Annotated in this window: 58 protein-coding genes and 3 tRNA genes (2 of these 61 running past the window's edge); 3 read left to right on the top strand and 58 right to left on the bottom strand. The window is 63.3% G+C overall.

The annotated features are described in order from the left end of the window. The 53 genes from coaBC to rpsP all read right to left on the bottom strand — a co-directional run. Window positions 1–107, bottom strand: partial view of a bifunctional phosphopantothenoylcysteine decarboxylase/phosphopantothenate--cysteine ligase CoaBC gene (gene coaBC / locus E0E00_RS08450; RefSeq protein WP_130812094.1) — the 5' end (the start) only. Its footprint begins 1,117 nt before the window's first position; the window shows 107 of its 1,224 coding nt (coding positions 1–107); the start codon lies at window positions 105–107; the stop codon falls past the left edge of the window. Further along, window positions 104–838, bottom strand: a complete 735-nt coding sequence (locus E0E00_RS08455) for a zinc ribbon domain-containing protein (protein ID WP_130812095.1) — start codon at window positions 836–838, stop codon at window positions 104–106. Before E0E00_RS08455 ends, coaBC begins: the two co-directional genes overlap by 4 nt. Before the next feature lie 34 nt (window positions 839–872). After that, window positions 873–2,054, bottom strand: a complete 1,182-nt coding sequence (locus tag E0E00_RS08460; RefSeq protein ID WP_130812096.1) for a cysteine desulfurase family protein — start codon at window positions 2,052–2,054, stop codon at window positions 873–875. 5 nt (window positions 2,055–2,059) lie between these two features. Further along, window positions 2,060–2,740 (bottom strand): ribulose-phosphate 3-epimerase, encoded by a 681-nt coding sequence (gene rpe, locus E0E00_RS08465; RefSeq protein WP_130812097.1) that lies wholly within the window; start codon window positions 2,738–2,740, stop codon window positions 2,060–2,062. Then, on the bottom strand, window positions 2,734–3,774 hold the full coding sequence (locus tag E0E00_RS08470) for an NAD(P)H-dependent glycerol-3-phosphate dehydrogenase (RefSeq protein WP_242622200.1): 1,041 nt from the start codon (window positions 3,772–3,774) through the stop codon (window positions 2,734–2,736). The genes rpe and E0E00_RS08470 overlap by 7 nt, the downstream gene beginning before the upstream one ends. After that, the gene (locus E0E00_RS08475; protein WP_242622201.1) at window positions 3,771–4,430 is read right to left on the bottom strand and encodes a glycerol-3-phosphate acyltransferase; all 660 of its coding nucleotides are present in this window, start codon (window positions 4,428–4,430) and stop codon (window positions 3,771–3,773) included. The genes E0E00_RS08470 and E0E00_RS08475 overlap by 4 nt, the downstream gene beginning before the upstream one ends. Then, window positions 4,427–5,755 (bottom strand): ribosome biogenesis GTPase Der, encoded by a 1,329-nt coding sequence (gene der / locus E0E00_RS08480; protein ID WP_130812099.1) that lies wholly within the window; start codon window positions 5,753–5,755, stop codon window positions 4,427–4,429. The genes E0E00_RS08475 and der overlap by 4 nt, the downstream gene beginning before the upstream one ends. Window positions 5,756–5,834: 79 nt before the next feature. Beyond that, the gene (locus tag E0E00_RS08485) at window positions 5,835–7,211 is read right to left on the bottom strand and encodes a DUF512 domain-containing protein (protein ID WP_130812100.1); all 1,377 of its coding nucleotides are present in this window, start codon (window positions 7,209–7,211) and stop codon (window positions 5,835–5,837) included. A 2-nt stretch (window positions 7,212–7,213) separates the two neighbouring features. Further along, window positions 7,214–8,056 carry a 4-hydroxy-3-methylbut-2-enyl diphosphate reductase gene (gene ispH / locus E0E00_RS08490; RefSeq protein ID WP_130812101.1) on the bottom strand — a complete coding sequence of 281 codons (843 nt, stop codon included), beginning with the start codon at window positions 8,054–8,056 and terminating at the stop codon, window positions 7,214–7,216. 2 nt (window positions 8,057–8,058) lie between these two features. Beyond that, window positions 8,059–8,814 carry a lysophospholipid acyltransferase family protein gene (locus E0E00_RS15005; protein WP_130812102.1) on the bottom strand — a complete coding sequence of 252 codons (756 nt, stop codon included), beginning with the start codon at window positions 8,812–8,814 and terminating at the stop codon, window positions 8,059–8,061. Continuing rightward, a complete protein-coding gene (gene cmk, locus E0E00_RS15010; protein WP_130812103.1) occupies window positions 8,811–9,521 on the bottom strand; it encodes a (d)CMP kinase in 711 nt (236 codons plus the stop codon). The genes E0E00_RS15005 and cmk overlap by 4 nt, the downstream gene beginning before the upstream one ends. Next, complete coding sequence (locus E0E00_RS08505) at window positions 9,518–10,210, bottom strand: histidine phosphatase family protein (RefSeq protein ID WP_242622202.1); 693 nt, start codon at window positions 10,208–10,210, stop codon at window positions 9,518–9,520. Before E0E00_RS08505 ends, cmk begins: the two co-directional genes overlap by 4 nt. Before the next feature lies 1 nt (window position 10,211). Next, window positions 10,212–11,048: a pseudouridine synthase gene (locus E0E00_RS08510; RefSeq protein WP_371683389.1), complete on the bottom strand. Its 837-nt coding sequence runs from the start codon at window positions 11,046–11,048 to the stop codon at window positions 10,212–10,214. Continuing rightward, window positions 11,041–11,763 (bottom strand): SMC-Scp complex subunit ScpB, encoded by a 723-nt coding sequence (scpB, locus tag E0E00_RS08515; RefSeq protein ID WP_130812106.1) that lies wholly within the window; start codon window positions 11,761–11,763, stop codon window positions 11,041–11,043. Before scpB ends, E0E00_RS08510 begins: the two co-directional genes overlap by 8 nt. Continuing rightward, complete coding sequence (locus E0E00_RS08520; RefSeq protein WP_130812107.1) at window positions 11,763–12,671, bottom strand: ScpA family protein; 909 nt, start codon at window positions 12,669–12,671, stop codon at window positions 11,763–11,765. The genes scpB and E0E00_RS08520 overlap by 1 nt, the downstream gene beginning before the upstream one ends. A gap of 6 nt (window positions 12,672–12,677) precedes the next feature. After that, window positions 12,678–13,385: a site-2 protease family protein gene (locus E0E00_RS08525; protein ID WP_242622203.1), complete on the bottom strand. Its 708-nt coding sequence runs from the start codon at window positions 13,383–13,385 to the stop codon at window positions 12,678–12,680. 17 nt (window positions 13,386–13,402) lie between these two features. Continuing rightward, a complete protein-coding gene (locus E0E00_RS08530) occupies window positions 13,403–13,702 on the bottom strand; it encodes a hypothetical protein (RefSeq protein WP_130812108.1) in 300 nt (99 codons plus the stop codon). Beyond that, window positions 13,695–15,701: an ABC-F family ATP-binding cassette domain-containing protein gene (locus E0E00_RS08535; RefSeq protein WP_130812109.1), complete on the bottom strand. Its 2,007-nt coding sequence runs from the start codon at window positions 15,699–15,701 to the stop codon at window positions 13,695–13,697. The genes E0E00_RS08530 and E0E00_RS08535 overlap by 8 nt, the downstream gene beginning before the upstream one ends. Before the next feature lie 141 nt (window positions 15,702–15,842). Next, window positions 15,843–16,220 (bottom strand): VOC family protein, encoded by a 378-nt coding sequence (locus E0E00_RS08540; RefSeq protein WP_130812110.1) that lies wholly within the window; start codon window positions 16,218–16,220, stop codon window positions 15,843–15,845. 127 nt (window positions 16,221–16,347) lie between these two features. Next, window positions 16,348–16,422: transfer RNA gene (locus E0E00_RS08545), tRNA-Val, on the bottom strand. A gap of 50 nt (window positions 16,423–16,472) precedes the next feature. Continuing rightward, window positions 16,473–18,452, bottom strand: a complete 1,980-nt coding sequence (locus E0E00_RS08550) for an acyltransferase family protein (protein ID WP_165443628.1) — start codon at window positions 18,450–18,452, stop codon at window positions 16,473–16,475. Between the two features lie 191 nt (window positions 18,453–18,643). Then, window positions 18,644–19,018 (bottom strand): hypothetical protein, encoded by a 375-nt coding sequence (locus tag E0E00_RS08555; RefSeq protein WP_130812112.1) that lies wholly within the window; start codon window positions 19,016–19,018, stop codon window positions 18,644–18,646. Between the two features lie 163 nt (window positions 19,019–19,181). Continuing rightward, window positions 19,182–19,257, bottom strand: a tRNA-Ile gene (locus E0E00_RS08560). Window positions 19,258–19,299: 42 nt separating this feature from the next. Next, window positions 19,300–19,375: transfer RNA gene (locus E0E00_RS08565), tRNA-Ala, on the bottom strand. Window positions 19,376–19,786: 411 nt separating this feature from the next. Further along, entirely contained in the window at window positions 19,787–20,809 is a 1,023-nt protein-coding gene (locus tag E0E00_RS08570; protein WP_130812113.1) for an alpha-hydroxy-acid oxidizing protein, read from the bottom strand. A 76-nt stretch (window positions 20,810–20,885) separates the two neighbouring features. Beyond that, the gene (locus E0E00_RS08575; protein ID WP_130812114.1) at window positions 20,886–22,607 is read right to left on the bottom strand and encodes a proline--tRNA ligase; all 1,722 of its coding nucleotides are present in this window, start codon (window positions 22,605–22,607) and stop codon (window positions 20,886–20,888) included. Window positions 22,608–22,682: 75 nt separating this feature from the next. Then, entirely contained in the window at window positions 22,683–23,777 is a 1,095-nt protein-coding gene (gene ispG, locus E0E00_RS08580) for a flavodoxin-dependent (E)-4-hydroxy-3-methylbut-2-enyl-diphosphate synthase (RefSeq protein ID WP_130812115.1), read from the bottom strand. 2 nt (window positions 23,778–23,779) lie between these two features. Next, window positions 23,780–25,159 (bottom strand): RIP metalloprotease, encoded by a 1,380-nt coding sequence (locus tag E0E00_RS08585; RefSeq protein ID WP_130812116.1) that lies wholly within the window; start codon window positions 25,157–25,159, stop codon window positions 23,780–23,782. Beyond that, complete coding sequence (gene dxr, locus E0E00_RS08590; protein ID WP_130812117.1) at window positions 25,156–26,355, bottom strand: 1-deoxy-D-xylulose-5-phosphate reductoisomerase; 1,200 nt, start codon at window positions 26,353–26,355, stop codon at window positions 25,156–25,158. The genes E0E00_RS08585 and dxr overlap by 4 nt, the downstream gene beginning before the upstream one ends. After that, complete coding sequence (locus E0E00_RS08595; protein WP_130812118.1) at window positions 26,352–27,305, bottom strand: phosphatidate cytidylyltransferase; 954 nt, start codon at window positions 27,303–27,305, stop codon at window positions 26,352–26,354. Before E0E00_RS08595 ends, dxr begins: the two co-directional genes overlap by 4 nt. Next, the gene (locus tag E0E00_RS08600) at window positions 27,302–28,087 is read right to left on the bottom strand and encodes an isoprenyl transferase (RefSeq protein ID WP_130812119.1); all 786 of its coding nucleotides are present in this window, start codon (window positions 28,085–28,087) and stop codon (window positions 27,302–27,304) included. Before E0E00_RS08600 ends, E0E00_RS08595 begins: the two co-directional genes overlap by 4 nt. Next, window positions 28,088–28,633: a ribosome recycling factor gene (frr, locus tag E0E00_RS08605; RefSeq protein ID WP_130812120.1), complete on the bottom strand. Its 546-nt coding sequence runs from the start codon at window positions 28,631–28,633 to the stop codon at window positions 28,088–28,090. It lies immediately after the preceding gene. Window positions 28,634–28,635: 2 nt separating this feature from the next. Then, a complete protein-coding gene (gene pyrH, locus E0E00_RS08610) occupies window positions 28,636–29,358 on the bottom strand; it encodes a UMP kinase (protein ID WP_130812121.1) in 723 nt (240 codons plus the stop codon). Between the two features lie 228 nt (window positions 29,359–29,586). Continuing rightward, window positions 29,587–30,456 (bottom strand): translation elongation factor Ts, encoded by an 870-nt coding sequence (tsf, locus tag E0E00_RS08615; RefSeq protein WP_130812122.1) that lies wholly within the window; start codon window positions 30,454–30,456, stop codon window positions 29,587–29,589. A 51-nt stretch (window positions 30,457–30,507) separates the two neighbouring features. Further along, entirely contained in the window at window positions 30,508–31,293 is a 786-nt protein-coding gene (gene rpsB, locus E0E00_RS08620; protein ID WP_130812123.1) for a 30S ribosomal protein S2, read from the bottom strand. A gap of 261 nt (window positions 31,294–31,554) precedes the next feature. Continuing rightward, complete coding sequence (locus tag E0E00_RS08625; RefSeq protein WP_130812124.1) at window positions 31,555–32,538, bottom strand: tyrosine recombinase XerC; 984 nt, start codon at window positions 32,536–32,538, stop codon at window positions 31,555–31,557. Next, the gene (gene trmFO / locus E0E00_RS08630) at window positions 32,535–33,878 is read right to left on the bottom strand and encodes a methylenetetrahydrofolate--tRNA-(uracil(54)-C(5))-methyltransferase (FADH(2)-oxidizing) TrmFO (protein WP_130812125.1); all 1,344 of its coding nucleotides are present in this window, start codon (window positions 33,876–33,878) and stop codon (window positions 32,535–32,537) included. The genes E0E00_RS08625 and trmFO overlap by 4 nt, the downstream gene beginning before the upstream one ends. Further along, a complete protein-coding gene (locus E0E00_RS08635) occupies window positions 33,862–34,827 on the bottom strand; it encodes a DNA-processing protein DprA (protein WP_130812126.1) in 966 nt (321 codons plus the stop codon). The genes trmFO and E0E00_RS08635 overlap by 17 nt, the downstream gene beginning before the upstream one ends. Next, window positions 34,824–36,335 (bottom strand): YifB family Mg chelatase-like AAA ATPase, encoded by a 1,512-nt coding sequence (locus tag E0E00_RS08640; protein ID WP_130812127.1) that lies wholly within the window; start codon window positions 36,333–36,335, stop codon window positions 34,824–34,826. The genes E0E00_RS08635 and E0E00_RS08640 overlap by 4 nt, the downstream gene beginning before the upstream one ends. Then, window positions 36,335–36,946, bottom strand: a complete 612-nt coding sequence (locus tag E0E00_RS08645) for a YraN family protein (protein WP_130812128.1) — start codon at window positions 36,944–36,946, stop codon at window positions 36,335–36,337. Before E0E00_RS08645 ends, E0E00_RS08640 begins: the two co-directional genes overlap by 1 nt. A 220-nt stretch (window positions 36,947–37,166) precedes the next feature. Further along, on the bottom strand, window positions 37,167–37,949 hold the full coding sequence (locus tag E0E00_RS08650) for a ribonuclease HII (protein WP_130812129.1): 783 nt from the start codon (window positions 37,947–37,949) through the stop codon (window positions 37,167–37,169). 114 nt (window positions 37,950–38,063) lie between these two features. Continuing rightward, window positions 38,064–38,405 carry a 50S ribosomal protein L19 gene (gene rplS / locus E0E00_RS08655; RefSeq protein WP_130812130.1) on the bottom strand — a complete coding sequence of 114 codons (342 nt, stop codon included), beginning with the start codon at window positions 38,403–38,405 and terminating at the stop codon, window positions 38,064–38,066. Window positions 38,406–38,727: 322 nt separating this feature from the next. Next, window positions 38,728–39,762, bottom strand: a complete 1,035-nt coding sequence (locus E0E00_RS08660; protein ID WP_130812131.1) for a DUF6273 domain-containing protein — start codon at window positions 39,760–39,762, stop codon at window positions 38,728–38,730. A 72-nt stretch (window positions 39,763–39,834) separates the two neighbouring features. Then, entirely contained in the window at window positions 39,835–40,896 is a 1,062-nt protein-coding gene (locus tag E0E00_RS08665; RefSeq protein ID WP_130812132.1) for a deoxyguanosinetriphosphate triphosphohydrolase, read from the bottom strand. 97 nt (window positions 40,897–40,993) lie between these two features. Further along, entirely contained in the window at window positions 40,994–43,750 is a 2,757-nt protein-coding gene (gene ppdK / locus E0E00_RS08670; RefSeq protein WP_130812133.1) for a pyruvate, phosphate dikinase, read from the bottom strand. A gap of 224 nt (window positions 43,751–43,974) precedes the next feature. After that, window positions 43,975–44,379: a kinase/pyrophosphorylase gene (locus tag E0E00_RS08675; protein WP_130812134.1), complete on the bottom strand. Its 405-nt coding sequence runs from the start codon at window positions 44,377–44,379 to the stop codon at window positions 43,975–43,977. A 63-nt stretch (window positions 44,380–44,442) separates the two neighbouring features. Continuing rightward, window positions 44,443–46,539: a glycine--tRNA ligase subunit beta gene (gene glyS / locus E0E00_RS08680; RefSeq protein WP_130812135.1), complete on the bottom strand. Its 2,097-nt coding sequence runs from the start codon at window positions 46,537–46,539 to the stop codon at window positions 44,443–44,445. After that, a complete protein-coding gene (locus tag E0E00_RS08685) occupies window positions 46,540–47,451 on the bottom strand; it encodes a glycine--tRNA ligase subunit alpha (RefSeq protein ID WP_130812136.1) in 912 nt (303 codons plus the stop codon). A 65-nt stretch (window positions 47,452–47,516) separates the two neighbouring features. Next, a complete protein-coding gene (gene lepB / locus E0E00_RS08690; RefSeq protein WP_242622204.1) occupies window positions 47,517–48,050 on the bottom strand; it encodes a signal peptidase I in 534 nt (177 codons plus the stop codon). A gap of 1 nt (window position 48,051) precedes the next feature. Beyond that, complete coding sequence (gene trmD / locus E0E00_RS08695; protein ID WP_130812137.1) at window positions 48,052–48,831, bottom strand: tRNA (guanosine(37)-N1)-methyltransferase TrmD; 780 nt, start codon at window positions 48,829–48,831, stop codon at window positions 48,052–48,054. Next, window positions 48,828–49,289: a 16S rRNA processing protein RimM gene (locus E0E00_RS08700; protein WP_242622205.1), complete on the bottom strand. Its 462-nt coding sequence runs from the start codon at window positions 49,287–49,289 to the stop codon at window positions 48,828–48,830. Before E0E00_RS08700 ends, trmD begins: the two co-directional genes overlap by 4 nt. A gap of 69 nt (window positions 49,290–49,358) precedes the next feature. Beyond that, on the bottom strand, window positions 49,359–49,646 hold the full coding sequence (locus E0E00_RS08705; RefSeq protein ID WP_242622206.1) for a KH domain-containing protein: 288 nt from the start codon (window positions 49,644–49,646) through the stop codon (window positions 49,359–49,361). A gap of 12 nt (window positions 49,647–49,658) precedes the next feature. Further along, the gene (gene rpsP, locus E0E00_RS08710; protein WP_130812139.1) at window positions 49,659–49,994 is read right to left on the bottom strand and encodes a 30S ribosomal protein S16; all 336 of its coding nucleotides are present in this window, start codon (window positions 49,992–49,994) and stop codon (window positions 49,659–49,661) included. Between the two features lie 216 nt (window positions 49,995–50,210). On the opposite strand from rpsP, the gene E0E00_RS08715 reads away from it, so the two are divergent. Genes E0E00_RS08715 through dinB form a run of 3 tightly spaced genes read left to right on the top strand, consistent with a single transcriptional unit; the run spans window position 50,211 to window position 53,428 of the window. Beyond that, a complete protein-coding gene (locus E0E00_RS08715) occupies window positions 50,211–50,888 on the top strand; it encodes a response regulator transcription factor (RefSeq protein ID WP_130812140.1) in 678 nt (225 codons plus the stop codon). 37 nt (window positions 50,889–50,925) lie between these two features. Next, window positions 50,926–52,155, top strand: a complete 1,230-nt coding sequence (locus E0E00_RS08720) for a cell wall metabolism sensor histidine kinase WalK (RefSeq protein ID WP_165443629.1) — start codon at window positions 50,926–50,928, stop codon at window positions 52,153–52,155. Between the two features lie 7 nt (window positions 52,156–52,162). Further along, entirely contained in the window at window positions 52,163–53,428 is a 1,266-nt protein-coding gene (dinB, locus tag E0E00_RS08725; RefSeq protein ID WP_130812142.1) for a DNA polymerase IV, read from the top strand. Window positions 53,429–53,445: 17 nt separating this feature from the next. Here the strand turns inward: dinB and rsfS are convergent, their stop codons facing one another. From rsfS to proB, 5 genes are all read right to left on the bottom strand, one after another. Continuing rightward, a complete protein-coding gene (rsfS, locus tag E0E00_RS08730; protein WP_130812143.1) occupies window positions 53,446–53,844 on the bottom strand; it encodes a ribosome silencing factor in 399 nt (132 codons plus the stop codon). A 12-nt stretch (window positions 53,845–53,856) separates the two neighbouring features. After that, window positions 53,857–54,507, bottom strand: coding sequence for a bis(5'-nucleosyl)-tetraphosphatase (symmetrical) YqeK (gene yqeK / locus E0E00_RS08735; protein ID WP_130812144.1), 651 nt, complete (start codon window positions 54,505–54,507; stop codon window positions 53,857–53,859). Then, entirely contained in the window at window positions 54,504–55,211 is a 708-nt protein-coding gene (gene nadD / locus E0E00_RS08740; RefSeq protein WP_130812145.1) for a nicotinate-nucleotide adenylyltransferase, read from the bottom strand. Before nadD ends, yqeK begins: the two co-directional genes overlap by 4 nt. Further along, complete coding sequence (locus E0E00_RS08745) at window positions 55,208–56,467, bottom strand: glutamate-5-semialdehyde dehydrogenase (protein WP_130812146.1); 1,260 nt, start codon at window positions 56,465–56,467, stop codon at window positions 55,208–55,210. Before E0E00_RS08745 ends, nadD begins: the two co-directional genes overlap by 4 nt. Window positions 56,468–56,543: 76 nt before the next feature. Continuing rightward, on the bottom strand, window positions 56,544–56,808 hold the 3' portion of the coding sequence (proB, locus tag E0E00_RS08750) for a glutamate 5-kinase (RefSeq protein ID WP_130812147.1). The gene runs 854 nt beyond the window's last position; 265 of the gene's 1,119 nt are visible here — the last part of the coding sequence; the start codon falls outside the window, past its right edge; the stop codon is at window positions 56,544–56,546.

The following is a 56,808-nucleotide window of genomic DNA, read 5'->3' on the forward strand; positions in this document are numbered from 1 at the left end:
GCATGCTGCAAAAGGCGCATGACCTCGACTGCCTTGTAGGCGGCGATGCCACCCGTGACGGCGAGGACGACGTGTGGTGCCGTGGTCCCTGTTGTTGTCTCGATCACTTGCCCTTCCCCTCGCCATAGGGGTCGTCCACGACGAGGATGCGGTGGCAGTAAGGGCACTCGGCAACGGCATCACCGTGGGTCAGGTCGTGGAACGAGGCCGGCTGAAGCTTCACGCGGCAGATGGAGGGGACGTTACCCACGAGCCTCTCGACGGCAAGGCCCTTGAAGCGCTTGCGCGCAGCCTCGTAGCCGCTCATGTGCCGAGCAGAGATCTGGGCAACGACGCCCTTGCGCTCCTCGTCAAGCGTCACGATCCTGTGCCGAATCTGGGTGCTGCCCTTCTCGAACGACTTCTTCTGCGCCGCCTCCTCCTCGTCGAGGCGCTCGAGCGTGAGACGCGCGTTGCTCTCGGCGCGCCCTACCTTCTCGAGGTCCTCGTCAAGCTGCACCCGGTTGTGCTCGAGCTTCTCGACCTTCTTGGCAAGACCGGTGAGGTGGGCCTCATAGTCCTGAATCTGGCGGTACCCGTGGCTTCCCGAAGCCGCCTCTGCCTTGACCTCTTCGGTGCGAGCGCGGTAGCGCTCAAGGTCTCCCTGGTTCTCAGCGATGAAGGTCTCGAGGTCCTTGCGCTGACCCAAGATCTTGGTGAGTTCGCTTTGGACTTTCTTGCGTGCGCGGGCAATGGCCTGGACCTTCTTCTGCTGCGGCATGGCTGCGAGTGTCGAGGCGAGGCGCAGCATGTCGAGGTCGATCTCCTGGAGTCTGATAAGCGCCTGTGCTTCTGTCATGGGTCCCTCGTCTTTCTGTGGTGGGTGGAGTTTATTAGCTGCGCCGTGCGGCGACTTGCGCGACGAGCGAGACAAGCTCTGTGGCAAACGCATCGAGATTGGCCTCGGGCACGCGCTCGTCAAAGGAGATGCGAAGCGATCCGAGTGCCGAGTCACGGCCGATGCCCATGGCCGTAAGCACATGGCTTGCGCCAAGGGATCCAGACGAGCATGCCGAACCCGCCGAGACTGCAAAGCCACGCTCGTCAAGGCCCAAGACAAGGGCCTGCGAGTCCACGCCCGGCACCATCACGCTTACCATGCCGGGAAGGCGAGACCCATCGACGACAGCCGTGGTCGTGGGCGCAATGCCTGTTCCCTCGGCGCAGATGCGCTCGTAGAGCCTATTGGCGCGCGCGGCAACCACGGGTTGCGTGGCAGCCATGGCGTCACAGCATGCACGGGCAGCCGCCGAGAAGGCCAAGGCACCGCGAACGTCTTGCGTGCCAGCCCTCCTGCCTGCCTCCTGCCGCCCGCCAAAGGAGAGCGGGGCCAGGGGCGTGCGCCCACGGACGAGAAGCGCGCCCACCCCCACGGGCCCGCCGAGCTTGTGCGCGGCAAGGCTCACGGCATCCGCCTGGGCAACGTCGAGCGGGACATGACCAAACGCCTGGACGGCGTCCGTGTGAAAGACTGCCCCACAGGCGTGCGCGGCGGCCGCGAGCTCGGCAACCGGCTGGATGACACCTGTCTCGTTGTTTGCGCTCATGACGGAGACGAGGGCGCAATCGGGGCCGAGCGCCTCATTGAGAGCGGCGGCAGAGACAGCGCCATCGCGGCCGGGCTTCACGAGGGTGACCTCGAAGCCGTTGCCTCTCAGGGCGCCCTGAACGTCGAGCGCGGAGTCGTGCTCGATGGCCGAGAGCACCACGCGCGTGCGCCTGCGGTCGCGCTGGCGTGCGCCACGGGAGATCCCCAAGAGTGCGAGGTTGTTCGACTCGGTGCCGCCTGACGTGAAGACGACATCAGAAGGACGAAAGCCCCCGCCTGCACAACGTACGATGTCCCGACGAGCGCCGTCGAGCGCCCGCGCGGCCTCACGGCCGAGCGTGTGAAGCGAGTTGGGGTTGGCACCGGCAATGGGCGACTCCTCATAGGCTCGCTCGGCAGCAAGCGACTCCTGGCGTGCGGGAGCGCTTGCAGCATAGTCGAGGTATACGGTTGTACGTGCGGTCACGCTTCTCACGCTCTCCTCGTGAGCCCGGCCTCGCCGGCCTCGGTGATCTTGTGGATGGCCCCGCTGCGGTCTTCCCTGCCAAACACGGCGCTGCCGGCAACGAGAAGGCGCGCACCTGCGACGCAGACGTCACCCGCAGTGGTGGGCGAAATGCCGCCATCCACCTCGATGATGGGGGCTACATGGCGCTCGTTGCACATGGCCTTGACCTGGCGAACCTTACGCAGGGATCCCGGGATGAACTTCTGGCCACCAAAGCCGGGGTTCACCGTCATCACGAGCACCAGGTCAACGTCCTCGATGATGGCGTCAAGGGCCGAGACGGGAGTGCCGGGGTTAATGGCGACGCCGGCCCTGGCACCCCCCTCACGAATGAGGTTGGCAAGGCGGTTGGCGTGAGCCGTTGCCTCGTAGTGGAAGGTCACGATGTCGGCACCGGCGGCAAGGTACTCCGGAACCATTTGATCGGGGTTGGAGATCATGAGGTGGGCATCAACCGGGATGTCGGTTGCCTCCTTCACGGTCGCAAGGACGCCGGGGCCAAACGTGAGGTTGGGGACAAAGTGGCCGTCCATCGCGTCGAAGTGCACGTAGCCTGCCCCCTCGATAGAGGCAAGCTCGTCTGCAAGGTGTGCCAGGTCTGAGGAGAGGATGGAAGGTGCAACCTGGACGTTATGCTCTAGCATTGGCTCTCCTTTGGCGTGATATCTCTCTCTTCCATACCATAGAACTCCGCGCGTGGTGCGCGCGTGAGAAGCGTCTCCATGGCTTCGTCGATGGGACGGCCCTCAAAGAGCACGGCATGCACCGCCTCCGTGATGGGTACTTCGATGTCCCGCTCGCGTGCGAGCTCGAGGACCGATTCCGAGGCTGGTGCACCCTCGACCACCATATGCGTGCGAGCCTGGTACGCCCCGAGCGACTCACCGCCGACAAGCGCTCGGCCAAAGGACCTGTTGCGCGAGTGCTCGGAGGTGCAGGTGACCACGAGGTCCCCCATGCCAGCGAGTCCCATGCACGTCATGGGGTTGCCACCAAGCGCAGCCACCACGCGACCAATCTCGGCGATGCCGCGGGTCATGAGAACGGCAAGGGTGTTATCGCCCATGCCCAGGCCGCTTGCGATGCCGCAGGCGATGGCTACCACGTTCTTGACGGCCCCGCAGCACTCCACGCCCCGTATGTCGTCGCTCACGTAGGCCCTGAAGGCAGGGCCGGCAAGCAGGCCCTGAAACCAGGCAGCCGTGGCGGCATCCTCCGAGGCAACGACTGCGGCCGAAACCATGCCCCGGCAGATCTCCTCAGCGTGGTTTGGCCCCGAGAGCGCCGCCACGCGAGTGGGGTTGCCCAGCTCCTCAGAGGCCACCTCGTGCATGAGCAGGTGGGAGCCCCGTTCCATGCCCTTGGAGAGCACGAGCACGCGCGCGTCGGCATCGAGGTGGGGTGCCAGGCCATGGCAGGTCTGCCTCAGGTAGGCGGATGGCGTAGCCAGTATCGCGGCATCGACCCCACGCACAGCCTCGCCAAGGTCGCTTGTTGCGGTGACGTTTGGCGCAAGCTCGTAGTTGGTGAGGTGGTTGGGGTTCTTGCGGTCCCGGTTCATGGCGTCGGCCGCCCGAGGCGTGCGCGCCCACAGCACAACCTTGCCGACGGCAGGTGCGACAAGGCCCGTCATGGCCGTGCCCCAGGAGCCCGCACCCATGACGGCAACGCGACTCACTTGGACTTCCCCTCGTCGTGGTGGAACGAGAATCGCTTCTCCTCGTGATGCAAGAGCTTGTGGATGTTGCCGCGGTGGGCCCAGACAACGCATGCTGCCACGACGAGCATGGGGGCCACCGCCACGGGGCTGTAGCCCAGCACGATGGTCCAGATGGGAAGCGAGACCGCCGCGCAGGAGCTTCCCAACGAGACGAAGCGTGTGGGCAGCGCAAAGACCAGAAACACGGCGAGAAGCCCAAAGGCAATGCGTGGGTCAAGGCCCAGCGCCGCGCCAAAGCCAACCGAGATGCCCTTGCCGCCGTGGAAGCCAAGGTAGGGAGAGAAGACATGTCCCAGCACGCAGGCGCCATAGACGCAGGCGAGAGCCCAGTCAAAGGGCTGGCCCGGAGCAAGCGTTGCCGCGTCGGCAAAAGAGGCCGAGAAGGCCCAGGTGGCAAGCCCCGTGCATGCCCATCCCTTGCTCGCATCAAGCAGAAGGGTGAGGCCTGCCGCCCATGCTCCTATGGAGCGCCCGACGTTGGTCGCACCGATGTTGCCCGAGCCCGTGTGACGCACGTCAACACCGCGGGAACGGGCGATGAGCATGCCAAACGGTATGCCGCACACAAAGTACGCGATGGCGCATGCGACGAGCGTAGGTATTACGAGTTTCACTTGTTCCCCTCAGACTTTTTTCGGAAGCGAAGACGGATCGGCGTTCCCTCGAGGTCGAACCTCTCGCGGATGCGGTTCTCGACGAAGCGTTTGTAATTGTCGTCCACAAGGTCGGGCGCATTGCACCAGATGGTGATGACCGGCGGCCGGGAGCCCGTCTGCGTGACGTACTGCATCTTGAGGCGACGCCCCTTGTCGGAGACCGTGTGGCCTCCCTGCCGAATCTCCTCGAGAAGGGCGTTGAGCTCGGAGGTGCGCAGCTGGCTCTCGCGGGCCTGGGCGCAAGACATGGCCAGCCGGAGGGCCTTGTCGGTGGCGCGGCCGGTCAAGGCCGAGATGTTCACGTACGGGACCCAGGTCGCAAACTGCAAGCGTTTGTCGATGGAGGCCACCACACGGTCACGCTGCGCCTCGGTCTCGATGAGGTCCCACTTGTTAAGGCAAAGCAGAAGCGCGCAGCCACGGTCGATGGCCATGGCGGCCACCTTCTGGTCCTGCTCGGTGACGCCATCGGTTGCGTCAACAACGAGGAGGCACACGTCGGCGCGCGCCATGGCCATGAGCCCACGCACCATGCTGTAATACTCGACGTCCTCGTGGACCAGGTTCTTCTTCCGCATGCCGGCAGTGTCGACCAGGCGAATCCTCTGGCCCTGCCACTCGATCATGGTGTCCACGGCGTCGCGGGTGGTTCCGGCCACATCCGAGACGATCGAGCGCTTCTTGCCGGCAAGACGGTTTGCGAGCGATGACTTGCCCACGTTAGGGCGACCCACGATGGCAAGCGAGAGGACGCCCTCCTCGGGTTCCATGTCCTCCTCGGCAGGAAGGACCGCCACCACATCGTCAAGGAGGTCACCAGTACCGTAGCCGTGGGTGGCCGAGAGGGGTCGGGGCTCCCCCACGCCTAGGGCGTAGAAGTCCCAGAGGTTGTCGTTCTCGGTGGCGGGGTTGTCCTTCTTGTTGACCACCAAAAAGACGGGCCTATCCTGTCTGCGGAGGATCTTCGCGACCTCCTCGTCCTCGTCCGTCACGCCGGTGGAGCCATCCACCACAAAGACGATGGCGTCGGCCTCCTCGGCGGCGATCATGGCCTGCTCCCGAATGCGGGGGGCAAAGGTATCCTTCGACTTGACCGACTCGATGCCTCCGGTATCAATGATCACAAAGTCGTGACCGTTCCAGTCTGCGTTGTGATAGGAGCGGTCGCGTGTGACACCACGACTCTCGTGCACGATGGCGTCACGACTCTGGATGATGCGGTTGACAAGAGTCGACTTGCCGACGTTGGGTCGACCGACCACGGCGACGACAGGCTTTGACATGAAGTGCTCGCTTTCTCTTGGCATATTTAGCACGTTTGAGCATATCACGACCGTGTGCGCACCTCATGGCCGGCTGGGCTCACCCCAAACTCTGCGTCACCGTGGAGAGGATGCTCTCGGGGTCCCCATGCGCGACGGCGGCCACACCACCACGACGGCCTATCTCCCGCATCACGTGGTCTTGGGTGTCTCCGTCAAGCGTCAGGTGGTCAAAGTTGAACATGACCTCAGGGAGGACGACAACGTGATTCGTGAGGAGCTCCGGCAGTTGCGCCAGGAGGTCTTGGGACACGATAAGCCCCGTGACGTTGACGTCGCCGCCAAAGTAGTCGTTGTGGATGGGGTATGCGCGTACCCGCCCCGAGGGGGACCACAGCTCGCTGAAGAAGGAGATTGCCGCTCGCGGGGCCTCGCCACAGACCACAAGGACGGTGATCTCGCGTCGGGCAAGCTCTTTCTCGGTTGCACCAAGCTCCTCCGCGTGGTCGCGGGCGACCACGGCGGATTCGTCCAAAAAGCTCCTAAGCATGCCGATGCCGTCATAGTATTGCGGGTAGCCATCATAGGCCTCCGCCGGGGGCACCGGCATATCTGCCGCAACGTAGAACTCGTCGGAGAGCTGGAAGCGCGTGATGCCCAGCCTGAGCCTCGCGCGTGCCTGGTAGGGTTCGATGAGCTTGACCACGGCTCGCGCTGCATCGGGATCGTCCGAGAATGACTTGGAGAAGCGACGCGAGAAGCGCGTGTAGCCAAGCGGCACCACGGCAAGCGACGTGATGCTGGGACGCTGCTCGACCCAGTCAAGGGTACGTGCGAGCTCGCTGCCATCGTTCACACCGGGGCAGAGCACGATCTGCGCGTGAATCTCGATGCCCGCCGCAAGCAGCCGCTCCAAGACATCGATGCCGCGTTGCGCATGGGGGCCGATGAGCGTGCGCCTGACTTCGGGGGATATGGCATGAATCGAGACGTTCATGGGCTCGAGGCGGTAGGTGATGATACGCTCGGCGTCCTCGTCTCTCACGTTGGTGAGCGTAACGAAGTTTCCCTGGAGAAACGATAGGCGGTAGTCGTCATCACGCAGGGAGAGCGACGGACGGGCATCTGACGGGAGCATGCTCATGAAGCAGAACTGGCAGGCATTCACACAGGTACGGATTCCGTCGAAGAGGACGTCAGTGAAGCCGATGCCCCAATCCTCGCCAGGCTTGCGCCAGAGCTCGCAGGCATAGGTGCCGCCGTCGGTAGGGTCGAACACCTCGAGCTGGCAGGATGCGCCGTCGGCCTCCCAGCGCCAATCGATGAGGTCGCGCAGCTCGTGCCCGTTCACGCTTTCGATGCGCATGCCAGGCTCGATGCCCGCCTCCCAGGCGGGGCTCTCGTCCTCGACGGATTGCACCCAGGCGCCCAGCGGGCGCTCACGCGTGGACGCGTAGTCTGCGCGATCTTTTGGCACGCCTACTCCCCTATCATCGACTCGATTGCGGATACCACGGCACGAATCTGAGATGACGGCGTCGAGGCACCCGCCGTGACGCCCACGAGCCCTACCCCTGAGAACCACGCAGCCTCAAGCTCGTCTGCGCCTTCCACATGATGGGTCTTCGGACACGCAGCCCGCGCGATCTCTGCCAAGCGCGTCGTGTTGGCGGAGTTGCGCCCGCCAATCACGACCATCACGTCTGCGCGTGCGGCAAGCTCGGCACAGGCACCTTGGTGCCCTGAGGTTGCCTCGCAGATGGTGTTCACCACACGAAGCTCCTCCGTGCGTGCGAGCAGTGCCGTGACGACCTCGGCAAGAAGCGCCGCAGACTGCGTCGTCTGCACAACGACACCGGTCTTGCGGGCGCGTGGGAGTGCCAGTGCCTCTTCCGCGGTACCAACAACAACGGCTCCCGGCGCATGGGCGAGCGTCGCTGTAACCTCGGGGTGACCCGCCTCGCCCACGATGACAACGCGGTAGCCCTCGGCGGCGAGCCTCTCGGCGGCACGGTGGACCTTCTTCACGAAGGGGCAGGTGGCATCAATGACCGATGAGCAGAGCTCACGTGCCTCGGCCTCAATGGCGGGGGTCACGCCGTGCGTACGGAGAACGAGCGCAGAGCCGGCCGCCTCGCGCGGGTCTTCGACCACCGAGGCTCCACGCGTGCCAAGGCTCTCGACCACGCGCGGGTTGTGGATGAGCGGTCCCAGCGTGCGAACGCGCCCCTGTCCGCCCTCGAGCGCATGCTCGGTCATCTCGAGTGCGCGCTCCACGCCGTAGCAGGCTCCGGCCTCACGTGCCACCTCTACCCTTGCCATGGCTACATCTTCCCCGGGTGCTCTTCGCGAAGCTCGTCACGAAGAGCGTAGACGGCGTCCATGCCGGCCTTCGACATGGCAGAAAGCTGGGCCTTCCTACCCTCGACGCCAAGGGAGTCCCAGGTAATGGGGTCTCCGGCCTTGAGCCAGACGCGAGAGAAGCGGTGCAGGTGGCTTCCCCGGCGCGTGACGTCTCGTGCGCCAACGATGGCTACGGGCTGCACCGGCGCATGGGCGAGCTGCGCCATGAGCGCATAGCCCTCATGGATGGTCACGGGCTCGTCGTCGCTCTTGATACGGGTACCCTCGGGATAGATCAGCACGCACTCCCCGCGGCCAAGGGCCGCTCGCGCGCGACGAACGGCCTTCATGTCTGCGGTGCCGCGCTGCACGGGAATGGCCCCGATACGCGTGAAGAACCACGTGACCGCTGGAGACTTGTCAAACTCGCTCTTGTAGATTGTGCGCACGCGAATCCCACGGAGCCAGAGCTGCACGACGATGATGACGGGATCGAGCATGGAGCCGTGGTTCATGATGATGACCCTCGGCGTCTTGTCGCCGACGAGCTTCTCCTTGTCCTCGACGGTCCAACGCCAGCGGAACTGGCTCCAAACAAAGCAGAGAAGCACCGCCAGACCAAGGATCGCACGAGCCGGAAGCGGGTAGTTCCTCATGCCGTTGTCGTAGTAGTCGTCAAACGAGTTGCCATGAAAGGCGCGCAGGCGTTTCTCAGCGCTCTTCTTCTGGGCGTTCACGAGCGGGGCTCCATAAGCGCCGCCTCAAGCCTGGGGTCCAGGCTGCAGATGGCCTTGACGACCTCGTCCACGCTGAGCGTCGAGGAGTCGATGTGGTGCGCGTCGGATGCGGGCTTGAGTGGGGCGGTCTTTCTCGTGGAATCAAGTTGGTCTCGGCGGTTGAGATCGTCGAGAATGCGCTTGACCTCAGTCGGGTCTGCTGTGGCGTTGGCGTCCTTTGCGGCGTCGCCCCCCTCGCGCTGAACGGCCCTGCGCAGGGCACGCGCAGCTGGGTCGGCCGTGAGGAAGACCTTCACGTCGGCCTTGGGGAAGACCACGGTGCCGATGTCTCTTCCTTCGGCAACGACGTTGCCTGTCTCGCCGTATGCGCGCTGCAGCTCAACCATGGCCTCGCGGACCTCAGGGATGGCGGAGACGGCAGAGACGTTGCGGTCAACCTCGGGCGTGCGGATCTCGGCCGTGACGTCACGGCCGTTCGCCGTGACGGTCTGGCCCTGGGGCGAGGTCCCAAAGGTGATGGAGGTCGTGCGCGCGACCTGCGTTACGGCCCCAGAGTCTGTGGGGTCGATGCCCCGACGCAGGCACTCTGCTGTGACGGAGCGATACATGGCGCCGGTGTCGAGATAGGTGAGGCGGCACTTCTCGGCGATGGCGTGGGCGACCGTGGACTTGCCAGATCCAGCAGGCCCGTCGATGGCGACAATCATGCGTCCTTGTCCTTCCTTTCCTTGACACCCCAGATGTCCCTAAGGTCGTAGGGGTTTTGCGTGGTCGAGCGTTCGATGACCTCCTCGGGTGCGAGGTTGAAGCCACCGAGGTAGAAGCTCTTGCCGTTGCAGGTGTAGTACGCCGAGCAGACGTTTGCCAGGTGTACGTTCCAGAAGCGGTCATACGGTATATCGTACATGGCCGCAATGAGTATGCGAGAGAAACCACCATGGGTGACAAGGGCGGTTCTGCCGACAAGCGGAATCAGCTCGCTCATGAGGTGGCACGCGCGGGCAGTTGCGTGCTCAAACGACTCCGCCCCCGGTACGGGAAGCGAATGGCCCTCGTCGTCAAGCGGCCAGGGGAAGAGCGCGCGACCAGAGTTGCTCGACTCGAAGCGCGTGCCCTCAAGCTCACCAAAGTCAAGCTCCACAAGGTCATCATCTACGCGCACGGGGATGCCCAGACGCTCGCCTGCCTCCTCGGCCAGGTCGCGGCAGCGCGAGAGCGGCGAGCACCAAATGCGCTCGGGGGCAAAGGCCACGAGCGCCTCCACGCCATGCGCGCGCTGCTCCAAGCCACGCTCAGTGAGGGGAACGTCCCTTCGCCCTGAGAAGAAGTGCTCGGTGTTTGCGGGTGTCTCCGGGTGCCTCATGACCAAGATCCGCTGCTTCATGCCAAAATCCACGCTAGCCATCCTTCCCTAGGGCGCTTGTGTCTCCAGCGCAGACGGCCTCTATGGCCGCGACCTCGTGCGGCATGAGCTCGCGCCAGTGGCCCTCCTTGACTCCCGTGAGCACGAGAGGCCCAAACGCATCACGGTGCAGGCGCAAGACCTTGTGGCCAACGGCCTGCAGCATCTTTTTTACCTGATGCTTCCGGCCCTCGTGGATGGTGAGTCCCACCACCGCATTGGGCTCTCCCCCACCGGTTCGGCCCGCGCCGTGTGGGGCCACCACCGCATAGAGGGGATCGCCCTTGGCGAGCAGCTCTGTCCTGGCGGGCGAGGCCGGACCGTCCTCAAGCATCACGCCGCGGCGCAGACGGTCGAGGTCATGGGCCGAGGGAGTGCCCGACACCAGAGCCACGTAGTGTTTCTCGATGTGGCGCGACGGATGGAGCAGGGCCTGGCCAACGCTGCCGTTCGTGGTGAACAAGAGGAGTCCTGTTGTGTCCATGTCGAGGCGCCCGACCGGGAAAATCCCAGGGTAGGTCTCTGTGGGGACAAGCTCTGCCACCGTGGGCCTTCCCTGTGGGTCACTCATGGTGGTCACATAGCCTGATGGCTTGTAGAGCATGAGGTAGCGGGGCTTCTCGAGGATGCGGCACTCGATGCCGTCGACGCTCACCACGTCGGCGGCAGGGTCCACCTTGCTGCCCAGCTCGCTCACAACCTTGCCGTTCACGCACACGCGACCAGCTGTCATGAGCCTCTCGGCACCCCTCCTGCTTGCGACGCCGGCCCGTGCAAGAAAGCGCTGCAGGCGCATGGGGTAGAGCCCGTCCTCGCGCAGCGGGTCACTCATCGCTGGCATCGCCCCCTGCGGCATCAGTGGCGCTATCGGCGCCTACCTCAGGCGCCTCCTCCTCGGCACCGTCGCCCAGAAGCTCGCGCTCGTCATCGATGTCATCGGACGTCTCCTCAAGGGTCGACTCGAGCGAGCGACCCGAGAGTCGCTCGCGAATGAACTGGCGGGACTGCTCGTCGGGTGCAAAGTCCTCGAGCGGAGGGAGGTCGCGGATGCTTCCCAGCCCAAAGCGCTCGAGGAAGGCGCGGGTGGTGCCAAAGAGGATGGCCTGCCCATGCTCGGCATCGTGGCCAACCTCGCGTATCAGGCCCTTCTCGCGCAGAGAAGCAATCACGCCATCGGAGTTCACCCCGCGCACCGCGCGTACGCCCTCGCGCGAGACGGGCTGGTGGTAGGCAATGACGGCGAGGGTCTCGAGCGCGGCCTGCGAGAGACGGCGCTGGTCCCATGAGAGGACGTAGGCCGCAACCTGGTCGTGAAACGCGGGATGCGTGAAGAGCCGCCACCCGCCGGCCACCTCGCGCAGCTGGAAGCCGCGGTTGGCATCGGCGTACTCGGCGGAGAGCTCGGCCAGGGCCGAGGCCACGTCCCCCGGTGCTGATCCCGTCGCCTTTGCAAGGTCGATTGCCGATACGGAGTCGTCCGACACGAGGAGCAGGGCTTCAAGAAGCCCCTTCAGCGACCCATCCCCAAGCCTATCCAGACTCGCCATCACGCGTCCTCCCCCGTATCTTCGTGTGTCTCGCTGTCGTCCGTAGGAGCTCCGCGGCCAAGCTCGGTAAGGCCATGCGCATCAAAGCCCTGCTCGTCCAGCTCGTAGAGCACCGACTCGTCCAGCTCGTAGGGAGTGGCGCCCTCCACGTGCTCGAGGTCTATGTCACCAAAGTTGTGCTCCTGGTACATGCGCAGCTTATCCCTGTGGTAGAGGTCGAGAACCGCCAGGAAGTTCGCGACGATGGTCTCTGGTGCCTTGGATCCGTCGAGCAGGTCCGAGAAGGTCAGACAACCGCGAGACCGCGCCATGCGGTCGACCGAAGCCACCGTGAGCGCGATGGGAAGCCGCTTGGGTGCGATGTGCTCGGATTCCAGAAGGAAGGACTCGCGGTGCGCGTCGACGTCCGCGCAGATGACGGCAAGGCTTCGCAGCGTGATTCCCTCGAGATAGTCGGGCATGAGGCCCAAAAACTCAGGATCAGGGCCTACGGTGCGCGGCACCATGCGCGACTCCGCCTCCATACGGCTGCCCAGCGCCGCACCGGCATTGCGGAACTGCTTGTACGTGATGAGGCGAGCAATGAGGACCTCACGGGCCTCGTCGGGCGAAAGCCCCGCAAGGTCGTCACCCTCGTCCAGCCCGTCGCCCTCCATGGGGGTGGCGCGTGCGTTGCTGCCCTCGGGAACGAGCGCCGCCGCCTTCATGTCCAGAAGCGTCGAGGCAACGAGCAGAAAATCGCTTGCGACATCGAGGTCGAGGTCACCCATGCGCTCAACTTCAGCCAGATACTGATCGGCGACCTCGGCCACCGAGATGGAGCCAATGGCCACCTTCTGCCGGCTTACGAGCTGCAGGAGAAGATCGAAGGGTCCCGTGTACCCGTCTGTCTTCACATGCCAAGACATCGAACGCTAGGCCCCCATGAAAAGATCGTAGAGCGAGCCTGCCGTGGAGTCTAGAATCCACCCAAGAGGGTCTACGTTAAAGGCGTAGGGGATGAGGTAGAGCGCCACAACGAGAATGGGCATCGCATACTGTTGCACCTGGTAGTAGATACGGCGGGAGCGCTCGCTTCTAAAGAGCGGCGAGATGACCTTGGAGCCGTCGAGCGGGGGCAGCGGTATGAGGTTGAAGCACATGAGCATGAGGTTCACGTAGACGTACGTCGAGAGGACCATGAGCGTCCAATACGCCACCTGGTACCAGGGATTCACGGCGAGCGCCCCAGAGTTGAGCCCCGAAGTGAACCCCCAATACGCGAGGCGGCAGACAGCTGCTCCGGCAAGTGCCTGCAGGAGGTTGCAGACCGGGCCGGCAAGAGCCACCAGCGCCTCGTCGCGGCCGCGCGTCTTGGAATCGAAGTTCATGGGATTGTAGGGCACGGGCTTTGCATAGGCAAAGATTGGCCCCCCAAAGGCACCCATGATGAGCGGAAGGATGACAGAGCCAAAGGGGTCAATATGTGCGGCAGGGTTAAGCGTGAGGCGCCCTGCGTTCTTGGCCGTGGGGTCTCCAAGCCGGTTGGCCATCCAGCCGTGGGCCACCTCGTGCGGAATGGCCGAAAGCATGACGAGGCCCACCGAAATGAGAATCGAGATGACGCGAGAGGTCGAGAACACGTCACACCCCTTTCTGACTAGATACGGTAGGCGGCCCTTGCGAGCAGCCAGTCTATGACAAAGAGCACAATGGCGACAAGGGCGAAGTCACCCCTGAAAGCTCCGCCCATGGGCGTGCGAAAGACGAGGAGGCCTTGGATGGGCTCCGGGACCATGCCGGTTGCAACGCCGTTGATGCCAAGAAGCGCCGTATGGAGCATACCCACATCGAGCGAATCGGCAATCACCAGGATGCAGAGGGCCACGGCAATCACACGCGTGACGAGCGCGACCGCGCGCAGGACAGCGCGAGCCCCAGGGCGTCCGAGGCTACGCATCGGCCTCGCCTGCCTCCATTGCCTCAGAGAGCTCAAGCCACTCCTGCTCGAGTGCGGGAATCTTCTTGGAGAGGGCATTGTACTCGCTCATGCAGGCATTAAAGCGGTCGGTGTCGTTGTAGAGCTTCTCGTCTGCCATGAGCGTCACGAGCTCGTCGTAGCGGTCGTGAGCGGGACCCAGGGCTGATTCCACCTCCTGCAGACGACGCTTTGTCTTGCGTAGCGCCTTGCTTCTGCGGTTGCGCTCCTCGGCCTCGGCACGGCGCTGCTCCTTGGTCTTAACGTTGCGGCCGCCTGCGGCCCGCTCGGCGGGCTCTGGCATGACCCGCGTGGTCCTTGCCGGTGCGGGCTGGTTCGCAGGCACCGCCTGTGCCGAGGCTGCAGCCTCAAGCTCGGCACGCTTGAACTGGTAGTACTCGTAGTCGCCATCGTAGAGCGTCACCTTGTGATCACGCACGTCGACCACCTTGTTGGCCACGGCGCGCACGAGGTGCTCGTCGTGGCTGATGAGCACAATGGTGCCCGGGAAGTGAACCAGAGCCTGCTCAAGCACGTCCACGGAGTCGATGTCAAGGTGGTTGGTGGGCTCGTCGAAGCAGAGCAGCGGGTCTGGCGCCACAAGCATCTTGGCAAGGGCGAGGCGTGCCTTCTCGCCGCCAGAGAGCACCGAAACGCGCTTGTTGACGTCGTCTCCGTGGAAGAGGAACGCCCCTAGGAGGCGGCGCTCCTCAGAGGTGGTCCAACCCGGAGCCACGGCGTCCATCTCCTGGAGCACCGTGTTTGCCGGATCAAGCTGCTCGAGCTGGTGCTGTGCGTAGTAGGCGCAGGTGACGTTCTGCCCAAGCTCGACTGCGCCCGAATCCGGCCCCAGGTGCCCGTTTATGAGCTTCATGAGGGTTGACTTGCCGGCGCCGTTGGGACCAACGAGCGCAACGTGGTCACCGCGGTAGAGCGTGAGGCCTACATGGTCGTAGACGTGGTTCTCGCCAAAGGACTTCGAGACGTCCTCCACCCTCACGACGGTGTCGCCTGTGCGTGGGGGCTCAGGAAAGGAGAAGTGCACCTTCTTTGAGCCCTCGGGCAAGATGACAAGTTCGCTTCTTATCTGCTCGATGCGACGCATGCGCTCCTGTGCCTGTGCAGCCTTTGTGGGCTTGTAGCGGAACTTGTCGACAAAGACCTGCATGTGGGCGATCTCTCGCTCCTGGGCGGCGCGCTTGGCGCGCATCTGCTCGAGGTTGTCCTCGCGCTGGTGCAGATAGGCGGAGTAGTTGCCCGTATAGGTAGCGAGGCGGCGGTTCTCGACGGCTGCCACGTGGCTCACACAGGCGTCCATGAACGAGCGGTCGTGGCTCACGAGAAGGACTGCGCCGTCATAGGTTGAGAGGAAGTGCTCGAGCCACTGGACACTCTCGAGGTCAAGGTGGTTGGTGGGCTCGTCGAGGAGGAGCAGGTCGGGGTGACGCAGCAGCAGCTTCGAGAGGGCGATGCGCATCTGCCAGCCACCGGAGAAGTCCGACGCCGGCTTGTCGAAGTCCTCGATGGGAAAGCCGAGGCCACCGAGTATCTGACGCGCACGGGCCTCAAGCTCATATCCGCCTAGGCGCTCGAAGCGGTCTTGGGCGTGGCCGTAGTCGTCAAGCAGGCGGTCAAGCTCGGGGCCGGGCTTCGTGGTCGAGATCTTGGCCTCAAGCTCCGTGACGCGGCGCTCCCACCCCTTGACCTCATGGGCAGAGTCGACAACCTCCTGCAGGGCGGTCTTCTCGCCGTCAATCCTGGTTTCCTGCTCGAGGTAGCCGACGGTGGTCTCCTTGGCAAAGGAGACGGTGCCCTCGTCAGGGGTCTCTTGGCCCATGATGATCTTGAGCAGCGTGGTCTTGCCGGCGCCGTTGGGGCCAACCAAGGCCCAGCGCTCGCCCGCGTTGAGCTGGAGCGTTGCCTGCGAGTAGAGAACCCTGCCACCAAAAGACTTGGCGATCTTGTCTGCGAGTGCTATCACGTGAACCCCTCGGGATGCCAAATTTACCAAGGGGTGAGTATACGGTACACACGTGCAGATGAGGTGGGGATGGAGGCAGCGTGCGGCGGGGCGGGAAATGGCCGCGGCTGGTATAACGTCCCCATGACGCCGTCGGCTCCCCTACTCCGCAACCGTAAGGTGAAGCGCGAACCCAGCAATCTGCCGCTTGAAGTAGACGAGAAACGTCGAGCCATCGGGATTGGTGACGCGCGAAGAATCGTCAACCTCAAGGCCACGCGCTGCAAACCACTTCTCAGCAGCAGCGATGTCGTTCACGTGGAAGCCAATGTGGCCCTTCTCCCCGCGCCCGCCGCGCTTCATGACCTCGACCAGGGTGCCGGCAAAGAAGGAGGGGGCCTTCTCGATGCGCGTGAGCCCCATCAGGGCCTCGAATTCCCCAGCGATACGGCTGGCCTCTTCCTCGTTTGCGGCATTGATGCCCACATGGGCCACGTGCATGTCGAAGAGCTCAACGGGGTTCTCAGCGTTCTGTGCCATTTGGTTTCCTCCAAGCAACGTGCGTGGGTGACTTGCCCACACCAAGGCTATCACCACGATGGCTCCCACAGTCACCGAGAAAAGAGACAGGCCGGACAACCAATGGTCATCCGACCTCTAAGGCAAATGGTGGGCGATGCTGGATTCGAACCAGCGACCCCATCCGTGTGAAGGATGTGCTCTACCCCTGAGCCAATCGCCCGTGCGGCTTGCTATGTTACCAAAACAAGCCGGCGGCGCAACCGAGAATTCTCACCTTCCCGTGATTGCTTCGCGAAGCATGAGGACGTAGGCGTCCGCGCCTTCGGGGCGCAGGTGCGTCCCATCGTCCCAGAAGTACTCGTCGTGACCCGCGCTCGTAGCGTACCAGTCGATGACCTCGCAGTTGGAATACTGGGCCGCCACCTGCCTGAAGAGGTCGTTGTTGAGGTCTTGCAGGGCGAGGGGGACGCGCGCTGTCACGAGGAACACCCTCTTGCCGGGGTCCACCGCCTCGACGAGGGCCTTGACCTGATCCTCGGTCGCCACGCCATTATTGCCAAGCGACCACACCACAATGTCGCCATCATGGCCTGCGTCAACGTCCTGCGTATAGATATCTGGACCGTCGTAGATCTGACGGCCCACGGTTGCGTCAATGTAGCCGTTGGGGAAGATGGTCTCAAACTGGTTGATGGCACCTGCCGGAACAGAGTCGCCGATGAGGATCACCTTTGCGTCGGTGGCACCGGTCTGTGCGTCTACGTCGTAGTTCACGTTGTTGATGGACGAGAAGGCCCCGTCGAATGCGGTCCTCTCAAAGTACGTGCCCGAGTCATCGTAGCTCTCGAGGCTCTCGGCCTGCTGGGTGAGAGCCGACTCCTGGCCGGCTGCCGCCGCCTGCGGCGTGTTTGCCGTCTCGGCGTCAAGCGGGACCAGCATGAGCACGAGGACCGCAAGCACGCCGATGCCCTCTATCACGAGCCTCGGTAGGGGCTGGGCAAGAAGTCCGCGCGTAAGCCTCGAGTGGGAGACGCCGCGCTGCGCTCCTGCCACTCGGCCGCCAACGTAGGTGGGAACGGACGGGAGCGGGCGGACGGGCGCCGTTTCCAAGAGCCGATAGGACAGCTCCGAGAGAGCCGCAATGGCAGCAAACTCGAGGAGCCATCCCCACCAGGGCAGAGGCGCTGTGTTTGTGACTGGGTTCAGGATGACCAGGAGCGGGTAGTGCCAGAGATACAGCGAGTAGCCACGTTTGCCGACCTCGGCCAAGGCCGGTGCCCCAAGGACGCGACCAACGAGCGTGGGATTGGAGCGAGACATGCATCCGACGATGAGCGCCGAGAGGATTGCGACAACGAGCATGCCGCCGCGGTACACAAAGTGGCTGTAGCCGTTAAAGGTGAACATTATGGTAACTATCACGAAAAGCGATGTCGCTGCAATGATGTCATAGGCGATGGGGAGGACGCCACGCTCTCGAAGCGCCGGGACAAGCCTCTCCAGGCGCACGCCGCACCCACCGGTAGCGATGGCGAGAAGCGCACCGACAAGCAGCTCGGCCGCACGGGTGTCAAGACCGTAGTAGATGCGAGCCGTGTCTCCCATGGGATCAAAGAGCACCCACATGGCAATCGAAGAGAGCGCGATGAGCGCGCAGACCACATAGCACGCATGGCGTCGAGTTGGCATCGTGCGCGAGAGCAAAAGGAGCACCGGTGGCCACACGATATAGAACTGCATCACAACGCCGAGGTACCAGAGATGCGTGAGCGGAGAAGGCGCACCCGCCGCGGCAAAGTAGGACACCTGGCGCACGATGTAGTAGATGTTCTCGAAGAACAGGAGTGCCGGGAGGGCGTCGCTCTGGACCTTGGGGAGCAGGTAGGGTGCACGTATGGCCGCGAGGATAACGGTTACGCCGACCACGGCAAGCATGGCGGGCCAAAGCCTCACGGCACGCTTGAGGAGAAGATGCCCGTACTCGATCGAACCCGTACGCGCGACTTCGCGCTGGATGGAAAGCGTGAACAGATAGCCGCTTATCACGAAGAAGACGGTCACGCCAAAGAAGCCGCCCGGAAGCCAGCTTGGGTTGGCGTGGTAGATGACGATGCCGAGAATGGCTATCACACGAAGGCCGTCAAGCCCCAGCACGCGCCTCTTGCCCGAACGGGCGACGGACGACCGAGAAGATGCGCCAGCGTTGGGAACCGCCAAATTGCCGCACCCACTGATTACCGCACGCTCCACGCCCACCTACTCTCACACGAATGCCATCGGAACAACACGGACAACGCTGCTTATTCTATGGCAAAGTAGTCCAAATGCTTATGACACTTTTCAGGCAGGAAATCTTGGCTGTGCCGTCCATAACCAGCATGACAGGGAGCGAGACCGCCATGCAGGGTGGCTGCACTGGTCGCAGTCTGGTCCCTAGGCGCCTAGACCCTCTCGACGCTCTTCTTTACGGCCGCCGTGGCGATAGTGACGAGAAGCGCAAGGACAAAGGCAATCACGCCGACCACGACTGGCGCAATCTGGCCGTCGGCAAACGTAACATCACCAGCGCAGAGAGCCCCGGCGACAACCGTGGCACCAGCAGATGGACCCATGAGCTTTGGCGCGCCTGAGGGAACATTTGCGACTCTCGCTCCGCGCGCACCCACGAGGATCGCGAACGCCGAGGCAAGGACAACGAAGAGGTCTGTGATATCGATGCCAAGGACTGCGAGCACGATACCCGCAACAACGCAGGCGCATCCTGCGACAAACGCAACTATTCCCGAGACCTTGAGCCGCTTAGCTTCTGGAGACATGTCCCACCCCTGTTCGACGATGCAAGCCGTACCCTTGGCTTGGTGACCAAACGTGGCTTGTATACCCAATAGAGAACCAAGGGTAACCGACCAGGCTTGCAACCCAAGGTCGATAAAACGAAACCAGGTCACAGCCGCAATGGCTGTGACCTGGAAATGTTCATGGTGGGCCCAGTAGGATTCGAACCTACAACCCAGGGATTATGAGTCCCCTGCGCTAACCGTTGCGCCATGAGCCCGTACGAAAAAGGGCGACGGCAAACGCCGCCGCCCTGAATGCATGGTGGAGAATAGGGGGTTCGAACCCCTGACCTCGTGACTGCCAGTCACGCGCTCTCCCAACTGAGCTAATTCCCCATGGGTTGGTGCGGGAATTACTATACCAGATGAGATTCATTGGTCAACAACTATTTTGAAAAAGCCGGTGATCGTCGAGAGGACAAGAAGAGGCCATTTGCGGGGCTTCGGACGGCCTTCCGTCCAAACCTTGCCGAAGGTCTTTTGCGGAAGACATGGGAAGCACTCCCTAGGCTGTGCCTGCTGGCGAGAATAACCGGTCGTGCGTACGCACGAACGCCACTTCTCGCCAGCCTGCCTACGTTTCCCGAGTTGGGTGAGAGGTGCCTGTCAACAGCTGAGGGTTGTGTGTACGCACGACCCCGGATTGCCGCCACCCGAGACCCTTTCAGAGGTGCAAATGGCAGAAGTCGCAGGTTGTGCGTACGCACAACCCGGATTTTCGGTCGCCGCGCGCCTTCCAGTCAGCCCCTACCAGCTCACCATGCCGTCAGTGATGTCGGCAACGGTCTCGGCACCGCACATCTCCATCGTGTTCGAAAGCTCGCCCCGAAGCTGGGCGAGATAATCGCGCACACCCCGCTCTCCCCCACCGTACATGGCCACCACGAACGGCCGGCACATGAGGACCGCGCTCGCGCCAAGGGCAAGCGCGCGGAAGACGTCGATACCGGTGCGAATACCGCCGTCGACTAGCACGATGAGCTCCTCCCCGACGGCCCGCGCAATCTCGGGAAGCACGGTTGCTGTGGCCTCGACGCCATCCTGCACACGTCCACCGTGATTGGAGACCACGATGCCGTCGGCTCCGGCCTTGAGTGCCTTCTCGGCACCCCGCTCGGTCATGATCCCCTTGAGGACAAAGGGGGTATCCGCCGCGTGGCACGCTTTGGCGATCTCCCGCAGCTGCGAGACGCCCTTGGTCCCAGCAGGCGGCTGTTGCCCCTTGAGGAAGGGCAGACCGGCCCCGTCGATGTCCATAGCCACGGCCGCAGGACGGGCAGCCAGTGCAAGTTTCAGCTTGTCCCGCACCACATCTCTAGACCAGGGCTTGATGGTGCATATGCCACATCCATCAAGGCCGGAAATGGCACGACAGGCCCCCTCGTGCAATGACGCGGCGAGACCGTCGCCCGTCCAGCCCAGCGTGCCCGCTCCTGCCGCCGCCCGGAGCATGACGTCGTTATAAGAGTCCATGGTGTACTTGGGGCCGTAGTGGAGGTTCACGTCACCGAGCGGGCCCACCATTACGGGAAGGGATAGCTGCCGGTCGAAGAGCGTCACTGAGGTGTCTGGGACAAATGGCTCGTGAATCGTATCCATGTGCACCATCACCGACTGCCAGGCCTCGTAGTTGCGGATGGCCACCATCCCCGTACCCTTGGCACCTGGTCCCGGAATGTGGTTTTTGCAGGCCCTCCCATCACAGATGGGGCATGCCTTGCAGGCTCCCATCTGCCCGTGCGCCGCCTCCGCCAACTCTACGTAGCTCATGCCACCCATGGTGCTCCCCCAAATGCGAAAGGGGCCGCGGTTGTTCTGCGGCCCACATGCTGCTAAAGACAAGAGCTCACGCGCGCTCAGAGGCAACGCGTGCCGAGAGAACCGATGCCACCTCGTCGATGTGGACCTCGGTCCGCTCGCCCGTCGCACGCACCTTGAGTTCGACGTTTCCGTTCTTGATGGCCTTCTTGCCGCAGACGACCTGATACGGGAAGCCCATGAGGTCCGCATCGGCAAACTTGACACCCGGGCGCTCCTTGCGATCGTCCACGACGACCTCCACGCCCCTCTCAACGAGTCCAGCGGCAATCCTATCGGCCACAGGCCACACCACGTCATCGCACACGTCAAGGGGCACAACCTCCACCTCGTACGGAGCCACGGCCACGGGGAACGAGATGCCATGCTCATCGTGGTGCTGCTCGACCACGGCGGCAAGCATGCGAGAGACGCCTATGCCGTAGCAACCCATCTGGAGCAGGCGCTCCGTGCCATCGGGGTCGGTGTAGGTGGCTCCCATGGATTCGGAGTACTTGGTGCCGAGCTGGAACACCTGGCCCACCTCAATGCCGCGCGCCATGGAGAGGGGCTTTCCGCACTTGGGACAGAGGTCTCCAGCTTTGGCAGAGATCACGTCCACCCACTCTGCATCGGCAATCTGGAAGTCACGGCCGGGCTTGGCGTGCACGCAGTGGAAGCCCTCCTCGTTGGCACCGATGATCCACCATTGGGAGTCACGTAGCGACACGTCAAAGCACGCGCGCACCCCCTCGGGGAGGCCAATGGGCCCAATAAAGCCCTTGACCAGCCCAAACTGCGCGAGTTCCTCCTCGGTCATCATGTGATACGCACCAAAGGCGTGTTCGGCCTTCACGTCGTTCATGTCGTGGTCGCCGGGAACAAAGCAGACGGCCGGGCTCCCGTCGCCATCTACGAGCGCCAGCGCCTTGCGTGTAGCGCTCTCGGGAACGTGCAGGAATGCCGCCAGCTCCGCGATGGTGCCGCATCCTGGCGTCTCGAGCTTCTGAAGCTCGCCCCGCTCACCCTCCTCGAGCTGGACCGGTGCGGCTGCCGCCTCGGTATCTGCTGCAAAGCCGCACTCGTCACAGTAGGCGATCTCGGCCTCGCCAGCATCGGCCAAGGCCATGAACTCCACGGACGTGTCGCCGCCAATCTGGCCAGAATCTGCTGCCACGGGAAGCGCCCGCAGCCTCACCCGCTCGCAGATACGCGCATAGGCGCCCTTCTCGTCGTTGTAGGAGCGCTGCATGCCTTCCACGTCCGCATCAAAGGAGTAGGCGTCCTTCATGATGAACTCGCGGCCACGCATGAGCCCAAAGCGGGGGCGAAGCTCGTCGCGGAACTTGTCCTGAATCTGGTAGAGCGTCACAGGAAGCTGCTTGTAGCTGCGAAGCTCGTGACGGACCAAGTCGGTAAAGGACTCCTCGTGCGTGGGACCCAGCGCAAACTCGCGTTCGTGGCGGTCGGTCAGCCGCATGAGCTCAGGACCGTAGGCGCTCCAACGGCCCGACTGGCGCCAGAGCTCGCCATCGGTGAGGATGGGCACGAGCATCTCTTGGGCGCCAATGCCCTCCATCTCGTCGCGGATGATGGCCTCGATCTTCAAGAGCGAGCGCCACGCAAGCGGCAGATAGCTGTAGAGCCCCGATGCAGACCTGCGAATCATGCCCGCTCGGAGCAGGAGTCGGTGGCTGGCAAGCTCCGCCTCGGCAGGGTCCTCCTTAAGCGTAGGCGCGTAGAGCCCGGTCATCCTTGCATACGTTTTCACGGTGAGAGTCCTCTCCCCCGGCACCGCGGCCGGGCATCATGCGCCATAAGCGGCACCATGCAATTCTACGGCCGATCAGGCATCAAAGGCGCCGGGGAAACGACGCGCAATCTCGGCCATGAGTTCGTCCACGATTTTGTCAGCAGCCACTTTGCGCAAGGGCTTTCCACTCTCGAAGAGCATCGCCTGTCCGCGGCCACACGCAACGCCAAGGTCCGCATCGGAAGCCTCGCCGGGGCCGTTCACCACACATCCCATAACGGCCACCGAGATAGGCGCCTTGACGCCAGACAGGCGCTCGCCAACCTCCTCGGCAATGGGGATCATGTCGACCTGGCATCGCCCGCAGGTGGGACAGCTCACAAGCTCTGGGAAGCGACGGCGCATGCCGAGCGCCGAGAGGAGCTCCCATGCCACACCCACCTCCTCGACGGGGTCTGCCGTGAGCGAGAGGCGCATGGTGTCGCCAATCCCCTTCTCAAGGAGGATGCCCACGCCTGCCGCATTCTTGACCGTGCCCTGCCTAAGCGTTCCAGCCTCGGTAACGCCTACGTGGAGAGGCACGTCGGGCAGCGCCTCCGAGAGCGCGCGGTAGGTGGCCAGCGTGGTGGGAACGCTGTGAGCCTTGGCAGAGAGCACGATGTCGAGAAAGCCGCGGTCGCGGAAGTGCTCGACAAATCCCCGTGCCGAGGCAACGAGCTTCTCGGGAAGCGTAAGGTCCTGCCGGGTGGCAACCTTATCGTCGAGAGAGCCGGCGTTAACGCCAATGCGTATGGGAATGCCCGCCTCGCCGCAGGCATCAATCACCGCGTCAACGCGCTCCCAGGAGCCGATGTTTCCTGGATTCACGCGGAGCGCCGCGGCGCCGCGGGCCGCAGCCCCCAGGGCAAGCCGATAGTCAAAGTGGATGTCTGCAACAACGGGCAGCGGGGACTCCGCGCAGATGTGCTCGAAGCCGTCGAGCGACGCCGCGTCGGGGACGGCCACACGGATGATCTCGCAGCCGGCCTTGGCAAGCTTGTCGATCTGGGCGAGCGTGGCGGCAGCATCTGCGGTCCTGGTGGTGCACATCGATTGCACCGAGACGGGCGCTCCGCCGCCAACGGGAACGTCTCCCACCATGATGCGACGCGTGAGCTCGCGTGGGAGGGCCTTCTCATCAAGCTGCATGGTTAGCCGCCAATCACAAAGTTGAGGATGTCGTTTCTCATGGCAACGACAAAGACGAAGAGGAAGAAAGCGAGGCCCACATAGCTCACGATGCTCTGGGTGCGGGCGGAGACCTGCCGCTTGGAGATTGCCTGGATGACCTCGATGAGAATCTTCCCGCCGTCAAGCGGCGGGATGGGGAGCAGGTTCATGAAGCCGAGCGACATCGAGATGGCACCCATGAAGAAGACAAGCGTAGGCACGCCAGCCGACGCCGCCTCAGAGGCCATGACCGAGATGCCCACCACCGAGCTGGACTGGTCAAGCACCTCCATCGTGTGGGTGGGAACGATGAGCTTCGCCGCATACTCCGCCACAAGGCCCCCATATGCAACCGAAGCACGAAGCGACTGGCCCAGCGAGGGGTAGTATGTGACGACGTCATTGGTGATGCCCAGATACTCAGCAGCCTGGCCGTCGACAAGGTCAACGGTGGTCTCGTATCGAACGCCGTCGCGCTCGTAGTCGATCGTGAAATCGGTTCCCGAGGAGAGGTAGGACTTGATCGCCGAGACGAGGCCCTCGTAGGTCGAGACCGACTGGCCGTCCACAGCGGTGATGCGGTCTCCGGCCTCAAGCCCGGCTGCCTCGGCGAACGAGTCCGCCGTAACGCTCCCGATTACGGGCTCGTTGGAGGCAACCTGGATGCCTGTGACCATGAAGGAGCCCGCGACAACCACGAGCGCCAAGAGCAGGTTCACGAGAGGACCAGCAAGGAGCATCGCGCAGCGGCGCCAGAAGCCGCATCCCAGGTAGGTGCGCGAGCGCTCGTGGGCGAGAAACTCCTCGGCATCCATGCCGGGATCGCGTGGCTCGCCATAGGCGGTGGTCCCAGCCAAAGAGAAGTCGTGTCCGCGATCGTACTCGGTGAGCAGGGCGCCATCACGGCGGAGGGTCTCGAAGCTCGCCGGCCAGTCGGACTGGCCCTCACGCTCGCCAAGCGCCGGGTCGTAGTGGGGCTTCACGGCGGCCCAGTCCGTAAGCGTGGCAAGAAGGCCATACGCCCTGTCCATATCGCAGCCGAGCTTGGCGGCCAGGTCGGCAACAGAGATTCTGCCGGCGCGCTGGACGATCATAAGGGCAGGCGCCAGAAGCTCATCGGTGGTGTTCTCCATGCCACAGATGCGCGTGTAGCCACCAAGCAGGATGGGCGTCACGCCAACCTCAGTCCCGTGGCCCTTGCTCTTCCTCGAGAGCTTGAACCGGCAGGGCATTCCCAGGAAGAACTCGGTCACGCGTACGCCGCAGACACGAGCCGCAAGGTAGTGGCCGCCCTCATGCACAAAGACAAGAAGCGAGAGGACGATAACGCCCCAGAAGATTGCAGAGACGACCCCTATCATGAGCGGGCCTCCCTCACTAGCTTGCGTGCAAGGTCACGCGATCGGGCATCGACCTCAGAAAGCTGCTCCAGGCTATCGACGGGCACGGATGTGGTCTGCTCCATGACCCGAGAGATGACGCGCTCGATATCGAGGAAGCCGCACTCGCCTGCGCGGAACGCCGCATTGGCAACCTCGTTGGCCGCATTGGCAGCGCACGGCATCGTGCCCGCGATGCGCCCGGCCTCCTTGACGAGCGCCAGGCAGCCGAAGGTCCTCTCGTCAGCCTCGCCAAAGGTAATGGGAACCTCCTGGCACCAATCGACGGGCTTGGTGGGTGCACACCAACGCTCGGGGAAGCTCAATGCGTACTGGATGGGGATGTGCATGTCCGAGGGGCCAAGCTGCGCCTTAACCGAGCCATCTGCAAACTCGACCATCGAGTGGATGCGGCTCTGGCGCTGGATGAGCACCTGGATGTCGTCGACGCCCATGCCAAAGAGGTGGTGCGCCTCGATGACCTCCAAGCCCTTGTTGGTAAGGGTTGCGCTGTCGATGGTGATCTTGGCGCCCATGCTCCAGGTGGGGTGCACAAGGGCGGCTGCGGGGGTCACGCGTTCGAGCCCCTCTCTCGTCATGCCGTAGAAGGGACCACCCGAGCAGGTGAGCCAAATGCGTACAAGGTCAGACTCCCGCTCACCAACGAGGCACTGGAAGATGGCGCTGTGCTCAGAATCGACGGGGATGAGCCTGCCCGGTTTGGCAAGCGGCATGAGAAGGTCGCCGGCAACGACGATGGACTCCTTGTTTGCATAGGCAAGAATCTTGTCGGCAGCCAGGGCGGCATAGCCGGCAGCCATGCCAGCCTCCCCCACCACGGCGTTGACCACGCAGTCTACGTCGGAAAGCTCGGCAAGCCCGGTTACCGCTTGGGGGCCAAAGCCCACCTCGCACCCCTCGGGAAGCTCGGCAAGGGCCGGGTCTCCCCTGTGCGAGGCGTCCGCAACGGCCAGGTGCGTAGCGCCAAGCTCCCTCGCGGCGGAAACAAGCGCCTTGCACGACGAGCTTACCGACAGGGCAACGACTTTGAGGCGGTCAGGGTGCTGGCGGCACACGTCAAGCGTCTGCTTGCCAATGGAGCCCGAGCACCCCAGGATGGCGACCCTAAGCACCTCGGGGCGCATGGGGCGCTTGTCCGGGGACGGGAACAAACTCATAGGATTCCCCCAAAGAAGAGTACGAAGTATGCTGCCATGCTGCCAAAGAGCATGGAGTCAGACCTGTCGAGAAGTCCGCCGTGGCCCGGCATGAGGTTGCCGGAGTCCTTGACGCCCACGCCTCGCTTGAGGCGAGACTCGAAGAGGTCTCCGATGACACCGGCGATGCCCACAAGAAGTCCACCCAAGACTGCACGGGGCATGTCGAGGCCCGCAATGCCAAAGGCGGCCAAGGCACCCCAGATGAAAACCGAGGCTATGATGCCGCCGTAGAACCCCTCCCAGCTCTTGCGTGGGGAGATGCGAGGGGCAAGCTTGTGGATGCCAAACCTGGAACCCACGGCATAGGCAAACGCGTCATTGGCCCAGATCGAGGACATGACGCCGAAGGTAAGCGTCGCACCCGTGAAGCCCGTATCCACAACGCGGATGAGAACCAGGCTCGAGAAGGCGAGCGAGGTGTAAAGAGGGCCAAAGACCGTGATGGCAACATCGGCCACGTTCGCGCGGGGCGTAAACACGTACCAGGCGGCGCAAACGGCCAGGAGCAGGAAGGCGACGATGACAAGCCCGCGGAGGCCGGTCGCGTACGCTGCGAGCGGGAAGAGGACGGCCGCACCAAGTCCCACGACCTCGTTGGGCATGCGACCACCCATGCGGGCAATGCGGAAGAACTCCGAGCAGCAGAGCCATGCCATGGCACTGATCATGAGTGTGGTGGCAAGGGGTCCAAGGTACAGGCAGACGAGAACGACAATGGCATAGATGGCACCCGACGTGGTGCGTGTAAGGAGCCGCTCCGTCCATCCCCGCGCGCGCTGTCCCACAAGCGCACCCGCAGTACGGCGCTCCTCCTTGGCATCGCGCCTGTCCTCGAGCTTGTCTATGTGGCGGTCGATGCCGACGCTCTCGCGCTGGTCCTGCGGCCTCTCGGGACCCTTCTCGCTCAATGCTCCACGACACCCCCAAACCTACGGTGGCGCCCCTGGAACGCACGGACCGCACGCAGGAAGTCCCATCGCGAGAAGTCGGGCCACATGACGGGGGTCACATAGAACTCGGTGTAGGCAAGCTGCCAGAGCAGATAGTTCGAAAGGCGCATCTCGCCTGACGTGCGGATGAGAAGCTCCGGGTCTGGAAGGTCAGCCGTATAGAGACGAGAGGAGATGGCCTTCTCGTCAATGTCCTCGGAGCGCAGCGTTCCCAGCGCTACATCTTGGGCCACCTCACGGGCGGCGCGGGCAATCTCGGCACGCGACCCGTAGTTCACAGCCAAGGCGAAGGTCATGCCGGTATGGTCGGCTGTCTCGCGAAGGCCCTCATGGAACGCCTCTGCGGTCTCTGTGGGCAGGGCATCGATATCGCCAAAGAAGCGCAGGCGAACGTTTTCCTGGTGAAAGAGCGGAAGCTCGTTTAAGAGCGTGGTCGCGAAGAGGTGCATAAGGAGATTTACCTCGTGCTGAGGGCGGCACCAGTTCTCGGTCGAGAACGCATAGACCGAGAGCACGTCCAGACCGAGCCTCACGCTCGTGGTAACTGCCTCGCGCAGAGAGTCGACACCGGCCACGTGACCCTCAGAGCGATCGAGCCCCCGAGCCTGCGCCCAGCGTCCGTTGCCATCCATGATGATGGACACGTGACGGGGAATGCGCCCCAGGTCAACGTTGGCAAGGCTTATGTCCTCGGGAGGGTTGGCGTAGTATTCCCCGAGCTTCTTCTCGTCTGCCCGCACCTAGATCTCCATGACCTCGGCGGTCTTCTCCTTGAGCATGGCATCGACGCGCTTGACGTAGTCATCCGTGAGCTTCTGGACCGCCTTCTTCTCGCGGGAGACCTCGTCCTCGGAGAGCTCCTCGTCACGGTCGAGCTTGTTGTTGGTGTCACGGCGGACGTTGCGGATGGAGATGCGAGCCTCCTCGGCGATGTCCTTGCACTCTCGGGCGAGCTCGCGGCGACGCTCCTCGGTGGGCTTGGGGAACGGCAGGCGGATGGTGACACCGTCATTGGACGGAGTGATACCAAGGTCAGACGCCTCGATGGCCTTCTCGATGCTCCTGAGGGCACTCTTGTCCCACGGCTCGATGACCATCATCGAGGCCTCGGGCACCTTCACGCCAGCAAGTTGCGTGATGGGCGTGGGCTGACCGTAGTAGTCGACCTTGATGGGGTCGAGGATGCGTGGGTTGGCGCGACCGGTGCGGACGCGGGAGAAGTTCGTCTGGAGGGCTTCCAGGCACTTGTCCATGTGCTGCTTTGCCTTATCGGTGTACTGGCTCATGCTTACTCCTCCTCGATGACGGTGGTGCCCACGTTCTCGCCCACGAGGGCTTTCATGAAGATCCCATCCTGGTCCATGTCAAAGACCATGATAGGCATCTTGTTGTCATGGCAAAGGGCGGTTGCCGTGGCATCCATTACCCTGAGGTCGCGGGCGAGGACCTCCTTGTAGGTAATGGTATCGAACTTGATGGCCTCCGGATGAGAGACGGGGTCGGCGTCGTAGATGCCGTCGACCTTGGTGGCTTTCATCAAAACCTCAGCGCCCACCTCGCAGGCGCGGAGGGCAGCGGCGGTATCGGTCGTGAAGTAGGGATTGCCGGTGCCTGCGGCAAAAATAACGACGCGACCCTTCTCGAGGTGCCTTATCGCGCGGCGGCGGATATAGGTCTCGCATACCTGGTGCATCTCGATTGCGCTCATGACGCGGCAGTCCATGCCGTTGCGCTCGAAGCAGTCCTGCAGCGATAGGGCATTGATGACCGTTGCGAGCATGCCCATGTTGTCACCCTGCGCGCGGTCCATGCCTGCAGCCGCGCCTTGGATGCCTCGGAAGATGTTGCCACCGCCCACGACGACGGCAATCTGGACACCGTCCTCCCACACGGGCTTGATTTCCTCGGCGAGCCTTTGCGGTACCTTAGGGTCGATGCCGAAGGCCTGGTCGCCCATGAGGGCCTCACCGGAAAGCTTCAGAAGAACGCGCTGGTACTTGTAGGTCGACAAGCAATCCTCCATTCATAGTAACGTCACGGCAGCCCTTCGCCTTAACCGTAACCCTGTCGATTCTATCAGAGCTCCAAGGTTGCTCCCGTGCGCCCTCGGCGAGTGTAGGGTCTCTGCATACGGAGGACATTTCATCTACCTAAGCCTGCGGACAAGACAAGAAAACGCCCCATCAGGCCTACGCCTGACGGGGCTCGATGGAGAACTCTGTATGAACCAGGGTTTGTGTCACTCGCCGAAGTTGAATCGGACGAAAGTAACAACCTTGATGTCGTCGCCAAGGTCCTTGGAGACCTTCTTGGCAAGGGAGGAGATGGTCTCGTTGGAATCCTTCACGAAGACCTGCTCGGTGAGGACGCTCTCCTTGTAGAACTTCTCGAGCTTGCCGAGGGCAATCCTCTCCTGGATGGCCTCGGGCTTGCCGGACTCGGCGGCCTGAGCCTTGTAGATGCCCATCTCGTGGTCAATAACGTCCTGGGGGACATCCTCGCGCACGGCGGAGACGGGGTTGGAAGCAACGACCTGCATGGCAACGTCATGCGCGAAGGTCTTGAACTCGTCGGCGGAAGCGGTCTCGGGCTTGGAGAAGGAGAAGCTCACCATGTCGGCGTGCTTGCCGTCGTGGTGGATGTAGCAGCCGATGGCACCATTCTCGGCGGTGAGACGCCCGAAGCGGTTGATCTTCATGTTCTCGCCGATGACGTGGATCATCTCGGTAAGCTCGGACTCGACGGTGCCCTGACCCATGGGGCAAGCCTTGAGGGCATCGACGTCGGAGGGGTTGCTCTTGGCGACAACCTCGGCAATCGCGTGGGCGAAGTCCTTGAACTTGCCGTTGGTGCCCACGAAGTCGGTCTCGCAGGTGAGCTCGACTATAGCGGCGACCTTGGCGTCATCGGAGACGTAAACGGCAATGGTGCCCTCGTTGGTCTCGCGGCCGGCGCGCTTGACGGCCTTGGCAAGACCCATCTTGCGGAGGACGTCGACGGCCTTGTCAAGGTCGCCATCGGCCTCGACGAGGGCCTTCTTGCACTCCATCATCGGGGAGTCAGTCATCTCGCGGAGCTGCTTGACGAGGGCGGCAGTAATCTGTGCCATGTGAACCTCCAGAAGTATTGGTGAGCGTGTCGGTTGTGCGGTGGGCGTGACCTACTCAGCCGCAGGGGCCTCGGGGGCGGGGGCGGCGGCCTCCTCGGTTGCGACGGGCGCGGAAGCCTCGCCGGTCTGCATCTCCTCAGCGGTCACCTGGGTCTCACCGGTGCCGGCCAGCACGGCGTCAGCCGCAAGCTCGCACATAAGGGAGACGGAACGGATGGCGTCATCGTTTGCGGGCACGCCGTAGTCGATGACGTCGGGGTCGGAGTTGGTGTCGAGAAGCCCGACGACGGGGATGTGCAGGCGGTTGGCCTCACGGACGGCAATCTCCTCGCGCTTGGTGTCAACGACGAAGATGGCCTGGGGAAGCGAGGTCATGTCGCGGACGCCGCCGAGGTTCTTCTGGAGCTTGTCGAGCTCCTTGGTGAGAAGCGCCTGCTCCTTCTTGGGGAGGGCGCTCATGCGGCCATCCTCGACCATGGCCTCGAGCTCCTCCATGCGGGCGATGCGGGAGCGCATGGTCACGAAGTTGGTGAGCATGCCGCCAAGCCAACGCTGGTTGATGTAGGGCATGTGGGCACGCTCTGCCTGGGTCTGGACGGGCTCCTGGGCCTGCTTCTTGGTGCCCACGAAGAGGACCTTGCCGCCCTTGGCAGCGGTCTCACGCAGGAAGGTGTAGGCCTTGTCGGCATCAAACAGGGTCTGCTTGAGGTCGAGGATGTAGATGCCGTTGCGCTCGCCAAAGATGTAGGGCTTCATCTTGGGGTTCCAGCGGCGGGTCTGGTGACCGTAGTGGCAGCCTGCGTCGAGAAGGGTCTGGATGGTAACCTTAGCAGCCATGTTTGACCTCCATTGGTTGGTCCTCCGCGCGATGTCATCCCCGAAGTACCACCCCTGGCCTGGCTTAGAGCCCGGGGCACCACGGCCTTCGGGTCGTCGTGCGTGTGTGTTGTTGCCGCCTGGCAGCGACATGCTGGGCATCTGCACAGCGACTGAGAAGTATAGCAGGGAAAAGGCAACAGGGGCAAGCGGCGGACCCGGTGCGCGCGGGTTCACCGTTTCACCTTGATTTGAGCGGCTTGGGCCCAAAGCAGGAGTGCTTCACTGCGCCCTCGGATGTGCATGGCGGGTCGCGTCCTTCAGCCGGTCCACCGAGAGGTGCGTGTAGACCTGCGTGGTCGAGAGGCTCTCGTGTCCCAGGAGCTCCTGAACGCTCCTCAGGTCCGCTCCTCCCGCGACAAGCTCGGTGGCGTACGTGTGGCGCATGGCGTGCGGCGTGAGCGTTGGGTCAAGCCCTGCAAGGCGCACGTGCGCCTCGAATGCGGTGCGCAAGGCGTCCGCACTCATGCGCCTTCCCCTGGTCGAGAGGAAAAGCGCCCCGGCGGGACCTTCTGGTGGCGTGCGCTTGGCAAGCGAGGCAAGCCCCTGGCGGGCCTCGTCGAGGTAGCGCCGCAGCCAGTCGAGGGCAACGCCATACAGTGGCACAATGCGCTCCTTGGAGCCCTTGCCAAAGAGCGTGGCTTGGGCCCGGCCAAAATCAATCGAGGGGACGTTGAGGCGAGACACCTCGGAGATGCGGGCACCCGACGCGTAGAGAAGCTCGAGGAATGCGCGATCCCTCAGGCCCGTCGCCGTAGAAGGGTCGCACGTGGCAAGGAGCTTTTGCACGTCCTCATCCGACATCGTCTTGGGAAGGTGGCGCTCCCCCTTTGGCGTAGCGAGTGCCGCCGCGGGATCGATCGAGCAGGTCCCATCCCTAAGCATCCACCCGTAGAAGTCGCGCACCGCCGAGAGATGCCTGTCCACGGTACGCACGGTGTAGCCACCGCGGGTAAGGTCGGCAAGGTAGCCGCGTAGCTCGCGGTGGGTTGCGCACAGCGGATCCACTCCCTCGCGCTCGGCCCAGGAGGCAAACGAGGCGAGGTCTGCCCGATAGGCTCGTACGGTGTTCTCGGAAAGGCCCCGGACCCATCCAAGATAGGCGAGAAAGTCACGACGTTCTTTTGCGAGCACGCTTGCGCCCAAAGACGCCTCACGCCTGGACGGGCCCGAAGCAGAGCCACCCTCCCGATGATAGGGGCTCATTGCTCCACGCCTCGCCTAGCGCTGGCAAAGAGGTCGCTTCTCTCCTCCACAAACGCGGCCATGTCGGTGCGGGCGCGCTCGGCCATGAGACGCCTGCGGTCATCCTTTCTCCTCGGGGCGTTCTCCAGGGGTGGAACCAGCCCAAAGTTGACGTGCATGGGCTGGTAGTCCACCGTTGCGGGGTTTGTCGCATAGGCGACAAGCGAGCCCAGGGCTCCCGTAACAGGAAGCTCCGCGTGGGGCAGTCTTGCTAGGTCGGCGTAGGTGTTCAGGGCGGCGAGAAGGCCAGACGCTATGGCCTCGACGTATCCCTCGGTTCCCGTGATCTGGCCGGCGAGGCGCGTCTTCGTCCCAGGGATGGCAAAAGTGGAGTCAAGGGCATGGGGTGAGTCAACGAACGAGTTCCTGTGCATGACGCCGTACCTCAGAAACTCCGCCTCCCCAAGGCCGGGAATCATTCTGAAGACCCGACGCTGCTCAGGCCATGTGAGATTCGTCTGAAAGCCAACGAGGTTGTAGGCGCTGCGCTGGGCGTTCTCGGCACGCAGCTGTACCGCCGCCCAGGGTCGCCTGCCCGTACGAGGGTCTGTGAGGCCCACAGGCTTCAGAGCCCCAAATCGTAGGGAGTCATGCCCCGTACGCGCCACCTCCTCGATGGGCTGGCAGGCGCAGAAGAGGTCCGTCTGCTCGAAGTCACGCGCGATGACGCGCTCGGCGGAGAGCAGGGCATCCATGAAGGTGTCGTATTCATCGCGTTCCATGGGGCAGTTGAGGTAGTCGCCCGTGCTCCCCTCCTCATAGCGCGACTGGGAGAAGGCGATGGCGCGATCGATGCTCTCGGCGGAGACGATTGGGGCCGCCGCGTCATAGAAGGACATGGACCTCGCTCCCACTTTGGCCGAGATGGCCTCGAAGAGCGCATCCGAGCAGAGGGGGCCAGCGGCAATGACTGAGGGCCCATCGGGAATCTGCGTGACCTCCTCGCGAACGACCTCGATCAGAGGGTGTGCCAGGACCGTATCGGTAACCGCCTGCGAGAACCGGTCGCGGTCAACCGCCAGGGCCCCTCCAGCGGGAACCGAACAATCACGGGCGATGGGCAGAAGACGGCAGCCCATGGCCTCGAGCTCCCACTTGAGCACACCCGGGGCACCCTCGGGCCTGGTCGACTTGAGCGAGTTGGAGCACACAAGCTCGGCGAAGCGATCGGTGTGATGGGCTGGCGACATGCGCACGGGGCGCTCCTCGTGAAGCCTCACCCTCACGCCCCTCTCGGCAAGCTCCAGGGCACACTCGCTTCCCGCGAGGCCTGCGCCCACAACGTCAACTGTCTGGTCCATGCTCCTCCTCAGCGCCTGCCGTGTCTCCCTTGGCCGCGGCAGGACCATTGTGCGACAAATAGAACTCGCGTGTCGGTGCGTATCTTCCATCTGGAAGCTTGGTCACCACGCCCGCGGCCTCGTAGTCCGAGAGTGCGCTCAGGACGGTGATGACGCCCTCCCCCAACCGTGCGGCAAGGTCGTCGGCACGAGACGGCGAGGCGACAAGAGCCGAGAGCACGCGACCGATGTCCTCGGGCCTTCCGGGGGCGTCGGTGAAACGCAGGCGCCCGTAGTCCAGAGAGATCGCCGCCTCGAGCGAGGCCTCGTCGCAGATGACGCGAGCACCCTCAGATATGAGCCAATTCGTACCGGCAGAAAGGGGCGAGAAGATCGAGCCCGGAATGCCGTAGACCTTCCGGCCGAGCTCTACCGCCACGTCTGCCGTGCTCATGGTACCCGAACGCATGCCCGCCTCGGTGACAAAGAGGCAGCTTGAGAGCGCCGCAATGATGGAGTTGCGTTTGGGGAAGGCGTAGCGCCTTGGTTGTGCGCCCCATCGCTCGAGCGAGATGACCGCGCCACCGGTCGCCACGGCCCCCTCAAAGACATCGACCGAGCTAGAGGGGTACACAAGGTCTGCTCCGCACCCCGATACCACGACGGTCCTCCCACCCGCCCCCAGCGCGGCGCGACCCGCCGCACAGTCGCATCCCATGGCACCACCCGAGACAACGACAATTCCACATTCTGCCGCAACCCTACCAGCCATCTCCGCAACAGCTATGCCATACGGCGTTGCCCTTCTCGCGCCTATGACAGAAAGGCAGGGGCCCGAGAGCACGGTGGGGTCTCCCCTGCCATAGAGCACAGGGGGTGCAGGGTCCAGGTCGAGGAGCGCTGACGGATATGCGTCATCCTCGGGCTCGAGTTCCCAGCGCTTGTCTGAGCAGGATGCAAAGCCGCTCATAGTTGCCTCCTCGACCTGTACTGCAGGGCCTCCCCCACATCATCACGCGAGACAAGCTCGTGACCCCCCAGATCGGCAATGGTCCTTGCCACTCGCGCCACGCGCGCTATTCCGCGACCGCCAAGCGCCATCCTCTCGGCGGACTCCTCGAAAAACGTTCGTGCTGCAGGCTCGAATCCCAGTCGTGCAACTCCGCGGATGCTGTCTCCCAGGCGTGCCTCGTCGCGCGCCTCTCGCCAGGAAGAGAATTCTCGCGCCGACATGACTTGATCGAGCATCTCTTCCGAGCTTGCGCCCACAGAGCCACGGATTACGTCAGTCGAAGCGGGCCGGTGAACATCAACGGCCACGTCGATGCGGTCCATCAGAGGCCCTCCGATGCGTCCCTGGTATGAGGCGATCCTCGCGGGCGCACACGTGCACTCATGCCCCTCGTCGCCAAGGTGTCCGCAGGGGCAGGGGTTTGCTGCGGCCACCAGCTGAAAGTCGCAGGGGAAGACATAGACTCCGTCCACCCGCACAATGCGAACCTCGTGGTCCTCGAGTGGCTGGCGAAGCGACTGCAATGCGTTTGTCGCAAACTCCGGAAGCTCGTCTAAGAAGAGCACGCCTCCGTGGGCGAGAGACACCTCCCCCGGCATCACTGGCCTACCCCCGCCAACAAGGCCTCCCACCGAGATCGAGTGGTGCGGCGCCCGGAAGGGCCGCTCCCCTCGCTCGAGAGGCTCGATGGGCTGGCCTGCAACCGAGTGGATGAGCATGGACTCGGAGCGTTCGGTGTCCGAGAGCGGCGGCAGGATCGTGGGCATCCTGCGCGCAAGCATGGTCTTTCCCGCACCTGGAGGTCCCACCATCAGTATCCCATGACGGCCTGCAGCCGCGATGACCATGGCCCGCTTTGGGATGTCCTGGTCGGCAACGTCCGAGAAGTCCAGCGCGTGGGCCTCTTCGCTCGTATCCAGGCGCTCTGCTCCAAGCGCATGTGCCCCCAGAGGTGGAAGCTCTCTGGCACCCGCCCTTAGACGCGAGATGGCAGGAATGCCAAACGCTTGCGTGGAGAGGGCGCAAGGCAGCCGTGTCTGCTCGGAGCAGACAAGAGAGAGCCCCCCGCGTTCGGCCAGTGCCGCATATGCCACGGCACCTCTCGGAGGACAAACCCCGCCATCAAGCGCAAGCTCGCCAACGAAGAGCAGCCTGGAGAGACCCTCAAGCGGAATCTGCCCTGTTGCGGCTAGCACCGCAACAGCAATGGGGAGGTCGAACGCGGTTCCTGTCTTGCGAATCTCTGCTGGAGCAAGGTTCACCGTCACGTGAAGCCTGGGAATCTTGTATCCGCACGCCTTCAGGGCACAGCGCACCCGTGACCTTGCCTCAAGCACAGAGGCATCTGGCATGCCGACGATGGAAAGACCGGGAATGCCGCCCGAGACGCTCACCTCAACGGCCACGGGAACAGCCTCGACTCCTCTCAGCGTCGCCGTGGGGATGCGCACATCCGGGCTTCCCATCAGTCGTCCCAGGTGAACGCACCGAGAAGGTGCCGAAGCTTTGCTTGCCCCTCGCCTACGATGTTGATGGCGACAACATCAAAGCGAACTGAGTCAAGCTCGGTGTGCTGCACTAGATAGTAGAGGCCAAGCATGCGGTAGCGGAGCTTCTTCTGAGGGTCAACCGCGAGTTCGGGCACGTAATCCGCCTCATCTCCCAAGGCGAGCCTGGTCTTCACCTCAACGAGGATTGCGCTGCGACGAAGGCCTTCATCGGGGTCGTCCATGGTGGCGACAATATCAATCTCGCCGGCTGGGCACCGCCAGTTCATGTCCAGGATGCGATAGCCATGGTCTGCCAGGAAGCTCGCCGCAATACGTTCACCCTGTGCACCGAGTTCCTTTGTCGTGTACTCGTCAAGAGGCTTCCTCGGTGAGCTTGAGTTGCCTCCACATCCGGCACCATCGCCCTCGTCAAAATCGACGAGTTTTGTCTCGCCGACACCACCGAAACCCAGCCCGTCATCGTCATGGTCTCGAGGGATATGCCCAAAGCAGAACTCGCTATGCGCATACCCTCCACCGCCAGGCCAACCAGATATGCCACTTGTACCAAACGCCGACTTACCCATCGAGCTCTCCCTTCTCGTAACCAAACGGGAGAGCGATGATGCCACCGTGCGCTTGCACGCTTCTGACGCTGCGTGGACGCATGCCTTTCAGATGGCCGACGGTTCAAAATGGCCGAAGCGAATACGCCCAGCGAGAGGGCCTGGAGTGACCGGCTCCATCTCTAAGTGTCAAAATCAAAACACGTTGGGAGAATTTTGGGGACTCGGGACCAGAGCCGCTCTAGAACAGTGGCGGTGTCTCGAGGAAGTTCCCGCAGAACGAGACGCGGTGAATGGGCGTGAGCCCGTGCGCCTTGATGGCCGCGATGTGCTCGGCAGACCCATAGCCCTTGCATTCGGCAAGGTGGTAGCCGGGGTACTCCTCTGCAAGCGAGACCATCAGGGCATCCCTTGTCACCTTTGCCACAATGGACGCAGCCGCAATGCACGAGACGCGCGCGTCTCCCTTGACAAGTGTGACCTCCCTGGGACTCACGTGCACGGGGTTGCCGTCAATGAGAACCGCACCCGCGTCGACGTCCGCATCATCAATTGCGCGCCTCATGGCCATGCGCAGGGCAACGGCCATACCCAAGGCATCGATGGATGCAGGCTCAACATGGGCGATGCCAATCGCTAACGCAACATCGGCTATCCGCGCGGCGAGGATCTCGCGCTGGGTGGGAGTCAGCTGCTTGGAATCATTGATGCCCCACACAACCGGCTCGTCCGGCAGTGCCACGGCGGCAACGGTGAGGGGACCGGCGAGGGCCCCGCGACCAACCTCGTCGACGCCAAGCACAAGCCCTGGGCCACCAAGCTCTCGAGCCTTGGCGTACATGCCCAGTACGCGCTCATGCTCCGCCCGCTCGCGTCCCAGCCTTCTTGCTGCCACCTCGCGCGCATGCTGAACCTGCTTGCGGGGGTCATCGGCATAGCGGGCATCGAGTTTGGCAAACTCGCTTTCATCAGCTGAGGAGAAAAGCGCAGCCACCTCATGAGCCGTGGTAGCAGGTCTAGCCATGGGACTTCCTCCAGCCAAAGACAACGAACACCGCGTCCAAAGCGCAGAACGAATGCATAGCGAAGAGGGGCCACCCTATGCGGGCAGCCCCTCCAAGACAGGCAAAGGGAAACGCTAGCGCTTCTCGGGAATGCGAGCAGCCTTGCCCACGCGATCGCGCAGGTAGTAGAGCTTCGCACGACGCACGGCACCGTGACGGACAACCTCGAGCTTGGCAATCTTGGGGCTGTGAAGGGGGAAGGTGCGCTCCACGCCAACGCCAAAGCTAATCTTGCGGACGGTGAAGGTCTCGCGGGAGCCAGCGCCGCTCATGCGGATGACATCACCCTGGAAGACCTGCTCACGGGTGCGGTCGCCCTCGATGATGCGATAGTGTACCTTGACGTTGTCGCCAACCAGGACCGTGGGGATGTCCTCACGAATCTGCTGACGCTCGATGGCGCGAATGTAATCCATGCTCTTCCTCATCTCTGACCAGAGGTGCCGACGCGCGTGCGAACGGCACATAGGCTTGCACACAAGCGAGAATTATAGAGCACAGAGCCCGATGGGACAAGAACTACATATGTGACCCGCACTATCGCCTTGGGCGCGCATACTCCCAACCCGTGCTTTCCGAATGCTTAGCCACGGTTAAGCGTTCGAAATCTTCAGCCATAACCATCAACTCATAATAAATCGCCGGTTAGACCTGCCATACGTTCGGGAAATCCCTAAACGGCGCGAATGCGGATACAAAGCCATGCCGCCAAGGCAGCCCACTCACACCGGAACAACGCTATAGGCAGAAGCCCGCCACAACGCCGGAGGTAGTATTCGCTTGCCCCACCGAGGATGGGTAGCCCGTCTCGCTTGCCCTAAAGAAGTACGCGCTCGAGCTGGTGTCTGCGTAGTTCAATGGGTACGCAGAACGGTACCACCAGGGGCGAGCGGAACCACGGTACGTTAGTGCAAGGGCGCCAGACGCCCCCCCGGTCTCCCCGGTCACACCTGCTGCCGAGAAATACGCATACTGCGTGCCCTCGGCGTTGAGAACCTCGTCTAGGCCTGCCGTATAAGATATCTCGGAGGAAAACTCATCCTCGAACCAGGTAATCTGTCCACAGACCTCTACGGCAGAGAAGGCCCAGAGCGCGTCCTCCGTCTGTGTGACCGACGCCACATCAGAGGTCACGCCGGTATTGTTGGTCGGCTTCGAGACGCTCACGATGCGTGAGGAAAGGTCGTCCGGTAGAAGTGCGAGGCCATCGGAAGCGAGCCAGGCCCTAAGCGACGATGCCTCCCATCCGCCATCGCTTGTATTTACTGACTCCATGGGCTGCTCGGCAAGCATGGAGACCATGAGCGTGATGCCCGCGACCCCGGAGCCATCTGCGCGCTGGTCATGGCGGAATCCGACAATTCGCGCGTAGGCCAGCGTGTTGTCATCGAGCACAACCTCGCGCGCATCCGAGACGGGAACCCCAAAGGCGTCCGCCAGGTTGTACTCACGGGCAATCTCGATGCCCTCCTCATCTGAAGCAGCACAGGCGAGCTTTGCCGAGATCTGCGAGAGCTCATCCCAGGTGTAATCGGTAAACGCCTTGGGCTCCAAAGCCTGCGCAGGTGACGCATCCTGCGCGTCTGCCTGCCGCTGGGTCTCCCCAGCAGTGGTTTCCACCAAATTGGGAAACACCCTCTCGACAAGCGGGCGAAGGTTGCCCGTCATGGCCAGTGCCAACACGCCCACGGCAAGCGCCACAAACACACAGGCCACGACGAGAAGCCCCCGCCCCGTGCCCTTCTCTTTGCCGCGACTGTGCTTTCCAGCCATGCACCCTCCCAAGCCGTAAACCAGAACGTGAAGAGCCTACCAGAAAACCGTCCGCCAGAGATATCCGCCACCTCAATGCGCACGGGTCATGACGCCCTTCCACGAGCGCGGTACCGTGAGGTCCTCGAAGACGCGCACGGCATAGCGGTCGGTCATGCCCGAGACGTAGTCTGCCACCTGCACGTCCGGGTGGTCCGCATCGTGCTTGAGATACTCCTCGGGCACCTCATCCATGTGGACCACGAGGTAGTCGAACAGAAGCTCGATCATGCGCGAGGCCTTCGGCTCCTCCTCCTTGGCGTCGCCTTTGGTATACAGGGACTCGAAGAGGAAGGAGCGGAGCCGCATCATCGCGTCCCACACGCCATCCGACATGCGTATGTCACCAGCCTCGGCACTGCCAGCACAGATGTCTCGCACCATCGTGTCGATGCGCCCCGAAGAGCTGTCGCCGAGAAGCTCGCGCGGCGCCAGGGGAAGGTCGTTCTCGGTGAGAAGCCCCGCGCGCTCCGCATCGTCGATGTCGTGGCAGACGTAGGCAATCCTGTCTGCGCACGCCACAACCCTCCCCTCGAGCGTCTGGGCGCGCTTCGAGCCCGTGTGGCAGAAGATGCCGTCCCGAACCTCCCAGGTGAGGTTGAGGCCGCGGCCGTCCTTCTCGAGACACTCGACTAGCCGCACGCTCTGCCTGTTGTGTCGGAAGAGGTGTTGAGCCGCCGTGGAACATGGATCGATGCCTCGATAGCGCGCGATGGCGTGCGAGAGGGCCTGCTCGCCGCAGTGGCCAAAGGGCGTGTGCCCAAGGTCGTGCCCGAGCGCAATGGCCTCCGTGAGGTCTTCGTTCAGCCCTAGCGCGCGCGAGATGGTGCGGGCAATCTGCGCGACCTCAAGCGTGTGTGTGAGTCGCGTGCGGTAGTGGTCGCCCTCGGGCGCGAGAAAGACCTGGGTCTTGTTGGCAAGCCTCCTAAAGCTCTTGCAGTGGAGGATTCGATCACGATCGCGCTGGTAGCAGGGCCTGAGGTAGTCCTCCTCCTCGTAGACGTCCCTCCCCTGTGACTGCGCGCTCCTTGCGGCGTGCTCGGAGAGCGCCTCCTCCTCGTAAGCGAGCTGGTCATCTCTGTCGTAAACCCTCATGAGAACCCCTTATGGGACAAACCCCTGTCAAAAAAATGGGGGGAGAGGCGCCAGGCCTCTCCCCCCATTGAGCTAGACGCGCATCAGCATCCGCCGACTAGGCAACCTTGGCAGGGCCGCCGTTGGAGTTGATCTTTGCCTGTGCAGCCGCAAGGCGTGCGATGGGCACGCGATACGGCGAGCAGGACACGTAGTCGAGGCCGAGGTCGTAGTAGACCTGGATGGACTCGGGATCGCCACCGGTCTCGCCGCAGACGCCGCAGACGATGTCGGGGTTGGCCTTGTGGCCACCCTCGACGCCCATCTGGACGAGCTTGGCAACGCCGGGGTCGACGGTCGCGAACGGGTTGCGCTTGACGATCTTCTTCTCGAGATAGAGCGGCATGAACGCAGACTCGACGTCGTCACGGGAGAACCCGAGGCAGGTCTGGGTGAGGTCGTTGGTGCCGAAGGAGAAGAAGTCGGCGTGCTTGCCGATCTCGTCGGCAGTGATGGCAGCGCGAGGGAGCTCAATCATGGTGCCGATGGGGATCTCGAGCTTGACGCCCGTCTCCTCCTCGACCTCCTTCAGGGTCTTCTCGACGCCGGCGCGGACGAGCTCAATCTCGGTCTCGAAGGCGACGAGCGGGATCATGATCTCGGGCTTGGGGTCGAAGCCCTCCTTCTTGAGCTCGGCAGCAGCGCCCGCGATGGCGCGGACCTGCATGACGTTGAGCTCGGGGTACACGATGCCCAGGCGGCAGCCGCGGAGGCCGAGCATGGGGTTGGCCTCCTGGAAGGAGTCGAGCTTGGCGAGAAGGGCGCGCTTCTCGGTGCAGTCCTTGCCGGTGCACTCCTCCTTGGCAATCTCGACCTCGAGGTCACGCGGGCTGTCGAGGAACTCGTGCAGGGGCGGATCGAGCAGGCGCACGATGACGGTCTTGCCGTCCATGGCCTTGAGCATGCCGAGGAAGTCGCCCTTCTGGGCCTCGCCGAGCTTCTTGAGGGAATCCTGCTTGACGTCGTCGGACTCAGCGAGGATGAAGTTCTGGATGAGCTGCTTGCGCTCGCCAAGGAACATGTGCTCGGTACGGTCGAGACCGATGCCCTCGGCGCCGTTGTCGGCGGAGAGCTGGGCGTCGGCGGGGTTGTCGGCGTTTGCGCGGACGCCGATCACGCGGCCACACGAAGAATCCTTGCGGACCTCGTCTGCCCAGTCGAGGATGGTCTCGAGGTCTCCGCCGAGCTCGGGGCGGACCAGGGGCACCTCGCCCAGGATGACGTCACCCGTGGTGCCGTCGATGGAGATGATGTCACCCTCGTGGAGGACGACGTCGGTACCTGCGACCTTGCACTCCTTGTTGGGTGCGTCGATGTGGAGGGCCTCGACGCCGCAGACGCAGGGGGCGCCCATGCCACGGGCGATGACGGCCGCGTGGGACGTCTTGCCGCCGTGGGACGTGAGGATGCCCTCAGCAGCGACCATGCCCTTGAGGTCATCGGGCGTGGTCTCCCAGCGCACGAGGATGGAGGGCTTGCCGGCCTCCCTGAAGGCCTCCGCGTCGGCAGAGGAGAAGACGACGGCACCGGTGGCGGCACCAGGGGAGGCGTTCAGGCCCTTGGCGAGGACCTCGTACTTGGCCTTGGGGTCGAACTGCGGGTGCAGGAGCTGGTCGAGCTGCTCCGGAGCGACGCGCATGACGGCGGTCTCGCGGGAGATGCGACCCTCCTCGTACATCTGGATGGCGACCTTGAGCGCGGAGAGCGCCGTGCGCTTGCCGACGCGGGTCTGGAGCATCCAGAGCTTGCCCTCCTGGATGGTGAACTCGAGGTCCATCATGTCGGCGTAGTGATCCTCGAGGATCTCGAAGACGTGATAGAGCTCCTTGCCAGCCTCCTCGAGACCAGGGGTCTTGGGAAGGTCGGAGATGGGCTCGGTGTTGCGGATGCCGGCAACGACGTCCTCGCCCTGTGCGTTCACCAGGAAGTCGCCATAGCGCTCGTTGGTGCCGTCGGCGGGGTTGCGGGTGAACGCGACGCCGGTAGCCGAGGTGTCGCCCATGTTGCCGAAGACCATGCACTGGACGTTGACTGCGGTGCCGAGGTCATCGGGGATCTTGTTCTGCTTGCGGTAGAGGATGGCGCGCGGGGTGTTCCAAGATCCAAAGACGGCCTGCTCAGCAAGACGCAGCTGGAGGTACGGGTCGTGCGGGAACACGGGCTTGCCGTCAACGACGACCTCGGGGTACTTCACGGGGTCGACGTTATCGGAGAAGATCTGCTTGAACGTGACGACGAGGTCCTTGAGGTCGTCAGCATCGAGCTCGGTGTCGAGCTTCACGCCGCGCTCGGCCTTCTTGGCGTTGATGGCATCCTCGAAGAGCTGGCCATCGACGCCCATGACAACGCCCGAGAACATCTGGACGAAGCGGCGATAGGAGTCGTAGCCAAAGCGGGGGTTGCCGGTCTTCTTGATGAGGCCCTGGACGGAGTCGTCGTTGAGGCCGAGGTTGAGGACCGTGTCCATCATGCCGGGCATGGAGAAGGGCGCACCGGAGCGAACGGAGACGAGCAGCGGGTCGTCCTTGTCACCGAGCCTCTTGCCCATGCGCTTCTCGAGGTCCTTGCGGTAGGCGTCAATCTCGTCAAGGACGCCGTCGGGCCAGACGTTGCCGGCCGAAGAATAGGCGACGCAGGTCTGGCAGGTAATGGAGAACCCCGGAGGAACGGGAAGGCCGATGTTGGCCATCTCCGCCAGGTTGGCGCCCTTGCCGCCGGTGATCCACTTCGCCTCGTCGACGGTAGCGCCGGCAACTTCGGTCACGTTGTTGCCGTTCTCGTCCTTTCCGAAGCGGTACACGTGCTTCTCAGACATTTCACTCCCCTGTTCGTACAACCAGACACGCCTCGTGGCGCGCACTCACATCGGATGCCCAGGTTCGGGCTACCGTAACGCTCAATTTTAAACAGACCAATTTCCAACCGACGCCAAATTCAAGTATCAACTGGTGGACGGGAAAATAAGCCGGTGAACGGATGGGAAATGGGGCCAGACGTTAGTCCAGCCCCCTGAACGGAGTGCACCCTGATTGGCTAACGCTACTCGTTCTCTGCGGGACGCCCAGAGTACGTGGCACCAATCGCGTGGCTCGGCTCCTCGCCCGTAAGTGTCGAGATGACCGTGACGGCAGGCCCCAGAAGGTCGATGGAGGGAATGCCCCTCCTGTCGAGCTCGCGGCGAATCTCGCGGCGAAGCTGGCCGTTTGCAAAGGTGTGGAAGACGGCGCTGGGCCTGTCGGGGTCGAAGTTCTTGTCGAAGTAGTCTCGGACCTGCTCGACGCTCTCGACGCCCGACACGCGGATAATATCGACGGAGCCATCGCCAAACTGTGCGGCTGCGGCTTCCACAACGGCCTTTGCAGTCTCGCCACGTGCGTCAGAGAGCACGTAGATGGCGGGGACAACGTGGCTGAAGACATCGTCGTCCAGATCAAGTTTCCTCATAATCGATCCTCCCAAATGACGCAATCGTGTGGGGACGTTGCAGCAAGTGTAACCGCTCTTGCACTACTTTCGCTTCGAAAGCGCGCCAATATCGGCGACGTCACCAAAGACTCCAGCGAAACGGTTAAGAAGGCGAAGCCTATTGTCCCTCACGGACGGGTCGGAATCCATCACGAGGACGTCGGTGAAGAAGCGGTCGATGGGTGCGCGCAGACCCGCCAGCGCCTCGCAGGCACCAGCAAAGTCGCCAGACCCAAGGGCAGAGGAGACGGCCTTCTCGCCCTCCTCACAGGCAGCGAGAAGCGCCTTCTCGGCGTTTCCCAGAAGGTGCTCGTCAACCTCGGTGCCAAGCGCGGCGTCGGCGAGGTGGGCGGCGCGGGCATAGGCCGTGGCGAGGTCTTCGAAGAGCTCGGGGCTCTCGGAGCGGGCGTGGTCAAGGGCTGCCGCGCGGCGAACGAACTCGTTGGGGTCGATGACGCCAATGGCACTCACGGCCTCGATGGCGTCGGGTGCGACCCCCTCATCCTTGGCGATGGCAGCAAGGCGACCCTGGAAGAAGGAGGCCACGGCCGCGGCTACGGCATCCGCATCGAAGGCAATGCCCTGTTCGGCGTAAGACGAGAGCGCAAGGTTGATGAGAGGACGCAGGTGGACGGCAGGAAGCGTGCGCAGCATGGCAATCACACCGATGGCAGCGCGGCGCACGGCGAAGGGATCGGAGGAGCCCGTGGGCGGCTCGTCGATGGCAAAGATGCCGCAGGCGGTGTCGAGCTTATCGGCAATGGCCACGCACTTGCCTGCAAGGCCAGAGGGAAGCTCGTCGCCGGCAAAGCGAGGGCGATAGTGCTCGCGGATGGCGTCACAGACCTCCTGGGGCTCGCCTGCGGCCTTTGCATAGTAGCCGCCCATAACGCCCTGCTGGTTGGTGAACTCGACCACGGCCTGGCTCACGAGGTCTGCCTTGGCGAGATGCGCGGCGCGCCTTGCGAGCCCGCAGGCCTTCTCGTCTGCGCCGGCGGACTGTGCCACCGCAGAGGCAAGGACCTCCATGCGGGAGACCTTCTGGCGCACGGTGCCGAGCCTCTCCTGGAAGACGACGGTGTCAAGGCGCTCCACGAACTCGTCCATGGGCACCTTCAGGTCCTCCTCGTAGAAGAACTTGGCATCGTCGAGGCGGGCGCGGACAACACGTTCGTTGCCGTCGACCACGGTCGCTGAGACCTTGGGGTCGGCGTTGGAGACAACCACGAACTCGCGCGTGAGGTTGCCCTCGCCGTCGTAGACGGGGAAGTAGCGCTGGTTCGAAAGCATGGACTCGCAGATGATCTCGTGCGGGACCTTGAGGAACTCCTCGTCGAAGGTGCCGACAAGGACCGTCGGCCACTCGCAGAGGTTCACGACCTCATCGAGCGTGCGCTTGGGCGTGTCAACGTGGGAGCCAGGGCGCTCTGCCTCGACCTGCCGGACGCCCTCGAGGATGGCCGCGCGGCGCTCGCCCTCGAGCAGCACGCCATTCTCGCGCAGTACATCGGCGTAGACCGCGGGACTTTCTACCCTGTGGTCCCCTGGCCCCAGCACACGGTGCCCGCATGTGGTGCCGGAGCTTGTGACGTCGGCATAGCTTACGGGGACGACCTCGTTGCCGAGAAGGGCGCAGATCCACCGGATGGGACGCACAAAGGTCTGGTGCTCGGAGCCCCAGCGCTGGCTTCTGTAGTTGGGCCACTCGATTGAGCCGATGACCCGCTCAGAGAGGGCCGAGAGGATGGGCGCGGCAGGTCGGGCATCCACGTGCTTCTCGGCAAAGACGTACTCCCGGCCGTCGGTGTCCACGCGACGTGCGAGCCCGGATGCGTCAACGCCAAACTTGCGGGCAAAGCCCTGGGCGGCCTTGGTGGGTGCACCGGTAGCGTCAAACGCGATGCTTGCCGCCGGGCCACGCCTGACCTCATTGAGCTCGTCGGTAGCAGGGGCGACGTCGTGGACGCGCGCTACGAGCCTACGCGGAGACTGGTGGGTCTCCACGTTGCCGTGCGCAAGGCCCGCCTCGTCAAGACCCTTGCGCATCAGGTCACCAAGCTGCACCACGGCGTGGCTCAGCGGGGCGGACGGCATCTCCTCGCAGCCTATCTCGAGCAGGAAGTCCCTCGTCTCGGCCATCTAGGCCACCTCCCCCTTCTTGGCGGGCGCGCTCTTCTCGCCAGCGACCTCGGTGAGGTAGGCCTCGCAGCATTCCTTGGCAACGGTGCGGACGCGCAGGATGTAGTTGGCACGCTCCGTGGCGGAGATTGCCCCGCGGGAGTCAAGCAGGTTAAACGCATGGCTGCACTTCATCACGCAGTCGTAGGCGGGAAGCGGCAGGTGGGCGTCCAGGCAGGAGTGGCATTCGGCCTCGTACTCGTCGAACTTCTCGCGCATGAGGTCAACGTTCGCCACCTCAAAGTTGTAGGAAGAGAACTCGCGCTCGTTCTCGTAGAAGACGTCTCCGTAGGTCATGGGGGTGCCGTCGGGCAGGTAGCTCCACGTGATGTCATAGACGGAGTTCACACCCTGCGCATACATGGCAATGCGCTCGAGACCGTAGGTGATCTCTGCCGGCACCGGGTCAACCTCGATGCCACCGACCTGCTGGAAGTAGGTGAACTGTGTGACCTCCATGCCATCCATCCACACCTCCCAGCCAAGGCCCCAGGCACCCAGCGTCGGGCTCTCCCAGTCGTCCTCGACAAAGCGCACATCGTGCTCGGCAGGGTCAAGGCCAATGGCGGCAAGAGAGCCAAGGTAGAGGTCTTGGGAGTCGATTGGCGAGGGCTTGAGGAGCACCTGGAACTGATAATAGTGCTGCAGGCGGTTGGGGTTCTCGCCATAGCGGCCGTCAGCGGGGCGGCGGCACGGCTGCGGATAGCAGGTCCGCCAGGCAGCAGGACCGAGCGAGCGCAGAAGCGTAGCCGTGTGGAATGTTCCCGCGCCCACCTCTGAGTCGTATGGCTGCATAACGGTACAGCCCTTGTCGGCCCAGTAATGCTCAAGGGCGAGAATCGTGTCTTGGAACGTCAGCGGGCTTTCGCTCATATCTGTCCTTCCTCCTGACGGGGGTCGCGACGCAGACGCTACAGCGCCTTCGCGTCTGAGATCGGTCAATAGATGCAGAGTATCTTCGATGTCACGGCACTCACCCTCACCGCGCCAAAGTAGCGCGAGTCGAGCGAGTTGGTGCGATTGTCACCCATGACCCAGACGCAGCCATCCGGGACCGTGTAGGGGTAGGCAATGCCCGCAGAGCCAGCCTGGTCCGAGAGTGAGTAGCTGGGCTTGCCAAGCGTATAGGAGGACTCGTCGAGCTGGGTGCCGTCTACATAGACGTTGCCGTCACGCAGGTCGACGGTCTGCCCCGCCACGGCAATGACGCGCTTCACCAGGGTGGTACCGGGCTCACGGGGGCTCTCGAAGGTCACGATGTCGCCCGCCCTGGGCGACTCCCAGTTGAGAGAGACCTTCTCGCCAAGGAGCAGGTCGCCCTCCTGGATGGTCTCGAGCATCGAGCCCGAGGGCACCTCGTAGACCTCCACGACAAAGGTGCGCAGGAGAAGCGCCACACCAAGTGCCACGAGTATGGTCACGACGATATCGAGAAGGCCTCCGTGCCTCTCTTTGGTGGGACCCTTGGCCACGCTATTCGCCTCCTGTTGCAGAACCATCATCGCCAGGCTCGTGCGGAGCCTGGCCCTCCCCCATCACGCGACGGGCGAGCTCCCACTCCTCATCCGAGAGCCCCGCGCCATCGAGCAGGTCGGGACGCCATCGAGCGGTGCGCTCAATGGCGCTTCTCCTGCGCCATGCGTCCACGGCGCCGTGGTCGCCGGAAAGCAGGACCTCCGGCACACGCAGGCCATCGTAGTCCGCGGGCCTCGTATACTGCGCATATTCGAGAAGCCCACCAGAGAAGGACTCGTCCTGCGCGCTCATCTCATCACCGAGAGCCCCGGGGAGAAGCCTCACGATGGCGTCGATGGCCACGAGGGCGGGGAGCTCCCCGCCCGTAAGGACATAGTCCCCAAGCGAGAGCACATCGTCTGCCAGGCTATAGGCCCGCTCGTCCATACCCTCGTAGCGGCCGCATACAAAGAGGAGTCGCTCCTCTTTGGCCAGGCGGGCGGCTGTCGCCTCGTCAAAGCGCGTACCACAGGGCGAGAAGAACACGACGTGCGGGGCACACTCCCCACGCGAGGAGAGGCCCTGCACCGCCTCGAAGATGGGCGCGGGCTTCATGAGCATGCCCTGCCCTCCCCCAAAGGGAGCGTCGTCCACCGTTCGATGGCGGTCATGCGTCCAGTCGCGAAGGTCATGCGCGGTAAACGAGAAGATGCCCCTCGCCTGTGCCCGCCCCATGATCGACGCATCGAGATAGGGCGAGAAGACTCCTGGAAAAACGGAGAGGGTCTCGATGATCACTGGTCCCCGCCCCCATCGACGAGGCCGGAGGGGGTGCGCACCGCAATGGGGCCATTGTCGGGAACCTCGGAGACCACCTCGTCCACGACGGGTACGAGGACCTCGCCAAAGGGACCCTCGATAACCCAGACGTCGTTGGCTGGGCCAACCATGACCTCGCCGATGGTTCCGAGGAAGCCGAGTCTCTCGTCTTCCACCTCACGCCCAAGGAGCGCCTCGGCGTCATGAAGCGCCACGTCGTCAGGAAGGTCGCACTCTCGAGCCAGGAGGTAGCGTCCGCGCAGGGCATCGGCCCCCTCGATGCCGCCCACCCCAGAGAGCGAGACGAGCTGGCCACGAGGCCCGTCGCTCACACTTGCGACCACATGCGACCTAGGGCCCTTAAGGCGGGGCGGCACCACGAAGACCTCGAGGCCCTCGCGAACAAGAGGGGGAAGGCCGTGAACGGCAACCGTCACGACCTCCCCCCCTCTTCCGTGCGACTTCTCTACACGGGCTATGACTCTGTAGCGATCCCGCAAGGTTGCCTAGCCTACGACCTCGACCTCGACAGAAGTCCCCACGCGCTGCCCCAGGGCACGCGCGAGGGTACGGATGGCTTTGATGGTACGGCCCTTACGGCCGATGACCCTGCCGGCATCCGCCTCGGCGCAGGTGACCTCGATGAGCGCACCCTCGTCGCCGTCGGTCACGTCAAGTGACACGGCGCCCTCATTGTCAACGAGACCGCAGACGATGTACTCGACGAGGTCGGCGACCTTGTCAGAGGGAATCTCCTGCTCCTCGTTGACCTCGTCGTTCATGGTGTCATCCATTGTGGAACGCCCCTACTCGGCAGCGGCCTCAGCAGCCTCCTCGGCTGCCATGGCAGCCTTGGCAGCGGCCTTCTTGGAGATCTTGGTCTTCTTCTCGACGACGGGCTGACCGTTGCGGACAACGTCGATGAGGTGAGAGACGGAGTTGGTTGGCTGAGCACCCTTGGTGATCCAGGCGTCGACCTTCTCGAGGTCGATCTCGATGGTCTTGGGGTTGGTCAGGGGGTTGTAGCGACCCACCTGCTCGATGTAACGGCCATCGCGAGGCATGCGGCTGTCCGCAACGACGATGCGATAGTACGGGCGCTTCTTGGCACCGTGACGGGCCAGACGAATCTTAACTGCCAATGAAAACTCCTCCATACGAGCGGTGCCCTGGTGTGGTGTCATGGCTGCACCGCATAGCCACATAGCAACAAGACATTCTACGCCCACGTGGCATGTGCGCAAGTTGCAGATTTTGTGAACCAAGGGTCAACGAGCTGTATCAGCTTTGAATTTAAGCGGGATTTAAGTCTCACAACGTACGATTATGCAGGCAAGGCACAAGTGAAGGAGGACCCCATGAACGTTCTCGTTGTCGAAGATGAGCGAAACCTCGCCGACGCCATTGTCCGTATCCTCTCCGATGCGGGCTACAACGCCGAGGCTGTCTACGATGGCACGTCTGGCCTGTCAAGCGCAAAGAGCGGCCTTTATGACGCAATCATCCTTGATGTGATGCTGCCTGGCATGAACGGCTACGACGTGGTGCACGAGCTCCGTCGTGCAGACATCTCGACGCCAGTCCTCATGCTTACGGCACTCAACTCCACCGAGGACAAGGTCGAGGGCCTTGATGCCGGTGCCGATGACTACATGACGAAGCCCTTCGAGGCCCAGGAGCTCCTCGCCCGCCTGAGGGCAGTCACTCGCCGTAAGGGCGAGGTCATGATTGACGAGATCAAGTTTGCCGACCTCACGCTGGACCTCACGACGCACGACCTCTCTTGCGGAGACAAGAGGATCCACCTCTCGGGTAAGGAGTTCGAGCTCATGCGCATGCTCATGAGCGCCTCCTCGCGCGTCATTTCGAAGCAGGACCTCCTCACGAGGGTCTGGGGTGCCGATGCGGAGGCCTCGGAGAACTCCGTTGAGGCCTACGTCTCCTTCCTGCGCAAGAAGCTCAACCACGTTGGCTCCAAGGTCCAGATCACCACGCTCAGGATGCTTGGCTACAGGCTGGAGCTCTTCGAGGACTAGCGACGGGGCCTGCCGGGCGGTTAGGGGGATGCTAGGGATGCTTCAGAAGCTTCGCAGGGAGTTCGTGGTCATCACCATGGCGCTCGTAGGCCTGGTGCTTGTGGTTGCGCTCGGTTCCACGCTGGTGAGCGGCTACATCAACCAGACAAACATGGTCAACACAGCGCTCACCCGCGGACTCACGGGCGACCTTGACTTTACGCCGCATTTTGGGGAGCCCGATGGCGACAAGGACTCGCATGGGACCAACTTGCTCACGCTCTCCGCCGACGTCTCAACCGACGGCACGATAATCGCCAAGAGTTCCTACTACATCGACCCCGACATCCTCACGCAAATCATCTCCGAGGTGCTTTCGTCGAGCGAGGACTCTGGCCACAACCCCCAGCTTCGCCTCTCGTGGATGCGCGCCCAAAACAGTACGGGATGGCGCATCTCGATCGTTGACACGCAGTATGTGGAATCCTCGCTCGCCAGGCAGACCATGACCGACGTCGTCATTGTCCTCGTCTCCATGGTCGTGCTCTTCCTCATTGTCTGGGTGCTCTCGGCGTGGATCTTAAAGCCAATCCAGAAGTCGTGGGAATCTCAGCGACGCTTTGTCTCGGACGCGTCGCACGAGCTCAAGACGCCCTTGGCGGTAATCCTTGCAAACACGCAGATATTGCTCGACGACCCACGCATGCCGCCAGACACAAGGACATGGGTCGAGAGCACCAATGACGAAGCGACCCACATGAAGGCGCTTGTCGAGGACCTGCTCACGCTTGCGCGCACCGACGAGGCCCAGGCAGACGGGGCAAAGCGCGTCCTGGCTCTCGAGAATATCGACTTCTCGGAGGTCGTGGACGAGTGCGCCATCGAGTTCGATGCCGTGGCGTATGAGCGCGGCAGCTCCATCGAGAAGGACATCGAGCCCAACATCTATCTGCAGGGAGACCGTACGCAGCTCGCACGTGCCGTGCGCACCCTCATCGACAATGCGACCAAGTACGCCATCAAAGGCACTGTCGTCAATGTGCAGCTCAGGAAGGCCGACAAGCACGCGGTGCTTACGGTAAACAACGCGAGCGCCCCGATGGGCCCCGATGACCACGAGCACATCTTCGACCGCTTCTATCGCTCGGACAAGGCGCGCAGCCGCGAGGAGACCGGCGGCTTTGGGCTGGGGCTTGCCATCTGCAAGGGAATCATTGACGCTCACGGCGGCTCCATCAAGGCCACAAGCACCGTTGAGAAGGGCACCACGTTCACGGTCACCCTATAATCGGGGCATGGACGAGCATTCACATGACATTCTCGAGTGGGACGGTCCGGCCATAGGCCTCATGGACCTCGATGCCTTCTTTGCCTCGGTCGAGCAGCTCGACCATCCGGAGTGGCGAGGGCTGCCTGTGATAGTTGGCGGCTCGGCAGACCACCGCGGCGTGGTCTCCACGGCATCCTACGAGGCGAGACGCTATGGCGTCCACTCGGCCATGCCATCAGCCCAGGCTAGAAGGCTCTGCCCCAACGCCATCTGGACGCACGGCAACTTCACGCGCTATCGCGAGGTGAGCGCGGCCGTGATGGGCATCCTCTCCGCCGAGACCCCACGCGTCGAGCAGGTCTCCATCGATGAGGCATTCTTCGACGTGACGCCAGGGCGCTTCTCGCGCGAGAGCCCCCTCGAGATTTGCCGCCGCATCCAGGCACGCGTTTCCGTTCTTGGCGTGAGCTGCTCCATTGGCCTTGGCATCAACAAGACGGTCGCAAAAATTGCTTCCGATAGGGACAAGCCACGCGGGCTTACCGTGGTCTTTCCTGGTACGGAAGAAGCGTTTCTCGCCCCACTGCCCGTAAGCACCATGAGCGGCGTTGGCCCAGCCACCGAAAAACGCCTGGCGGCCATGGGAATCCAGGTGCTTGGCGACCTTGCGAAGGCGAGCCCGGTTAAGCTCGAGCGCACATTTGGCGTCATGGGTCCTCGTATGGCAGTAAGGGCAGCCGGGCTCGAGCGGAGCGTTGTGGCCGAACGTGCTAAGCCCGAGGAGGCCAAGTCCGTCTCGAACGAGCGGACCTTCGACCACGACCTCACGACGGGGGACGAGGTGCGTGCGGCCATACTCCACATCTCGTCGATGACGGGAAGGCGCCTGCGAAGGCGTGGGCTCACAGGCGGGACGGTCACGCTCAAGCTCCGCTACGCCGACCTCCACGTGCGCACAACACAGCGGCAGCTCTCCTCGCCAACCAATGACGAGCACGTCTTTGGCCCCGTCGCCGTAAGACTTCTGGAGGGGCTCTGGCAGGAGGGTACGCCCGTGCGCCTCGTGGGCGTGGGAATCTCTGACTTCTCTGGGGCCCACGGGCAGCAGATGGGGCTCTTCGACGAGGCTGCAGCCGAAGAAGACGGCCATGCCCACGACCACGCAGCCCTCTCGCAGCTCACAGACGCCCTACGCGACCGCTTTGGCGATGACGCGGTGAGCTATGGGCGAGACCTGCGCTTCAAGGATCGCACCACGGGTACGGCCCCCATGGGGAAAAACGACGACTGAGCGTGAGACAGGCCGTCCTACTCAGCGGCCTCTGCTGCCTCGCCCGTGTTGTCTGCGGCATCTCCAAAATCCATTTCGACCTCGGGGGCATCTCCCCAGAGCTTCTCCAGGCGATAGAAGTCACGGGTCTCGGGCTTGAAGACGTGCACAACGACGCTGCCAAAGTCGATGAGAACCCAGTTCCTGCCCTCGCGCCCCTCAGTCGAGACTGCCATGGCGCCGCAATTGGTGCGAACCTTCTCGCGAATCTCGTCGACAATGGCGTCAGACTGGGGGTTGCTCGTGGCAGAGCAGATCACAAAATAGTCGCAGACGTCCGTCTTGGCCGTAAGATCGAGAACAACGATGTCCTGTGCCTTCTTGGAGTCTGCCGCCATGCTGGCGACGCGTGCAATTTCATACGGTGTTACCGACATGTCTCTCTCCCGTTAAGCGCCACTGCCAGCCCTGGCGGCGGCGAGCTTGTTGTATGTATCGATGGTACCCGGCCAGAGGTACCGTGAGCCTTTGAGCACGTAGATAATGCCGCCAACAAAAGAATCCCAGAAGAGGTCCGGAAGAGCCACCTTGCCCACAAGTGCGCGCGTCTCCTCGATTCCAGGGCTCTTTTGTCTTAGGGGCTCAATGCCATCCGCCACAAAGAGCACCATGTCGAGCGGGCTCATCTCCGGAGCGGCGGTCGTGTGGACCTCGATGGCATGCCAGACCTCGGAAGGGACTTCGGGGTAGCGCACGGGCAGGTCCCGGGCCGCAACAATGCCGTGGAGCAGGGGCACAACCAGGACAGGGTCGACGCCCATGTCGACGCCGAGCTCGCGGGCACGAGCAAGGACCTGCTCGGACGTAAGGGCCTTATCCCAGTCATGGAGAGTCCCTGCCAGCCTGGCCTCGAACGGATCGGCCCCATAGGCCAAAGCCAGCCCCTCGGCACATGACGCAACCGAGAGCGAGTGCGCAAGGCGATGCTTCTTGCGTTCGAGCTGGATTGCAAGATCGGCCTCCAGACGAGCGATGAGAGACCGCTGGGCCTCGCTGTAGTCAGGCTCACGATGGTGTACGACCTCTTCGTACCCCGTCACGCAACCACCTCCGAGGTGTGGCCGTAGCGGTTGGTTGCGGTCCCATAGAGGCCGCGTTTGTGGAGGTATCCCGTCACGGGATCTGGCGTGAGGTAGCGAAGGCTCTGACCCGCCCTGACGCGGTCGCGCAGGTGGCTTGAGGAGATGGCCAGGGCGGGAACGGAGAGGTACGTCACGTCAAAGCTCAGGCCCGAGGCGTCGATGGCATCCCAGGCACGGTCGAGGTCATAGCCCGGCCGCGTCGCCGCAACCAGATGCGCGAGGCGGGCGATGTCGGCAGTGTCACGCCACCTGACTATCTCGGTGATGGCATCCGCTCCGGTGATGAAGTAGAACTCGACGTTTTCCGGGTAAAACTCGCGAAGGAGACGCAGGGTGTCCGCCGTGTAGGTGACGCCCTCACGATCGATCTCGAAGCGCGAGGCAACGAAGTGCGGATTGTCGGCCGTTGCAAGAAGCGTCATGGCATAGCGGTCCTCGCCCGAGCTCACGCTGCGGTCCTGCTTGAAGGCAGGCTTTCCCGCAGGCATGAAGACCACCAGGTCAAGCGCAAGATCGTCGAAGGCCTGCTCGGCCGCCACAAGGTGCCCGTTGTGGATGGGGTCAAAGGTGCCGCCCATGATACCCAGGCGATAGATGCGGCCATCGTCTGTTCCGAGCACCGGAAGGTCGCGCTCCCTCAGGGTTCCCACGTCGACGCTCATCGTACCTGACCATCCCCTCGCACGACGTACTTGGTGGTGGTGAGAGCCGAGGCACCCATGGGGCCACGGGCATGCAGCTTCTGGGTGGAGATGCCAATCTCGCCACCCAGACCAAAGACGCCCCCGTCCGTGAAGCGCGTGGACGCGTTAGCATAGACCACCGCAGCGTCAACGCCTGCGAGAAACGCCTCGCAGGCATCGTAGGAGTCGCTCACAATGGCCTCGGAGTGGCCGGTGCCGTAGCGGTTGATGTGGGCGATGGCCTCGGCCACGTCCTGGACGCACTTGACGCTCATCTTGAGGTCGAGGTACTCCCTACCCCAGTCGTCCTCGGCCGCCTTGCCCATGGGAACCTCGCAGCCAGCGGCGATCTTGCACGCAAGAGCATCGCCCACAAGCTCCACGCCACGCTCGTCAAGCGCCACAAGGACAGGCGGCAGCAGCCTCTCGGCGGCGCAGGCATCGACGAGAAGCGACTCGGCAGCGTTGCAGACGCCAGGCCTTGAGCACTTGGCGTTGACAACAATGCCTACGGCCTTCTCAGCGTTGGCTTCGCCGTGAAGGTAGATGTGGCAGTTGCCGATGCCCGTCTCGATTACGGGAACCGTGGCGTTCTCCACGCAGTAGCGGATGAGTGAGGCGCCACCGCGCGGGATGAGGACGTCTACGAGTCCCGTGGCGTGGACAAGCTCCGAGGTCTGGGTGTGCTCGGCATCATCTTCGACGTACTGGATGGCGTCGGCAGGAAGCCCCGCATCTACAAGGGCGTCACGACAGCAGGCAGCAAGTGCCATGCAGGACTCGCGAGCTGCAGCGCCGCCCTTAAGGACGCAGGCGTTGCCCGTGCGAACGCATAGCCCAAAGGCATCGGCCGTGACGTTGGGCCTTGCCTCGTAGATCATGGCGACCACGCCCATGGGAACCGATATGCGCTCAACACGCACACCCGAGTCGAGCGTGCGCCCCCAGCTCACACGACCCAGGGGGTCCTCCTGACGCGACATCTCCTCGAGGGAAGACGAGATGGCCTCAAGTCGGTCGGCGTCCAGCAGGAGCCTGTCAAGCAGGGGGGCAGGCATGCCTGCCTTGCGGGAGCGCTCCATATCCCTGGCGTTGGCCGAGGCGATAGCATCGTTTCGTTCGCGGATGAGCCGCGCCGCAGCACGAATGGCAGCGGACCTCTTGGCGGCGGAGGCTTGCCCAAGCGTGTGCGAGGCCTCTCTTGCGAGCTCCGCCTTTGTTCGAGCCTCTGACATTGGGTAGCTCCCTTCCGAGCCATGGCAGTTATCGATATCGTACCAGCACGGGGCCGGTCATCGCATGCGGCAAATGCTAGAAGACGAGCAGCTCGTCGCGATGCACTGCGGGCTGCGCGGCCTCCGGACCCAGGAAGCGGGCAATGACATCGAGCTTGAGGCCCCTCACGCGCGACATGTCCTCGGAGGAGTAACGCACGGCACCCCGGCCGAGGAGCGTTCCCGAGAGGTCGCACACGTCCACCACGTCGCCCGCGACATACGCACCACGGGTCTCGAAGACGCCAACGGGAAGGACGGAGGCGCCTCGCTCTGTAACAGCCCGAGCCGCCCCGTCGTCA

It is taken from the genome of Olsenella sp. Marseille-P4559 (assembly GCF_900605015.1).
GTDB lineage: Bacteria > Actinomycetota > Coriobacteriia > Coriobacteriales > Atopobiaceae > Tractidigestivibacter.

Coding starts and splice junctions, on each gene's coding strand:
- rpsB (WP_130812123.1), bottom strand. CDS start 31,293: ATGGCTGCTAAGGTTACCATCCAGACCCTTCTCGACGCAGGCTGCCAC.
- glyS (WP_130812135.1), bottom strand. CDS start 46,539: ATGGCCGAGACGAGGGACTTCCTGCTCGAGATAGGCTGCGAGGAGATG.
- E0E00_RS08555 (WP_130812112.1), bottom strand. CDS start 19,018: ATGTCTCCAGAAGCTAAGCGGCTCAAGGTCTCGGGAATAGTTGCGTTT.
- tsf (WP_130812122.1), bottom strand. CDS start 30,456: ATGGCACAGATTACTGCCGCCCTCGTCAAGCAGCTCCGCGAGATGACT.
- E0E00_RS08585 (WP_130812116.1), bottom strand. CDS start 25,159: ATGATAGGGGTCGTCTCTGCAATCTTCTGGGGCGTTATCGTCCTCTCG.
- rpe (WP_130812097.1), bottom strand. CDS start 2,740: ATGCTAGAGCATAACGTCCAGGTTGCACCTTCCATCCTCTCCTCAGAC.
- E0E00_RS08685 (WP_130812136.1), bottom strand. CDS start 47,451: ATGAGCGAAAGCCCGCTGACGTTCCAAGACACGATTCTCGCCCTTGAG.
- dinB (WP_130812142.1), top strand. CDS start 52,163: ATGGACGAGCATTCACATGACATTCTCGAGTGGGACGGTCCGGCCATA.
- E0E00_RS08640 (WP_130812127.1), bottom strand. CDS start 36,335: ATGGGAAGCCCGGATGTGCGCATCCCCACGGCGACGCTGAGAGGAGTC.
- E0E00_RS08660 (WP_130812131.1), bottom strand. CDS start 39,762: ATGGCTGGAAAGCACAGTCGCGGCAAAGAGAAGGGCACGGGGCGGGGG.
- E0E00_RS08720 (WP_165443629.1), top strand. CDS start 50,926: ATGCTTCAGAAGCTTCGCAGGGAGTTCGTGGTCATCACCATGGCGCTC.
- E0E00_RS08625 (WP_130812124.1), bottom strand. CDS start 32,538: ATGAGCCCCTATCATCGGGAGGGTGGCTCTGCTTCGGGCCCGTCCAGG.
- ispG (WP_130812115.1), bottom strand. CDS start 23,777: ATGCAGCTTGATGAGAAGGCCCTCCCACGCGAGCTCACGCGTCGCATC.
- E0E00_RS08635 (WP_130812126.1), bottom strand. CDS start 34,827: ATGAGCGGCTTTGCATCCTGCTCAGACAAGCGCTGGGAACTCGAGCCC.
- rplS (WP_130812130.1), bottom strand. CDS start 38,405: ATGGATTACATTCGCGCCATCGAGCGTCAGCAGATTCGTGAGGACATC.
- trmFO (WP_130812125.1), bottom strand. CDS start 33,878: ATGGACCAGACAGTTGACGTTGTGGGCGCAGGCCTCGCGGGAAGCGAG.
- frr (WP_130812120.1), bottom strand. CDS start 28,633: ATGAGCCAGTACACCGATAAGGCAAAGCAGCACATGGACAAGTGCCTG.
- E0E00_RS08650 (WP_130812129.1), bottom strand. CDS start 37,949: ATGGCTAGACCTGCTACCACGGCTCATGAGGTGGCTGCGCTTTTCTCC.
- dxr (WP_130812117.1), bottom strand. CDS start 26,355: ATGAGTTTGTTCCCGTCCCCGGACAAGCGCCCCATGCGCCCCGAGGTG.
- E0E00_RS08520 (WP_130812107.1), bottom strand. CDS start 12,671: ATGTCTTGGCATGTGAAGACAGACGGGTACACGGGACCCTTCGATCTT.
- E0E00_RS08540 (WP_130812110.1), bottom strand. CDS start 16,220: ATGGCACAGAACGCTGAGAACCCCGTTGAGCTCTTCGACATGCACGTG.
- E0E00_RS08665 (WP_130812132.1), bottom strand. CDS start 40,896: ATGAGGGTTTACGACAGAGATGACCAGCTCGCTTACGAGGAGGAGGCG.
- E0E00_RS08705 (WP_242622206.1), bottom strand. CDS start 49,646: ATGGATGACACCATGAACGACGAGGTCAACGAGGAGCAGGAGATTCCC.
- E0E00_RS08510 (WP_371683389.1), bottom strand. CDS start 11,048: ATGAGTGACCCGCTGCGCGAGGACGGGCTCTACCCCATGCGCCTGCAG.
- ispH (WP_130812101.1), bottom strand. CDS start 8,056: ATGGCAAGGGTAGAGGTGGCACGTGAGGCCGGAGCCTGCTACGGCGTG.
- E0E00_RS08455 (WP_130812095.1), bottom strand. CDS start 838: ATGACAGAAGCACAGGCGCTTATCAGACTCCAGGAGATCGACCTCGAC.
- ppdK (WP_130812133.1), bottom strand. CDS start 43,750: ATGTCTGAGAAGCACGTGTACCGCTTCGGAAAGGACGAGAACGGCAAC.
- E0E00_RS08675 (WP_130812134.1), bottom strand. CDS start 44,379: ATGAGGAAACTTGATCTGGACGACGATGTCTTCAGCCACGTTGTCCCC.
- E0E00_RS08530 (WP_130812108.1), bottom strand. CDS start 13,702: ATGCGTAGCCTCGGACGCCCTGGGGCTCGCGCTGTCCTGCGCGCGGTC.
- E0E00_RS08570 (WP_130812113.1), bottom strand. CDS start 20,809: ATGAGCTACGTAGAGTTGGCGGAGGCGGCGCACGGGCAGATGGGAGCC.
- E0E00_RS08745 (WP_130812146.1), bottom strand. CDS start 56,467: ATGTCAGAGGCTCGAACAAAGGCGGAGCTCGCAAGAGAGGCCTCGCAC.
- E0E00_RS08715 (WP_130812140.1), top strand. CDS start 50,211: ATGAACGTTCTCGTTGTCGAAGATGAGCGAAACCTCGCCGACGCCATT.
- E0E00_RS08645 (WP_130812128.1), bottom strand. CDS start 36,946: ATGGGTAAGTCGGCGTTTGGTACAAGTGGCATATCTGGTTGGCCTGGC.
- cmk (WP_130812103.1), bottom strand. CDS start 9,521: ATGATTGTCGCCATCGACGGGCCTGCTGGATCTGGCAAGTCCACGGTC.
- nadD (WP_130812145.1), bottom strand. CDS start 55,211: ATGAGCGTCGACGTGGGAACCCTGAGGGAGCGCGACCTTCCGGTGCTC.
- rsfS (WP_130812143.1), bottom strand. CDS start 53,844: ATGTCGGTAACACCGTATGAAATTGCACGCGTCGCCAGCATGGCGGCA.
- der (WP_130812099.1), bottom strand. CDS start 5,755: ATGTCAAAGCCTGTCGTCGCCGTGGTCGGTCGACCCAACGTCGGCAAG.
- scpB (WP_130812106.1), bottom strand. CDS start 11,763: ATGGCGAGTCTGGATAGGCTTGGGGATGGGTCGCTGAAGGGGCTTCTT.